This window comes from Actinosynnema sp. NPDC037264 (assembly GCF_055603705.1).
On the sequence record NZ_JBVJVK010000026.1, the window covers coordinates 48,919 to 106,589 of the forward strand.

44 protein-coding genes (1 of these 44 running past the window's edge) are annotated in these 57,671 nt (G+C 73.1%); 24 read left to right on the forward strand and 20 right to left on the reverse strand.

The genetic code is table 11. The annotated features are described in order from the left end of the window. Nucleotides 1-99: 99 nt before the first annotated feature. The 9 genes from ACZ7GX_RS25715 to ACZ7GX_RS25755 all read right to left on the reverse strand — a co-directional run bounded on the left by ACZ7GX_RS25715 (nt 100) and on the right by ACZ7GX_RS25755 (nt 8,828). A complete protein-coding gene (locus ACZ7GX_RS25715; RefSeq protein ID WP_498780193.1) occupies nt 100-1,167 on the reverse strand; it encodes an alpha/beta hydrolase in 1,068 nt (355 codons plus the stop codon). Then, on the reverse strand, nt 1,164-2,285 hold the full coding sequence (locus ACZ7GX_RS25720; protein ID WP_498780195.1) for a serine hydrolase domain-containing protein: 1,122 nt from the start codon (nt 2,283-2,285) through the stop codon (nt 1,164-1,166). The genes ACZ7GX_RS25715 and ACZ7GX_RS25720 overlap by 4 nt, the downstream gene beginning before the upstream one ends. Then, nucleotides 2,282-3,178 carry a WXG100 family type VII secretion target gene (locus ACZ7GX_RS25725; protein WP_498780197.1) on the reverse strand — a complete coding sequence of 299 codons (897 nt, stop codon included), beginning with the start codon at nt 3,176-3,178 and terminating at the stop codon, nt 2,282-2,284. The genes ACZ7GX_RS25720 and ACZ7GX_RS25725 overlap by 4 nt, the downstream gene beginning before the upstream one ends. Continuing rightward, entirely contained in the window at nt 3,175-3,498 is a 324-nt protein-coding gene (locus ACZ7GX_RS25730) for a WXG100 family type VII secretion target (RefSeq protein WP_498780199.1), read from the reverse strand. The genes ACZ7GX_RS25725 and ACZ7GX_RS25730 overlap by 4 nt, the downstream gene beginning before the upstream one ends. Further along, complete coding sequence (locus ACZ7GX_RS25735; RefSeq protein ID WP_498780200.1) at nt 3,495-3,842, reverse strand: YbaB/EbfC family nucleoid-associated protein; 348 nt, start codon at nt 3,840-3,842, stop codon at nt 3,495-3,497. The genes ACZ7GX_RS25730 and ACZ7GX_RS25735 overlap by 4 nt, the downstream gene beginning before the upstream one ends. Nucleotides 3,843-3,892: 50 nt before the next feature. Next, the gene (locus ACZ7GX_RS25740) at nt 3,893-4,690 is read right to left on the reverse strand and encodes an ESX secretion-associated protein EspG (RefSeq protein WP_498780201.1); all 798 of its coding nucleotides are present in this window, start codon (nt 4,688-4,690) and stop codon (nt 3,893-3,895) included. Next, nucleotides 4,687-5,034: a hypothetical protein gene (locus ACZ7GX_RS25745; RefSeq protein ID WP_498780203.1), complete on the reverse strand. Its 348-nt coding sequence runs from the start codon at nt 5,032-5,034 to the stop codon at nt 4,687-4,689. Before ACZ7GX_RS25745 ends, ACZ7GX_RS25740 begins: the two co-directional genes overlap by 4 nt. Further along, complete coding sequence (locus tag ACZ7GX_RS25750; protein ID WP_498780204.1) at nt 5,031-6,413, reverse strand: hypothetical protein; 1,383 nt, start codon at nt 6,411-6,413, stop codon at nt 5,031-5,033. Before ACZ7GX_RS25750 ends, ACZ7GX_RS25745 begins: the two co-directional genes overlap by 4 nt. A 132-nt stretch (nt 6,414-6,545) precedes the next feature. After that, nucleotides 6,546-8,828, reverse strand: coding sequence for a helix-turn-helix domain-containing protein (locus ACZ7GX_RS25755; protein ID WP_498780206.1), 2,283 nt, complete (start codon nt 8,826-8,828; stop codon nt 6,546-6,548). A 276-nt stretch (nt 8,829-9,104) separates the two neighbouring features. Here ACZ7GX_RS25755 and ACZ7GX_RS25760 point away from each other — a divergent pair, with 276 nt between their 5' ends. Continuing rightward, nucleotides 9,105-9,479 (forward strand): DUF4345 domain-containing protein, encoded by a 375-nt coding sequence (locus tag ACZ7GX_RS25760; RefSeq protein WP_498780208.1) that lies wholly within the window; start codon nt 9,105-9,107, stop codon nt 9,477-9,479. Here ACZ7GX_RS25760 and ACZ7GX_RS25765 read toward each other — a convergent pair. Both ACZ7GX_RS25765 and ACZ7GX_RS25770 read right to left on the reverse strand, forming a co-directional pair. After that, entirely contained in the window at nt 9,430-9,903 is a 474-nt protein-coding gene (locus ACZ7GX_RS25765; protein ID WP_498780209.1) for a winged helix-turn-helix transcriptional regulator, read from the reverse strand. The genes ACZ7GX_RS25760 and ACZ7GX_RS25765 overlap by 50 nt on opposite strands. Nucleotides 9,904-10,072: 169 nt before the next feature. Beyond that, complete coding sequence (locus tag ACZ7GX_RS25770; RefSeq protein WP_498780211.1) at nt 10,073-11,239, reverse strand: AI-2E family transporter; 1,167 nt, start codon at nt 11,237-11,239, stop codon at nt 10,073-10,075. A 209-nt stretch (nt 11,240-11,448) separates the two neighbouring features. Between ACZ7GX_RS25770 and ACZ7GX_RS25775 the strand changes: the two genes are divergently transcribed. Beyond that, nucleotides 11,449-14,079, forward strand: coding sequence for an NPCBM/NEW2 domain-containing protein (locus tag ACZ7GX_RS25775; protein ID WP_498780213.1), 2,631 nt, complete (start codon nt 11,449-11,451; stop codon nt 14,077-14,079). A 14-nt stretch (nt 14,080-14,093) separates the two neighbouring features. Next, nucleotides 14,094-17,171: a discoidin domain-containing protein gene (locus ACZ7GX_RS25780; protein WP_498780214.1), complete on the forward strand. Its 3,078-nt coding sequence runs from the start codon at nt 14,094-14,096 to the stop codon at nt 17,169-17,171. 6 nt (nt 17,172-17,177) lie between these two features. Here ACZ7GX_RS25780 and ACZ7GX_RS25785 read toward each other — a convergent pair whose 3' ends face one another. Beyond that, nucleotides 17,178-18,209 carry a hypothetical protein gene (locus ACZ7GX_RS25785; RefSeq protein ID WP_498780215.1) on the reverse strand — a complete coding sequence of 344 codons (1,032 nt, stop codon included), beginning with the start codon at nt 18,207-18,209 and terminating at the stop codon, nt 17,178-17,180. Between the two features lie 130 nt (nt 18,210-18,339). On the opposite strand from ACZ7GX_RS25785, the gene ACZ7GX_RS25790 reads away from it, so the two are divergent. The 3 genes from ACZ7GX_RS25790 (at nt 18,340) to ACZ7GX_RS25800 (ending at nt 21,954) form a co-directional block, all read left to right on the forward strand. Then, nucleotides 18,340-20,487, forward strand: a complete 2,148-nt coding sequence (locus ACZ7GX_RS25790) for an ATP-binding protein (RefSeq protein ID WP_498780216.1) — start codon at nt 18,340-18,342, stop codon at nt 20,485-20,487. A gap of 163 nt (nt 20,488-20,650) precedes the next feature. After that, nucleotides 20,651-21,610 carry a glutathione S-transferase family protein gene (locus ACZ7GX_RS25795; RefSeq protein WP_498780269.1) on the forward strand — a complete coding sequence of 320 codons (960 nt, stop codon included), beginning with the start codon at nt 20,651-20,653 and terminating at the stop codon, nt 21,608-21,610. 47 nt (nt 21,611-21,657) lie between these two features. Next, nucleotides 21,658-21,954 carry a hypothetical protein gene (locus ACZ7GX_RS25800; RefSeq protein ID WP_498780217.1) on the forward strand — a complete coding sequence of 99 codons (297 nt, stop codon included), beginning with the start codon at nt 21,658-21,660 and terminating at the stop codon, nt 21,952-21,954. Nucleotides 21,955-22,017: 63 nt separating this feature from the next. Here ACZ7GX_RS25800 and ACZ7GX_RS25805 read toward each other — a convergent pair whose 3' ends face one another. After that, a complete protein-coding gene (locus tag ACZ7GX_RS25805; RefSeq protein ID WP_498780219.1) occupies nt 22,018-23,079 on the reverse strand; it encodes a LacI family DNA-binding transcriptional regulator in 1,062 nt (353 codons plus the stop codon). 310 nt (nt 23,080-23,389) lie between these two features. On the opposite strand from ACZ7GX_RS25805, the gene ACZ7GX_RS25810 reads away from it, so the two are divergent. From ACZ7GX_RS25810 to ACZ7GX_RS25840, 7 genes are all read left to right on the forward strand, one after another. Continuing rightward, nucleotides 23,390-25,783 (forward strand): beta-xylosidase/alpha-l-arabinosidase, encoded by a 2,394-nt coding sequence (locus ACZ7GX_RS25810; RefSeq protein ID WP_498780220.1) that lies wholly within the window; start codon nt 23,390-23,392, stop codon nt 25,781-25,783. Then, nucleotides 25,780-26,769 carry an ABC transporter permease gene (locus tag ACZ7GX_RS25815; protein WP_498780222.1) on the forward strand — a complete coding sequence of 330 codons (990 nt, stop codon included), beginning with the start codon at nt 25,780-25,782 and terminating at the stop codon, nt 26,767-26,769. Before ACZ7GX_RS25810 ends, ACZ7GX_RS25815 begins: the two co-directional genes overlap by 4 nt. After that, nucleotides 26,766-27,701 carry a carbohydrate ABC transporter permease gene (locus ACZ7GX_RS25820; RefSeq protein ID WP_498780224.1) on the forward strand — a complete coding sequence of 312 codons (936 nt, stop codon included), beginning with the start codon at nt 26,766-26,768 and terminating at the stop codon, nt 27,699-27,701. Before ACZ7GX_RS25815 ends, ACZ7GX_RS25820 begins: the two co-directional genes overlap by 4 nt. A 50-nt stretch (nt 27,702-27,751) precedes the next feature. Continuing rightward, entirely contained in the window at nt 27,752-29,383 is a 1,632-nt protein-coding gene (locus ACZ7GX_RS25825; RefSeq protein ID WP_498780225.1) for an ABC transporter substrate-binding protein, read from the forward strand. A 102-nt stretch (nt 29,384-29,485) separates the two neighbouring features. Next, entirely contained in the window at nt 29,486-31,018 is a 1,533-nt protein-coding gene (locus tag ACZ7GX_RS25830) for a GH39 family glycosyl hydrolase (RefSeq protein WP_498780227.1), read from the forward strand. Nucleotides 31,019-31,020: 2 nt separating this feature from the next. Then, on the forward strand, nt 31,021-31,713 hold the full coding sequence (locus tag ACZ7GX_RS25835) for a DUF624 domain-containing protein (RefSeq protein ID WP_498780228.1): 693 nt from the start codon (nt 31,021-31,023) through the stop codon (nt 31,711-31,713). Next, nucleotides 31,710-33,740 carry a beta-galactosidase gene (locus ACZ7GX_RS25840; RefSeq protein ID WP_498780230.1) on the forward strand — a complete coding sequence of 677 codons (2,031 nt, stop codon included), beginning with the start codon at nt 31,710-31,712 and terminating at the stop codon, nt 33,738-33,740. Before ACZ7GX_RS25835 ends, ACZ7GX_RS25840 begins: the two co-directional genes overlap by 4 nt. 49 nt (nt 33,741-33,789) lie before the next feature. Here the strand turns inward: ACZ7GX_RS25840 and ACZ7GX_RS25845 are convergent, their stop codons facing one another. Together ACZ7GX_RS25845 and ACZ7GX_RS25850 are read right to left on the reverse strand one after the other, a co-directional pair. Further along, nucleotides 33,790-35,766: an alpha-glucuronidase gene (locus tag ACZ7GX_RS25845; RefSeq protein ID WP_498780232.1), complete on the reverse strand. Its 1,977-nt coding sequence runs from the start codon at nt 35,764-35,766 to the stop codon at nt 33,790-33,792. Between the two features lie 151 nt (nt 35,767-35,917). Then, nucleotides 35,918-37,162 carry an SGNH/GDSL hydrolase family protein gene (locus ACZ7GX_RS25850; RefSeq protein WP_498780233.1) on the reverse strand — a complete coding sequence of 415 codons (1,245 nt, stop codon included), beginning with the start codon at nt 37,160-37,162 and terminating at the stop codon, nt 35,918-35,920. A 161-nt stretch (nt 37,163-37,323) separates the two neighbouring features. Between ACZ7GX_RS25850 and ACZ7GX_RS25855 the strand changes: the two genes are divergently transcribed. The 4 genes from ACZ7GX_RS25855 (at nt 37,324) to ACZ7GX_RS25870 (ending at nt 41,310) form a co-directional block, all read left to right on the forward strand. Continuing rightward, complete coding sequence (locus ACZ7GX_RS25855) at nt 37,324-38,190, forward strand: DUF4082 domain-containing protein (protein WP_498780235.1); 867 nt, start codon at nt 37,324-37,326, stop codon at nt 38,188-38,190. Nucleotides 38,191-38,274: 84 nt separating this feature from the next. Next, the gene (locus tag ACZ7GX_RS25860; RefSeq protein WP_498780237.1) at nt 38,275-39,591 is read left to right on the forward strand and encodes an extracellular solute-binding protein; all 1,317 of its coding nucleotides are present in this window, start codon (nt 38,275-38,277) and stop codon (nt 39,589-39,591) included. Between the two features lie 4 nt (nt 39,592-39,595). Then, a complete protein-coding gene (locus tag ACZ7GX_RS25865; RefSeq protein WP_498780239.1) occupies nt 39,596-40,498 on the forward strand; it encodes a carbohydrate ABC transporter permease in 903 nt (300 codons plus the stop codon). Then, a complete protein-coding gene (locus ACZ7GX_RS25870; protein ID WP_498780241.1) occupies nt 40,495-41,310 on the forward strand; it encodes a carbohydrate ABC transporter permease in 816 nt (271 codons plus the stop codon). Before ACZ7GX_RS25865 ends, ACZ7GX_RS25870 begins: the two co-directional genes overlap by 4 nt. On the opposite strand, the gene ACZ7GX_RS25875 is transcribed toward ACZ7GX_RS25870, so the two are convergent. Together ACZ7GX_RS25875 and ACZ7GX_RS25880 are read right to left on the reverse strand one after the other, a co-directional pair. Beyond that, a complete protein-coding gene (locus tag ACZ7GX_RS25875; RefSeq protein ID WP_498780243.1) occupies nt 41,291-45,700 on the reverse strand; it encodes a cation-translocating P-type ATPase in 4,410 nt (1,469 codons plus the stop codon). The two genes, ACZ7GX_RS25870 and ACZ7GX_RS25875, sit on opposite strands and share 20 nt — an antisense overlap. A gap of 29 nt (nt 45,701-45,729) precedes the next feature. Continuing rightward, a complete protein-coding gene (locus tag ACZ7GX_RS25880; RefSeq protein ID WP_498780244.1) occupies nt 45,730-46,140 on the reverse strand; it encodes an ATP-binding protein in 411 nt (136 codons plus the stop codon). 111 nt (nt 46,141-46,251) lie between these two features. On the opposite strand from ACZ7GX_RS25880, the gene ACZ7GX_RS25885 reads away from it, so the two are divergent. The 6 genes from ACZ7GX_RS25885 to ACZ7GX_RS25910 all read left to right on the forward strand — a co-directional run bounded on the left by ACZ7GX_RS25885 (nt 46,252) and on the right by ACZ7GX_RS25910 (nt 52,236). Next, complete coding sequence (locus tag ACZ7GX_RS25885) at nt 46,252-47,535, forward strand: erythromycin esterase family protein (RefSeq protein ID WP_498780245.1); 1,284 nt, start codon at nt 46,252-46,254, stop codon at nt 47,533-47,535. 97 nt (nt 47,536-47,632) lie between these two features. Continuing rightward, nucleotides 47,633-48,049 (forward strand): hypothetical protein, encoded by a 417-nt coding sequence (locus ACZ7GX_RS25890; RefSeq protein WP_498780247.1) that lies wholly within the window; start codon nt 47,633-47,635, stop codon nt 48,047-48,049. 260 nt (nt 48,050-48,309) lie between these two features. Next, nucleotides 48,310-48,876, forward strand: a complete 567-nt coding sequence (locus ACZ7GX_RS25895) for a QsdR family transcriptional regulator (RefSeq protein ID WP_498780249.1) — start codon at nt 48,310-48,312, stop codon at nt 48,874-48,876. A 119-nt stretch (nt 48,877-48,995) separates the two neighbouring features. Further along, a complete protein-coding gene (locus tag ACZ7GX_RS25900; protein ID WP_498780251.1) occupies nt 48,996-50,345 on the forward strand; it encodes an alpha/beta hydrolase domain-containing protein in 1,350 nt (449 codons plus the stop codon). Continuing rightward, nucleotides 50,342-51,658 carry a hypothetical protein gene (locus ACZ7GX_RS25905; RefSeq protein ID WP_498780253.1) on the forward strand — a complete coding sequence of 439 codons (1,317 nt, stop codon included), beginning with the start codon at nt 50,342-50,344 and terminating at the stop codon, nt 51,656-51,658. Before ACZ7GX_RS25900 ends, ACZ7GX_RS25905 begins: the two co-directional genes overlap by 4 nt. Nucleotides 51,659-51,675: 17 nt before the next feature. After that, nucleotides 51,676-52,236: a hypothetical protein gene (locus ACZ7GX_RS25910; protein WP_498780255.1), complete on the forward strand. Its 561-nt coding sequence runs from the start codon at nt 51,676-51,678 to the stop codon at nt 52,234-52,236. 17 nt (nt 52,237-52,253) lie between these two features. Here ACZ7GX_RS25910 and ACZ7GX_RS25915 read toward each other — a convergent pair whose 3' ends face one another. From ACZ7GX_RS25915 to ACZ7GX_RS25925, 3 genes are all read right to left on the reverse strand, one after another. After that, nucleotides 52,254-53,609, reverse strand: a complete 1,356-nt coding sequence (locus tag ACZ7GX_RS25915) for a hypothetical protein (protein ID WP_498780257.1) — start codon at nt 53,607-53,609, stop codon at nt 52,254-52,256. A 132-nt stretch (nt 53,610-53,741) separates the two neighbouring features. After that, nucleotides 53,742-55,010 carry an amidohydrolase gene (locus ACZ7GX_RS25920; RefSeq protein ID WP_498780259.1) on the reverse strand — a complete coding sequence of 423 codons (1,269 nt, stop codon included), beginning with the start codon at nt 55,008-55,010 and terminating at the stop codon, nt 53,742-53,744. A 405-nt stretch (nt 55,011-55,415) separates the two neighbouring features. Then, nucleotides 55,416-56,486, reverse strand: a complete 1,071-nt coding sequence (locus tag ACZ7GX_RS25925) for a LacI family DNA-binding transcriptional regulator (protein ID WP_498780260.1) — start codon at nt 56,484-56,486, stop codon at nt 55,416-55,418. Between the two features lie 189 nt (nt 56,487-56,675). Between ACZ7GX_RS25925 and ACZ7GX_RS25930 the strand changes: the two genes are divergently transcribed. Beyond that, nucleotides 56,676-57,671, forward strand: the 5' portion of a protein-coding gene (locus ACZ7GX_RS25930; RefSeq protein WP_498780262.1) for an ABC transporter substrate-binding protein. The gene runs 303 nt beyond the window's last position; 996 of the gene's 1,299 nt are visible here — the first part of the coding sequence; it begins with the start codon at nt 56,676-56,678; its stop codon lies beyond the right edge, outside the window.

Below are 57,671 nucleotides of genomic sequence, written 5' to 3' on the forward strand. Positions count from 1 at the left end.
GGGCGGCGACCCGAGGGTAGGCGGACGCTCCCTCCCCCCCCCCTCCCCCCCCCCCCCCCCCCCCCCCCCCCCCCCCCCCCCCCCCCCGCGGTGGTTCGGCTACGGGTGGGTGAGGCTGCCCATCAGCAGGTCCACGAAGTGGTCCATGTCGGCCAGCAGGCACGGCAGTTGGGCGTGCTTGCCCGTGCAGCCCTCCGCCCACCCGCTGCCGGCGCCGTAGTCGACGAACGTGTGCGGGATGCCGGCCGCGACGAGATGATCCCGGGTCACGATGTTGGTCGCCCAAGCCCGGTTCTCGATCACGGCTTGCACCGGGTTCACGGTGAGGTCCCCGCCGTTGCCCGTGTACATCGCGACGCCCATCCCCCGCAGCGAACCCACGTGCTGCGCCGGGCTCTCCCGGTTCCACCCGCCGTCCAGCGGCCAGATCGGCGGACCGAAGATGGACTCCACCGGAACGGTCGGTGTGCCGCTGCCCGGCAGTTGGGTGGACGCCAGGACGGCCGCGCGCTGCTCCTGGCTCAACAGGTCGAGCCCGCCGGAGAAGGAGCCGACGTAGCCGAACAGGTCCGGCCGGTGCTCGGCGTAGTGGAACGCGCCGAACCCGCCCATCGAGTGACCCGAGATCGCCCGCCCGTCACGACGCGCGATGGTCCGCAGGTTGGCGTCCACGAACGGGATCACCTGGTCGAGGTGGAAGGTTTCCCAGTTCTGCGGGCCGAGCGCGGCGGGCGGGTAGAGCCAGTTCGTGTACCAACCCCGCCCGGAACCGTTGGGCGCCACCGTGATCAGCGGGACGCCGACCGTGGTCTCCTCGAACATCCGCTGGTTCGCCACGGTGTTCGGGCGGTCCGGGTGGCCGTGCAGGTGGTACTGCACGGGGTAGCGGGTGGCGGCGGCCTGGTCGTAGCCCTCCGGCAGCGTCACCATGATCGCGTGCTCGCCGGAGACCTGCCCCTCCATCACCGAGTACGCCGGCACCTGGGCGGTGCGCACGGTGAACACGAACGTCCGCTCGTTGCCGTCCACCCACGCCGGCTGGCTCACCACGGTCAGCCCGTGCCCGTCGACGAACACCGGAGGCCCGCCCGCCGCCGACGCGGCGGCACTCGCGCCGGACAGGCCGAGCGCACCGGCCGCGGCGAGCGCGGTCAGTCGCCGGATCACGCCGCCCCCTCGCACAACGCCGAGTCCAGCACCTCGACCGAGACCGGCCGGGAGCTGACCACGTTCCCGTTGGTGACCAGCGACGCGAACCGGCCGTCGTCGGTGGTCAGGGTGATCGAGTAGTGGCCGTTGGACAGCGCGCCGTTGTGGCCCCACGCCTCGCCGCCGCACGTGAGGTCCACCTTGAGCAGCGCGAGCCCGTACGAGTGGTCGGGCGCGATGGTCCGGCGCATCTCGGCGAGCGATGCCGCCGAGACGACCTTCCCGTCGAGGAGCGCGCCGTAGAACTCGGCCAGGTCGTCCAACGTGGACGCCATCGCGCCGGCGGTGCTCCAGAGGGTCAGCTCGGTGTTCGTGGTGCCCTCGGCCCAGAAGAAGAACGGGCCGACCCGGCCGCCGACGTAGCCGGGCAGGTACGGGTCGGCCAGCGCCCGCGTCCCCGGCGCGGGGAACGACGTGCTCGTCAGCCCGAGCGGCGTGATGACCCGTTCGGTGATCGCGTCGCGGGCCGACCGGCCGGTGACGCGTTCGATCAGCAGGCCGAGCACGAGGAAGCCGACGTTGGAGTACCCGAAGCCGGCGCCGGGCGCGAACTGGGCGGGTTCGTCCATGGCGGACCGGACCAGTTCGGCCAGCGTGTAGCCGCCGTCCGGGTTGGCGGCGGCGTCGCGGACGTCCCGGACCATGCCGCTGGTGTGCTGCAGGAGCTGGCGGACCGTGATGACGTCGCCGTCGTAGTTCCCGGTGACCACGCCGGGCAGGTAGCGCCCGATCGGCGCGTCCAGCGCGACGCGGCCCTCCTCCACCAGCTGCAGCACCACCGCCGCCGTGAACGTCTTGGTCTGGCTGCCGATCCGGAAGTGCTCGGTGGACGTGATCGGGCGGTTCTGGCCGATCTTGGCGGTGCCGCTGCTCAACGTCCACGCCTGCGTGTCGTCACCGGCGTGAACGGCCACGCCGGGTCCGGCCTGCGCCTGGTAGCGGTCGAGCACGGCCTGGGTCGCGGCGTGGTCGTCCTGCGCGGCGACGGCGGTCGCGGGCGTGGTGATCGCGGCCGTGACGGCGAGGACGACACCGCCGGCGACGCCGGTGAGCAGGCGACGGGGCTTGCCGGTCATGCGAGCTCCTCCGTGGTCGACGTGGCCGACGTGGTCAGGGCGGGTTCCTCGTCGTCGGGCACGGCGGTCTTGTCCGACCCGCCGCTCGGCTTCGCGCCGGGAGACGCGCCCGCCTGGCTCTGCTCGCCGATGAACGACACGACCTCCTTCACGACCTTGAGCACCCCGAGCGCGCCCTCGACCAGCTTGATCAGGTTCTCGCCGCTGGCCAGCAGCTCGGCCAGCTTGCCCGCGATCTTCCCGCCGTACTCGACGGCGATCTGCACGCACTGCGGGATCGCCGCCGCGAGGCTGCCCCCGAACGTGGCCGGCGCCGCGGCGAGCGCCTGGGTGATGATCGGCGTGATCTTGGCGATCGCCTCGGTGATCAGCTGGGTCACGGCCGCGACGACCTTGGCCACCACCTCGCCGGCCGCGATCATCGCCTTGCCCGAGGTCAGCGCGGTCTCCCCGATCGAGAGGATGCCGTCGGCCAGCTCCGTGCCCGCCTTCAGGTAATCCGTCCCGGCCTGGCCGGACCACTCGCTGGTCTCCTGTCGCGCGGACGAGCGGTACTCCTCGGCCACGGACGTCGCGTCCTGGCCGGCCGAGCCGAACTCCCCCGCCCCGGCGGAGACGGCGTCCGGGTCGCCGCGCAGCTGGTCGAGCGGCTCCTCCAGGAACGAGATCATCGGGGTGAGGAACCCGACGCCCGCGCCGTCCAGGGCGGACAGCGGACGTTCGGTGGAGTTCATCGTGCCGATCGGCGCGTCCGGGTCGCCGGCGAGCCCGCCCGACACCCACTCCTTGCTGTCGACGGCGGCGCTGACGGACCGGAGCTCGGCCAGCAGCGCGGCGATCCGGCCGGTGTCCGGCGACGGCGCCTCGGCCTCGGTGCGGGGCAGTGCGGTCACCACTGGCCGACCTCCGTCCCGATGCCGGTCAGCACGGCGGAGCTGTCGTCGTCGGTGCGCTGGTAGCCGTCGGCCACCTGCCGCAGGCCGCCGCTGACCTGGTCCACGGCGGACGCGACGTGGCCGAACGCGTCCAGCGTGGTGGCCATCGCGCCGCCGAGCCCGGCGGTGAGGAACCCGGCGAACGAGCCGAGCGACTGCTCCCCCAGCGCGTCGGGCAACCGGGTGCCCGACGCGGCGAGCCGGTCGGCGTAGCCCGCGAGCCTGCCCGCGTGCCCGCGCAGCTGCTCGGGGTCGACGGTGAAGTCGCCCTGGCTCATCGCACGACCTCCGCGGGCAGGTGCTCGGTGATCCGCTCCAGCGCCTCGCCCTCGCCGAGGTAGCCGGACATCACCTCCGCCATCCGCGCGCCGGCCAGCCGCTGCGCCTCGCGCGCGGTGGCGACGATGAGCACGGACAGGGCGTCCGCCTCCAGCCTGCGTGCCGCGGGCGTCACCGTGACGTCGTCGAGCACCCCTCCGGCGTTCACGGTCACGCTGACCTCGCCCCGCGGCGAGGTCGCGGTCGCGCCCACCTCGCGCAGGCTCGCGCTCGCCGCGCGGGCGCCGTGCGCCGCGCGTTCGAGGCGCTCGCGGTAGTCCGCCAGCCACTGCGTCGGATCCATGGTCCTCCCCTTCCCTCGGTTACTGGTGGTCCTGCTGGTCGGCCCGGCCACTAGGCGCGGGCGACCGACGCGGTCTCGCCGAGCAGGCGGACGAGTTCGCCGTGCCGCAGCGGGTTGACGCTCACCCAGCCGGCGTCGCCGCGATCGACCCGCAGCCGACCGCGCACGCCGTCCAGCCACGACACCTCGTGCGGCCGGGTGACGGCGTCGCCGGTCCGGCGGACGACGCCGAGCTGTCCCCGGCCCGCCACCGCCGGGAACAGGGCGACCAGCCGGTCGACCACGGCCTCGTCGCCGCCGCGGGCGCGGACCAGCTCGCGCACGTGCCTCCGGGCGACCGGGTCGCCCTCGGGGTCGCCGAACATCCGCAACGCGTCCTCGACGACGCCCGGCGGCAACGTGATCGGCATGGTCGAGGCCGCCCGCACCTCGGGGATCAGCCCGGCGAGCTCGTCGGCCAGCCCGGTGGCGGGCACCGCCGTCACCCGGACCGCGCTCCCCCGCTCGTCGAGGGGCGTCTGGCGGCACACCACCGCCCGGTCCCGGTAGACCATGGCCACCGCGCCGGTGACCTCGTCCGTGCCGACGACCACCAGGTCGACCGCGCCCCGGTACTCCCGCAGCGCGGTGACCAGCTCCTCGGCGACGCCGACCGGTCCGGTCGCGGTGGCGAGGCCGCGGTCGCACAACGCGCGCCCGGCGGCGGCCAGCAGCTCGTCGCGCTCGTGGGCGAACCGGCCGACCGACGGCACCCGCAGCGGGAACGGGAAGGCGACGCCGGCGTGGGTGGCGAGGAGGTCCAGTTCGACGGGCTCGAAGACGGCGTCGTGCTCGATCGCGGCGGTCACCTCGCGGCCCCGTCCGACCGCTCGCCCGCCGCGCGCACGGCCGACCCGGCGTCGTCGTCCACCTCGGTGTAGGCGGCCTTCGCGTCGGCCAGCAGCTGCCGGAACGCCACCACCTCGCGCTGCGCCGCGCTCACCTCGCCGGCCAGCCCGGACTCCCCCGCCGCCGCGCGCAGCCGTGACGCCAGCTCCACCGCCGGCGGCGCGGTGCCGAGCATCGGCTGGCGTTCGGCGAGCCGGCTCACGGCCGTCACCAGGTCGCCGGTCAGGTCGCCCAACCTGGTCAGCGTGGCGATCCGGTCCTCGATGAGGTCGAGCTCGACGTGGTACCCCTGGCCCGCGTTCACGGCTGTGCTCCCGTCGTCTGGCCGATGACCGCCGGGCTCACCGGCGTGTCCACGGTGAACAGCCCGTGGTCGATGGTCGGCATCCGGTTCTCGTGCGGCTCGTCGTCGCCGCCGTTCGGGCGGCCACCGACCGGCGGCGCCATGGCGGCCTGCGTCGTGTTGCGGGCGGCGGTGTCGCCGGCGAGCGGTCCGACCGGCACGCCGAGCGCACCGGCCGCGCCGGGCAGCACACCGACCCGCGCACCGGGACCGAGCGGCACGCCGTGACCGGCGGACGGCGCGGAACCGAGGGCCGAACCCGTGCCCGCCCCGATCGCCACCCCCGAGCCGCCGCCTCCGAGGAGACGGGTCCACGGCACACCCGCGCCACGCGCGCCTGTCGTCGGGCCGGGCGGCACCCCACCGGCCGCCGGTCCGCTCGCGCTGGTCAGCTGGGAGGCGGGCGGGATCGCGCCCCGTGCCCCGTCGATCAGCTTGCTGCCGCCGACCAGGCTCGACTCGTAGGCCTGCATGGCGCGCACCGCGTCGGCCTTCTGCTGGTCCAGGGTGGACGCGCCGAAGTAGAAGCTGAACCCGGCCCCGCCCACCGCGCCGAACGCGGTGCCCGTGCTGGAGGCTGTGGTGGTCCCGGTCGGGGCGAACATCGTGGCGAAGTTCGGCACCGACGAGGTGAAGGTCGGTATCGACGAGGTGAAGGTCGGTATCGACGAGGTGAAGGTCGGTATCGACGAGGTGAAGGTCGGTATCGACGAGGTGAAGGTCGGTACGGGTGGCGGCGGCGGGAACGACATGGTCGGGAACGTCGACCCGGCGGGCCCGGTCGGGAACGTCAACGCGGCCGGCGCCGTCGGGAAGGCCGGCGGCGCCGATGCGGGCGGCAGCGGCGGCACGGCGGGCAGCGGCGGTGCGGTCGGCATCGTCGGCGGCGCGAAGCCCGGGAACGCCGTGGCGAACGCGGACCGCGTGGTGGTCCCCTGATCGGAGGCCGGCTGGTCACCGGCCGACGGGTCGGCGGGCGCGGCCGGTGGTGGCGGCATCATGGCCCTCGCCCTGGCCAGCGCGTCGGCGGCCTCCTGCGCCGCGCGCTGCCCCGCGTGCGCCAGCTCGCTGATCTTCTCCACCCGGGCGGCCAGCGCGGCCAGCCGGTCGGCCGCTTCCTCCGCCGCCGGGCCGTGCCAGCCGTCGAGCAGCGCGACCCGCTGCTCCCGCAACACCTGGGCGTGCGTGTCCAACGCGACGCGGTGCTGCGCCCACTCGGTGGCGACCACGCTGACGTCCCCGACGTCCGCGTCCTGCCACAGCATCCGGTACAGCTCCTCGTGGCTGTACGCCTCCCAGTTCACCGCGCCCGTCGTCGACGTCGGTTCCTCTTCGGACATCCGCTCGTCCCCCTCCCACAGTCGGTCCCGCCGACGACGCCCATGCTGGCGACACGGGGGCGGCCATCGACAGGCCGTGGAGCGGCCATCTATGGCCGGTACCTGTGAGCTGGGAAAACAGACCGTTCAAGGTCAAGAACGGTCGCTGTAGGCCTCGGCCAGGTGATCTTGGAGACGGGCGTGGCGGAACTGGTAGACCGCGCCCGCACGGCGCAGCACGCCCCGCCGATAGGCGTCGTCGAGGAACGCGCGCACGGCCCAGGGCACTCGACCGGTCAGCGGCAGCCAGATGCGGGCGAACACGACCCACTGGCCCCACGCCGTCATGCTGATCAAGTAGCCGAGCCCGCCACCGAACCCGCCGACGAGACCGAACAGGAGACCCGCCAAGCCGGGCCAGCTGATCACGATCCCGAACGGCCCGCCGCCCGGCAGCGACATCAACGCCGTCGCGATGAGCCAGCTCGTGGCCGAGAAGAACACCGCGAACAGGGGCCCGAACAGCGCGAGCTGCAGCAGCACGGTCCTGCGGTTGGCGTCGAGCAGGCCGGCCGGGCTCGCCGCGGCACGGATGTCCTGCGGCGACTCGCCCGCGGCGATCAGCCCGAAGGCGAGCGCCGCGCCGGACCCGAAGACCACGGTGAACACGCCGGCGTCGACGAGGACCATCGCCGGTGTCACCGGGTAGCCCCTGACCAGCCACTTCACCAGGATCATCACCGTGCCGTAGGAGCAGCCGACCAGCGCGCCGAACAGCAGGCCCATCCGGGCCCGGAGCCGCACCCGCGGCCACTTCACCCCCGCACCCGCCCGCAGCCGCAGTCGGAACCGGACCGGTTCGAGCGGCTGGACGCGCGCCAGGTGCCCGTGCACCAGCCCGAACGGCACACCGGCGAGCAGCGCGACCACCACGCCCAGGCCCAGCAGCTCGGCGGACACCGACCCGATCACCGCGCCTTCGACCACCACGTCGCCCAGCCAGACACCGGCGAACACGACGAGCGCGACCACCAGCGCCCTGGCGCGCCGGCTCATCGAGGTGCCGAGCTGCCACCAGGCCAGGTCGTGCGTGCCGAGCCGGGTCAGGTGGTCGGCGAGGTGGCCGAGCCAGTGCCGGACGTGCTCGACGTCGTAGGCCCGGACGCCGCGCCGTTCCTGGTACACGGCCGGCACGAAGCCGCCGAGCAGGTGCCGTTCGATCGCGTCACGGCCGCCGAACCGGTCCGCGTCGACCAGCTCCGCCGGGTCGTGGCCGGGTGTGTCGCTGTAGATCCGGCGGGCCAGCGCCACCATCAGCGGTGTGGTCAGCACGGCCGCGAGGGCTCCGTCGGGCTGGTCCCGCACGTGGTCCAGCACCGGCTGCCAGACGTTGCCGGCGTCACCGGCCTGCCCGGTGGTGCGCGGCAGGTAGTCGGCGACGTCGGCCAGGGCGAGGTCGACCAGCTCCACCGCGCCCGCCGCCCGGAGCACGCCGGTGGCCCGCACCGCCGCCCGGTACTCGTCGACCCGGCTGGTCAGCAGCAGCGGCAGGGTGGTGGCGTTCAACGCGGCCAGCGCCGCCCGGTGCAGGCCGCCCGCCACCTCGTCGAACCCGTCCAGCACGGGCAGCACGCGGTGGGCGTCGACCAGCGCGGCGGCCAGCGTGGACCCGCCCGGCCCCGGCGCGGCCAGGCCGGGGTGGTCGCGCACCAGCTGCTCGGCGAGCCAGTCCCGCAGCTCGGTGCGGACCGGGTTCCACGAGCCGAGGCCGAAGATCACCGGCACCGGGTCGGCCGGCGCGCGGACGGCCAGCAGGTCGAGCACGAACCGCGTGGTGAGGATCGTCTTGCCCGCGCCCGCCCGGCCGAGCACGATCAGCCGGGACGACGGTATCCGCCGGTAGACCTCCACCACCTGGTCGATCCGCCCGGAGAGGTCCAGGGGGCGCGCGGTCTGGCCCGGCTGCGCCAGCCGGATGTTCGCCCAGCTGTCCCGCAACGCGTCGGGCGCCGGTCGCCAGCGGACGGGCAGCGGCACGGGGTCGTGCACCTGCTGCTGCTCCTCTTCCCGTCGCCACCGGGCGTGCACGGCGTACGCGAGCGCGTCCGTCGCCTCGACCAGCGGATCGGCGCCGAGGGTCGGCGCGGGCGACCGGCGCGTGCCGCCGCCGTGCCCGACCCGCCCGGGCACGTCCTCGTCCGGGTCGGCGGGCTCGGCGTGGCCGGCGGCGGTGAACAGCTCGGCGCGCTCGGCGCCGTCCAGGCTCAACGCGTCGGCCAGCAACCGCACCGTGCGCACCTGGGGGTTGCCGCGCTGTCCGGTCTCCAGGCCGCGGACGGTGCGGACACCGAGCCCGGCGCGCTCGGCCAGGTCGTCCTGGCTCAACCCGGCCCGCTGCCGCCAGCGCCGCAGCAGAGCGCCGAACCGGCTCGTCACACCCAACCCCCACCGTCACGCACGCCGAACGCACGCCCGTCATCAACCGGACACCGTCGGTCCACGCCTCGGCGGACCGAATCCTAGACGCGGCCGCGTGCCGGGCGGGCACCGGATCGTCACTCCGCGCCACCTGATCGACACGACCGGCCCTTTAAGTTACCCGGTGGTACCGTCGCGCCGGGGGCTTGATCGTCCAAGCGCGGATCCGCTGTCGCCGCACGGTGTCCTGAGGTCCGGCAGAGGGTTCACGCGCCAGGTGCGACGGGGGTCGGGATGAAGGCGTTCCAAGCGGTGCTGGTGGTGCTCGGGCTGTTCGTCGCGGGCACCGGGTTGCTGGAGGTCGTGCTGGGTCCGACCGTGCTGCTGCCGGGCGGCCCGCGGCCGGAGCCGACGCTGGACAGCAACTACCGGTTCTTCGCCGCGATGTGGCTGGCGATCGGGGTGGCGCTGCTGTCCGTCGTGCCGCGCGTCCGGGAGGCCACGACGGTGCTGCGCTTCGTCAGCGCGGCCGTGTTCGTCGGCGGTCTGGCGCGGATCGCGTCGTGGCTGGCGGTCGGTCAGCCGCACGCGATGATGCTGGTCCTGCTGGCGATCGAGCTCATCGTGCCGCCGGTCCTGGTGCTGTGGCAGCGCCGTCTGACCGCTTGACCACCACGCCGGGTGCGACCTCCTGCTCGCAGCGGTCGCAGACCATCCGCGTGTGGACGACGCCGCCGCAGCCCGCGTGCTCGGTCACGGCGGGCGGTCCGTCCGCCTCGGGCATGTAGCGGTCGCCCCACTCCATGAGCGACAGGAGCACCGGCGTCAGCTCGCGTCCCTTGGCCGTGAGCCGGTACTCGTGGCGTGGCGGCCGGTCCTGGTAGAGCACGCGTTCCAGCACACCGTGCTCGACCAGGCCGGTGAGGCGGTCGCTGAGCACGTTGCGCGCGATCGGCATGCGCTGGAGGAACCCGTCGAAGCGGGTGACACCGGCCACCGCGTCCCGCACGATCAACAGCGTCCAGCGCTCGCCGACGACCTCGAGGGCGCGCGCGATGGAGCAGACCTGGTCGTCGTATGTGCGTCGGAGCATCCGCGCATGATAGCGACGGTGTTCGCCGCGGATACCGCTCGTCGGGGGGCCGACCGCGAGATCGCGAACGGCGACGCGTCCGACCCGGACCTCACCGCGGCGGAACACCACCCACTCGGCCGACGGAGGGAGGCTGGCCCGCTGCGGCGTGCCGCAGCGGGCCGTGCGTTCAGGATCGTGGCGGCTCCGCGTCCGGCACGCGGTCCTGTTCGCGGTCCTGTTCGTCCGGTCGGTCCGGGACGGCGGGCGGCGGCGCGGAACCCCGGTCGATGACCTCGCCCAGGTAGCGCAGCACGACCGCCACGGCTGCCACGACCGGCACAGCGAGGAACGCGCCCGCGATGCCGTAGAGGGTGCTGCCCGCCGTGACGGCCAGCAGCACGACGGCCGCGTGCAGCCGCAGGCTCCGCGACTGGAGCACCGGCTGGAGCACGTTGCCCTCCACCTGCTGCACCACCACCACGATGACCAGCATGATCAGCGCGGTCGTCGGGCCGTTGCTGACCAACGCGACCAGGACGGCCAGGGCGCCCGCGATGAACGCGCCGACGATCGGCACGAACCCGCCGAGGAACGTCAACGCCGCCAGCGGCACGGCCAGCGGCACGCCGAGCACCACGAGGCCGAGGCCGATCAGCACCGCGTCCACCAGGCTCACCACCGCCTGGGTGCGGATGAAGTCGCCCAACGTCGTCCAGACCCGCTCCAGCACGACGGTCACGTGCCCGCCGGCGCGCTCGCCGATCACGCCGCGCAGCCACGGCGTGAACCGCGGCCCGTCCTTGACGAACAGGAACGCCAGCAGCAGCGCGACGATGCCGGTGACCAGGCCGGAGGTCACCGTGCCGACCCCGGTGAGCAGGCTGTTCGCGATCGACCCGACGCTGGACCGCAACTGGTCGATGCCCTGTTGCAGCAACTGGTCGAGCTGGCCCTCGCCGATGTTGAGCGGCGGGCCGGCCGCCCAGTCGAGGGCCTGTTGCAGGGCGCGGGTCGCGCTGTCGGCGATCTCGGGCACGCCGGACGCGATCGACGTCGTGATCAGGGCCACCACGCCGCCGAGCACGATCAGCCCGGCGAGCAGCACGATCGTGGCGGCCAGCGCGGCGGGCACACCGCGCGAGCGCAGCCAGCGGGCGGGCGGCCACAGCACGGTGGTGATCAGCAGGCCGAGCAGGACCGGCATCACCACGACCCACAGCCTGCCGATCAGCGTCCACAGCAGCCAGAAGCCGATCGCGACCAGCGCCAGGCGGGCGCTCCACCGCGCCAGCCAGGTCACCCCGTGCCCGACGGCCTGACCGCGATCGGTCCAGCGGCGGTCTTCAGCGCTCACGTCTCCCCATCCCTCCACCGCGTCGCGCCCTGCGGCGCCTGTGCGGCAGCCTGCCAGAGCCGGCCGCCCGCAGCGTGCCGCCCCACCCCGTGTCAAGGCCCGCACCAGGACAAAACCTGTCCGGTCGATGACCTTGACCGCTCTCTCGTCGGGCACTGACGATGGCGGTCCCAGTCATCCGGCGCGACCAGCATTGGGAGTTGACAACGATGTCATCGCTTCGCCGCGTCATCACGGTGCGGCTCTTGGCCCTCTTCGCCGTCCTCGGTTCGGTCCTCGTGCCCGTCGCGCCCGCGTCGGCGGCGCCCGGCGAGTGGGTGATCACCGCGCCCGGCTCCGCCGCCGTGGCCGCGCACGTGACCCTCGACCCCGGCACCGGTGGGCTGGCGTTCGCCGTCTCCCGGCAGGGCCGCACGGTGCTGGCACCGTCACCGATCGGGCTGCGCACCAGCGAGGCCGACCTGACCAGGGACCTGCGGGCGGTCGGCCGCGCGGACCGGCTCGTGACCGAGCGGTACGCGATGACCACCGGCAAGCGGCTGCAGCGGCAGACCCGGATGACCGAGACCGTGCTGACTTTCGCGGGCGCCGGCGGGGCGCGGCTGGACCTGGTGGTGCGGGTCGCGGCGGACGGCGTGGCCTACCGGTACGTCGTGCCGGACACCGTCACGGTGACCGGCGAGGCGTCGTCGTTCCGGCTGCCGGCGGACGCCCCGGCCTGGCTGCTGCCCTACAACGCCTGGTACGAGGCCAACCGCGTGCGCACGACGGCCGCCGGCGCGGCGGAGGGCGAGTACGGCTACCCCTCGCTGTTCCGGGTGGGCGACGACTACGCGCTGCTCACCGAGTCCGATGTGGACGGCCGGTACCCGGGCAGCCGGTTGCGGCACGCCGCCGGGTCGCCCGACTACCGGGTCGTGCTCGCGGACGAGCAGGTCGCGGACGTCTCGCGCACGCCTTGGCGCACCGCGATCGTGGGCTCCCTCGCGACCGTCGGCGAGTCGACCCTGGTGGACGACCTCGCCTCGCCCGCCAGGTTCACCGACACGTCGTGGGTGCGGCCGGGCAAGGTCGCGTGGTCGTGGCTGAGCGAGCACGGAAGCCCCGGCGACTTCGAGCGGCAGAAGCGGTACGTGGACTTCGCCGCCCGCCACGGCTGGGAGTACGTGCTGGTGGACGAGGGGTGGCGCGACGCGTGGGTGCCGGAGCTGGTCCGGTACGCCCGCGCCAAGGGCGTCGAGGTGCTGCTGTGGTTCCACTGGACCGCGCTGGACACGGAGGCCGAGCGCGACACCGTGCTGCCCAGGGTGCGCCAGTGGGGTGTGCGCGGCGTGAAGCTCGACTTCATGGAGTCCGACTCCCGGGCCCGCTACCAGTGGTACGACGCGGTGCTGGCGAAGACCGCCGAGCTGCGCCTGATGGTGAACTTCCACGGCTCGACCATCCCGCACGGCCTGGCCCGGACGTGGCCGCACGTGATGACGATGGAGGCCGTGCGCGGCGCGGAGAACTTCCCGCCGGCGGCGAACAACCCGGTGCAGTTCTTCACCCGGAACGCGGTCGGGTCGATGGACTACACGCCGGTGTCGCTGGAGGTCGGCACGAAGGAGGCGTCGGTCGCCCACGAGGTCGCGCTGCCGGTGCTGTACGAGTCGGGGTGGACGCACTTCGCCGACAAGCCGGAGGCCTACGAGCGGTTCCCGGAGGCGTTGCGGTACCTGAGCCAGGTGCCGACGGTGTGGGACGAGACCCGCGTGCTGGGCGGCGACCCGTCCGATCACGCGGTGGTGGCGCGGCGGTCCGGCGACCGCTGGTTCGTCGGCGCGGTGGCGGCCGGTGACCCGCGCACGCTGCGGGCGTCACTGGGGTTCCTGGGCGGCGGGCAGTGGCTGGTCGAGGTGGTGCGGGACGGCGAGGGCCGCGGTGACGTGCGGCGGGACGCCCGGATCGCGCGGTCGTCCGCGGCGCTGGAGGTCGCGGTGCCGCGCAACGGCGGGTTCGCGGCGGTGATCTGCCCGTACCTGCCGGGGATGCTGACGTGCGACCGGCCGGTCGTGCCGGTGCCCGCCACCACGCTCGCGGTCACTCCTTCCGAGGTCGTGGACGCGGTGAAGGGGTCGACGTTCGAGGTCACGGGCACCTTCACGGCCGAGGCCGCGATCGAGGACGTCGTGCTGACGGCGGCGGCGCCCGAGGGTTGGACCGTGACCGGCGCGCCGGTCGAGCGACGCGCCCTGCGGCCGGGCGAGGCGCTGACCGGTCGGTGGACGGTGCGGGTGGGTGACGACAGCCCGGTGGGCGCGGTGGACGTGCCGGTGTTCGCGGAGTTCCGCGCGCCGGGGCACGCCCGGGTGCACGTGGAGCGGGCGGTGCGCGCGTTCGTGCCGCCGCCCGTGCCGACCGGCGAGCCGTACGTGAGCGACCTGCCGTTCATGAGCGAGGGCAACGGCTGGGGCCCGGTCGAGCGGGACCGGTCCAACGGCGAGAACGCCGGTGGTGACGGCAACCCGTTGACCATCGGCGGCGTCGTGTACGGCAAGGGCGTCGGCGTGCACGCGCCGTCCGCGCTGTCGGTCTACCTGGGCGGCGGGTGCCGGACGCTGACCGCCGTGATCGGCCTGGACGACGAGACCACGTCGCCGGGCTCGGTGGTGTTCCAGGTCTTCGGCGACGACCGGCTGCTGCACGACAGCGGCGTGCTGCGCGGCGGGGACCCGGGCCGGCCGATCACGGTGGACACCGCCGGTGTCCGGATGCTCGAACTCCGCGTGACCGACGGCGGCGACGGCCGCAACTTCGACCACGCCGACTGGGCCGACGCCCGGTTGGCCTGCGCGTGAGAGGGATTGCGGGCATGAGGATCAACCGTCGCCAGTTGCTGCGGGCGGTGGGTGTCGGCGGCGCGTTGACGCTGGCGCCCCGGCTCGCGTTCGCCGAGTCCCCGGTCGAGGTCGATTCGGTGGCGCGGGTGTACTACGAGGTGTTGTCGCGCCACACGAGGTGGGCCGAGCAGCAGTACGACCCGGTGGCGGGCCGGTACCGGCGGACGGACTTCGGGTTCGCCGTCGTGCTGGGCAACGCGGTCCTGCTGACCAGGGGCGACTACGACGCCGAGCTCACCGGCGTGGCGAAGTCGGTGCTGCACGCGCACACCGTGGACACGATCCGGCACTTCGCTGCGAGCAACGTGCTGGCGGGCGGCGCGGAGTGGGGCAAGACGTTGTTCTGGGACACCACGTTCCAGTCCTACTTCGTGCTCGCCGCACGCCTGCTGTGGGCCGACCTCGACCCGGCGACGCGTGCCGCCGTCGACGTGATCGCGCGTGGTCAGGCGGCGTACACGGCCGCGCTCGGCACGGGGAACGACCCGCGTTCGGGCGGGTGGACGCCCAACGGGCTCACCGGCGGGTACCGGGGTGACACGAAGCTCGAGGAGATGGGCGTCTACACGCAGGCCCTCGCACCGGGGCTCGCGTGGGCGGCCGACGACCCGGGCGCCGGCGCGTGGCGTGAGGCGTTCGGCCGGTGGAGCCGCAACGAGGCCGGGTTGCCGGCCGCCGACCTGGCCAACCCGTCGGTGGTGGACGGCGTGCCGGTCTCGGCGAACACCGCCGCGAACGCGCACGACACGTTCATCGTGGAGAACCACGGCTCGTACGGGCCGCACTACCAGGAAGAGCTGTGGCGCACGGCCGGCCGCAACGCGGTGCACTTCCTGCTGGCCGGCACGCCGCTGCCGGAGGTGCTGACCGCGCAGCCCAACGGCGAGCGGCTGTGGCGCACGATCCTGGCCACGATGAGCGACGCGGGCGAGCCGCTGATGCCGATGGTCGACGACCGGGAACACCTCTACGGCCGTGACGTGATCCCACTGGCGTTCCGCTCGCAGGTGCTGGGCGACCGGCTGGCGGCCCGCGCGGAGGCGGCGCTGGCGTCACGGCTGGTCGCGTACCAGGCCTACCCGCCGGTGCACCGGCTGGCGAAGTTCTCCGGTGAGGCGAAGTACGAGCCGGAGGCGCGGGCGGAGCTGGCGATCAGCTACCTGCTGCACGAGTGGCGCGGTCGCACCGGGCCGGTGGTGGAGCCGGTGTCGGAGGAGGAGTTCTTCGCCGCGGCGGCCGGCGTCGCGGACTACGGCGTCGGGCCCGGTCTGGTGGCGCACCAGGCGGCCCGCGCGTGGACTGGGACGGTCACCAAGGCCGGGTACGTCAAGGTCGCCTGGCAGCCGGGGCACGACGACTGGCTGTTCGTGGTCAGCGGCGACACGCCCATGCTCGTGCCGTCGACGTCGTCGGCCGTCCGCGGGCGTTCGGTCGTGGTGTACCAACGGGTTCGCGACGGGTTCGACGGCACGGCGAGCCTGCTGGCGTTCGCCGGTGGTCACGTCGGCGCCGCGACCCTGCCCACCGGCACGGTCGTCTACGCGACGTCGGGCCTGGCGGCCGGCGAGGGTCGGGTGGACGTGCACAACCTGACCATGCCGGGCGTGCCGGGGCTCGACGGTTCGCGCACGTACCGGGCGGCCGAGGGTGTCGTCACCGTGGCGTCCGCGGACTCCCGCGTCGCCGGTGTCGCGCGGGTGGACGACCTGGTGTTCGGCCCGGTGACCGCGCGGCACGTGCGCGTGGTCGGCGTCTCGCCCCATCCGACCTACGGGTACTCGCTGTTCACGCTGGAGGTGCGGGCCGGGGAGGGGCCGGACCTGGCGCGCGGCCGGGCCACGACGGCATCGTCCTGGGACACCGGCCGTGAGCCCGGGTCGGCCACGGACGGCAGCCACACCACGCGGTGGGCGGTGTCGCGGGCGGAGCGGGGTCGGGCCGACAGCCGGCTCGCGGTGGACCTCGGCGGCCAGGTGGCGGTGGACCGGGTGCGGCTGTACTGGGAGGCGGCGGCCGGGCGGGCGTACCGGGTGGAGGCGTCAGCGGACGGCGTGACGTGGTCGACGGTGGCGGAGTACCCGAGGCCGGACCTGCGCAGCACGGGCGGCTGGCTGGACGTGGACGGGCGCGCGGGTTTCGTCGTGCACGGGTCGCCGAACCCGATCACGGTCACCGGTGACACCGTGGTGCTGTCCGACGGGCCGGCCGCCGGCATGGTGGTCGAGGGCTACGTCCGACCGCCCGACCTGCCCGCGGCGGCCGCGGCGGGTGCACCGGTCTGCTCCCCCGCCACCGTCCGCGCCAGTGCGGCCGACGGCTACCTGAGCCTGTTCAACCTCTCCGACGCGCCGGCCGCCGGCAAGGTGTCCCTCCGCCAAGACCTCGGCGCGCTGCGCCTCTACGTCGGCCACCAGGTCGTGACCGCGACGGGCACCGACTACGACCTGCACCTGGCCCCCGCGACCGCCCGCGTCGAACCGCCCCGGTTCACCCTGGAAGGCGACGTGCCGATCGGCGTGACTGCGGTCGTGCACAACGGCGCCCAGCTCACCCTGACCGGCTCCGGCCGGGTCGCCCGGCTGACCCTGGTGTCCGCCGAGGGCCACCGCGTCCCGATCACCCTGCCCCCACGCGTGCGGCGTGACGTGACCATCCCGCACGCCCGCCCTTACCCCCTCACCGACCTCGCGCTGGGCCGGACCACCTACCCCACCTCTCCCCTGCCACCGGGCATGTCGGACCCGTCCGCCGCCGTGGACGACGACCCGGACACGGCCTGGACACCGGGACCGGCGGGCCGGATGGTGGTCGACCTCGGAGCGCTCCACCCGATCACCGGCGTCGACCTGACCTGGACCGCCGGCCAAGTCCCCGCCTGCACCATCTCCACGAGCACCGACGGCCGTACGTACGGCGAACCGACCCCGATCCCCCGCCACCACCGCGCCCACCTGACGTTCGACACCACGGCCAGGTACGTCGCCGTGGCGACCGCCGACCGGCATCCGGGCCAAGCCGCCCTGACCAGCCTCACGGTCCACCCCGCGTGAGAGCGCCTAGCTCAGGTCGTCGTTCCAGATCGGCCGCATGTGCGCCCGGCGGGCGGCGGGCGCCTCCAGGCGCTCGAACGTAACGGGATCACGGCGGTATACGCAGTCGATGCCCACGCTGTGCAGGAACGCGATGTCGTCGGAGGCAGGTCGGACCGGGAACAGCGCGGTGAGGCGGGTCACCGGAGGGTCTGGGCACCTCTGCGCGTAGTGGAGGAGCTGCGCGACGGCTTGGCGCACCCGTTCGCGGCTCGCCCCGCCCTTGGCCTCGATCACCTCCGCTCCGTCCGGACCCAGCACGTACAGGTCCGACAGGCCCGCGGCCGACCTGATCCGGCGGAAGCTCACGTCCACACCGGCCGCCGTGAACTCCTGCACCAGCTTCGACTCGCCCCGGTGGACCGTGATCGACTTCGTCGGGCGTTCGTAGGTCGCGCTGGTCGTGTGGAACCTCTCCAGCTCCACCGCCACGCCCCGCTCCAGCTTGGACCGGATGTACTCCTCCCGCGCGTGCTCGACCGCCGCGGCGCTGGAGGTCTCGACCCCGAGGCCGGTGAGCACCTTGTCGACCAGTGCGGGGTCGTCGACGACGCGCCCCGGCCTGAACGGCCCGACGAGAGCCTTCTCGGACACGTCGGCCAGGACCTCGTACGGGATCTCCAGCCCGTCGACGAGGCCGCGCAGGCTGTAGACGTTGACGAAGCTGTCCTCGGACACCGACTCCTTCCACAGCTCGTCGGCGAACGCCTTGTTCCGAAAGCTCGCGCCGACCTCACCGATCGCGCGGATGTGCTTGCCCCACACGAACAACGCCACGTCGCCGACCGCGACGTCGTCCATCTTCTGGTTGAGGAATGCTCGTGTTCCCCAGAACCGGGCCGATCCCGTCGGGTGGAGCCGGAGCAGCAGGTCGCGCTCCCCGGGGGTCAACTGCCGCCAGTACTTGGCCTCGCGGAAAGGGACCTCGCTGTGCAGCGTCTTCTCGCGGTTGCGCCTGGCCTCGTTGTTGGCGGCGGGCTGGATCAGCAAGCGGGTCACATCGGCCCTTCCACGGTCGGCCCCGGACGCGCCGGAAGTCCTCGGTGCCCGGCCGGGACCACCGGTCCCGATCCGGCTAACCTCGTGATCACAACACACCACGATCACCCACCGCAGCGAGGGATGGCGGATGCGTTCGCGTGACTCGTCGCCCAGGAACACCGGTGCCACGACCAACGAGGTCGGCGGCGCCGTGCTCGGCACGGCCGTGCAGGCGAACACCATCCTGGGCGGTGTCCACCTGCACGCCGTCGAGGCGCACGAGCACGTCGTCCCCCGGCAACTGCCCGCGCCACCGCGCTCCTTCACCGGCCGCGAAGCCGAGTTGGCGGCTCTCGACGCGGCGGTGGCGGCGGAATCGAGGACGGTGGCCATCTCCGCGATCGGCGGCATGGGAGGGATCGGCAAGACCTCACTGGCGCTGCACTGGTCGCACGACCACCGCGAGCTCTTCCCCGACGGTCAGCTGTACGTCAACCTCAAGGGCTTCGACCCCGCGGCACGGGTGCTGCCGCCCGCCGTCGCCATCCGCGGGTTCCTGGACGCGCTCGGCGTCGAGCCTTCGGCCATCCCCGTCGACCTGGACGCCCAGACCGCCCTCTACCGCTCGCTGCTCGCCGACCGGAGGATGCTGGTGGTGCTGGACAACGCACGCGACGTGGAGCAGGTGCTGCCGCTCCTGCCCGGCGGCGGAGCCTGCTCGGTGATCGTGACGAGCAGGCGGAGGCTGACCGGGCTGGCGACCGCTCACGGCGCCCGCCTGCTCGCGTTGGACGTCCTCGACACCGACGCCGCCGTGCAGTTGCTCGTCGACTACGTCGGTCACGACCGCGTCGCGGCGGAACCGGCAGCCGTCCGGCGCCTGGTGGAGTGGAGCGGACGCCTGCCCCTCGCGCTCAGCATCGTGGCCGCGCGGGCGGCGCTGTACTCGGACTTCCCGCTGGAGGAGTTCGAGGCCGAGTTGCGCGACGCCCGGCAACGGCTGAACGCGCTGGGCAGCGACGACCCGCAGACCGATCTGCGCGCCGTCTTCGACTGGTCGTACCAGGCCCTCACCGAACCCCAGGCCAGGCTGTTCCGCCTGCTCGGCACCATCAACTCGCCGGACACCACCACTTACGCCGTCGCGAGCCTCATCCGGGCTTCCGAGGTCGAGGCCAGGCGACTGCTGCGCAACCTGGTCGACGTGCACCTGGTCGAGAACCACCGGCCGGGTCGGTTCCGCATGCACGACCTGGTCCGATTATTCGCGGCCGAGCAGGCCCAGTCGGTGGACGGCGAAGTCGACCGCGCCGAGGCCGGGCAGCGGTGGGTGGACTACCACGTGCACAGCGCGGTCGCCGCGTCCAAGCTGGTGGACGGGCGCCGCACCCAGGCCGAGGTCGCCGTCCCGGCCGCCGGCACCCGCCCGTTGGACTTCACCGACCGGGCCGACGCCATGAAGTGGCTGGACGGCGAGCACGCCTGCCTGTTGGCCGCCGGGAAGCTGGCGGTCGCCAACGGCTGGCACACCAGGGTCTGGCAGCTGGCCCACGCCCTGGACACCTTCCACTGGCGGCGCGGCCACATCCAGGACCACTTCGCCCTGTGGCAGGACGCCCTCGACGCGGCCCGGCAGTTGGGCGACGAGATCCTCGAAGCGCGGGCGTGCCGCTACCTCGGCTTCGCCGCTTCCCGGGCCGACCGCCACGACGAAGCCGTCGCCCACCTGCACCGGGCCCTCGCCCTCAACGAAACCACGGCCGACCTGCGTGAGCAGGCACGCGCGCATCAAGACCTCGCGCACGCGTGGGAGCGCCAAGGCGACGACCGGCAGGCCCTCCACCACGCACTGGTGGCATCCCCCCTGTTCAGGGCCGCCGACGAGCCGGTGTGGGAAGCCAGGGCGTTGAACCTCGCGGGCCGCTACCTCGTCCGGCTCGGCGAGCCGGACGACGCCCTGGAGAACTGCGAGCGGTCCCTCGAGCTGTCGAGGCGGTTCGGCGACCACGACGGCGAAGCCGCATCGCTGGACTGCCTGGCCTACGTGCACTTCCGCAGCGACCGGCACCACGAGGCGGTCACGCTGTACGAACAGGCGTTGCGGCTCCGGCAGGGCCTCGGGAACACCTACGGCGAGGCGGAGAGCATCGACGGCCTCGGTCGGGCGCTGGCCGCGCTCGGCAGGCGCGGTGAAGCGCTCGACGCGTTGAAGCGGGCGAGAGACCTGTACCGCTCCCAGAACCGCCTGTCCGAGGCTGCCTCGGTCGACGAGCTCATCGTCACCTTGTCACCGTGACCCCGCAAGTCCCCGTCCGGTAGCGCGTGACAAGACGGGGGCGCGGTGGGGACGTAGGCTCGGGAAGGTGAGCGATACTTCGACGACCGGCGGGAATCCCGAGCACCGGCGAGGTGGGACGTACTCCGTCAAGGGAAAGGAGTACACCCGCGACACGCGGTACATCACGACCCGGATCACGGCGGACGGGCGGGACGGGTTTCCGGTCGCCGGTGGGCGCTACCGGTTGGTGGCGGCTCGGGCTTGTCCCTGGGCGAACCGGTCGATCATCGTGCGGCGGTTGTTGGGGTTGGAGGACGCGCTCTCACTGGGGACGCCCGGGCCCACGCACGACGAGCGGTCGTGGACGTTCGACCTCGATCCCGGTGGGCGGGATCCCGTGCTGGGGATCGAGCGGTTGCAGGAGGCGTACTTCAAGCGGGACCCCGAATACCCGCGCGGGATCACGGTGCCGGCCATCGTCGACACGACGACCGGCGCGGTGGTGACCAACGACTTCCCGCAGATCACGCTCGACCTGTCCACCGAGTGGCGCGAGCACCACCGCGCCGGCGCGCCGGACCTGCTGCCCCAGCGCCACCGCGACGAGATCGAAGCGGTCAACGAGCGCGTCTTCACCGAGGTCAACAACGGCGTCTACCGGTGCGGGTTCGCGGGCACGCAGGAGGCCTACGACGAGGCCTACACCCGCCTGTGGAACGCCCTGGACTGGCTGGAGGACCGGCTGCGCGACCGGCGCTACCTCGTCGGCGACACGATCACCGAGGCCGACGTCCGCCTGTTCACCACGCTGGCGCGCTTCGACCCCGTCTACCACGGCCACTTCAAGTGCAACCGGAACAAGCTGGCCGAGATGCCGGTGCTGTGGGCCTACGCCCGCGACCTGTTCCAGACGCCCGGCTTCGGCGACACGATCGACTTCGCCCAGATCAAGCAGCACTACTACGTCGTGCACAAGGACGTCAACCCGAGCGGGATCGTGCCCGCCGGGCCGGACCTGTCCGGCTGGGTCACGCCGCACGGCCGCGAAGCGCTCGGCGGGCGGCCCTTCGGCGACGGCACGCCGCCGGGACCCGTCCGCGACGGCGAACGGGTCGACCCGGCGCACACGCCACTGCGCTGACCGCTCCGAGCACGGATGTCGCCTCGATCCGGGATAACGTCCGTGCGGTGACGGAGGACGAGTTCACGATCAGGCTGAGCCGTGACGAGGCGCTGGTCTTGTCGGACTGGCTGGACACGATGATGGGCACGGCGGCGTTCGACGGGTTGGTGAACCAGGACCGCGCGGTCTGGTCGCCGCTGCACCGGATCGCCGGGACGTTGGAGACCTCGCTGGTCGAGGTCTTCGCACCGGACTACGCCGCCCGGCTGGAGGCGGCCCGGGCGCGGCTGCTGGAGACCCTCGGCCAAGCGGACGGGCAGGCCGAGGCGCCGGACGGCGCGGGCCGGTCCGGCACCGGGTGACGGCGGACGCGGTCCACGCGCCTTCACGGCCGGCCGCGAACCTCGGCCGGCCGACGTCGGTGGTCAGCGGGCCCGCGGCGGGCAGGTGCTCTCCCGCACCACGAGTTCCGTGGCGAGGTCTATGCGCTCGTTCGGCGGGCGCTCGCCGCGCGCCAGGCTGAACACCATGTGCGCGGCCGTGGTCGCCATCTCGCGCAACGGCTGCCGCACGGTGGTCAGCGGAGGCCCTATCCACTCGGTCACCGAGAGGTCGTCGTAGCCGACGATCGACAGGTCGTCCGGCACCGACAGCCCGAGCTCCCGCGCCGCCCGCATCACGCCCAGCGCCTGGAAGTCGGAGCCCGCGAAGATCGCGGTCGGCGGGTCGGGCCTGCTCAGCAGCTCCATGCCGTGCCCGTACCCGCCCTGGACGTAGAAGTCGCCGTACCGCACGAAATCCGGGTCCACGACGACGTCCGCGTCCTCCAGCGCGCTGCGGTACCCGTCGACCCGGGCCCGGCTGCACAGCATGGTCGTCGGCCCCGAGATGACCGCGATCCGGCGGTGGCCGAGCCCGAGCAGGTGCCGGGTCGCGGCCAGGCCGCCCGCCCAGTTCGCCGAACCCACCGTCGGCACACCGGGCGGCGGCTCGCCCGCGGTGTCCACGAACACGAACGGGATGTTGCGCGTGGCGAGCTGGCGGCGCTGCTCGTCATCCAGCCCCGCCAGCACCAGGATCACGCCGAGCGGACGGCGGGCCAGCAGGTCGTCGAACCACTCGCGGCGCGGCCGGTGCTCGCCGCCGAGCTCGGACAGCACCACGGCGGCGCGCTCGTTCGCCGCGGCCAGCTCCACGCCGCGGATGATCTCGGTCGACCACGCCGAGTGCATCTCGTGGAACACCAGGTCGATGAGCGCGGGCCGGGACGACTGGCGCGCTCGTCGTCGTCGGTACCGGTGCTGTTCGATGATGCTCTCCACGCGGGCACGCGTGTCCGGCGCGACGTCGGGCCGTCCGTTGAGGACCTTCGAGACGGTCGGGATGGACACCCCCGCCTCGGCCGCGATGGACGAGATCGACGCCGCGCCCTTCACCGTCTTCTCCGGCACGGCGCCGGCGGCCTCCCGCTCGGTCGACGAACTCATGCTGCCCCCTGTCCGCGTCGCGGTCCGCGCACCGCACCGGATCTAAAGTTTCGACGGCCGAGCGTAAAGGTTCGACCTTCCGATCACCAGCATGACAGCTATCGGCGTACATCTTTGACGTGATCGGTCCAGTAAACCGGCGGATTTTCGCCCCTGTTCATACCTGTGAACTGCGAAGACACAGGAAGGACACGGACTGTTGACGTCTTGAGTAGATCCTCCTACGGTCTCCCCACCAGATCGGCGTGTCGGAAAGTACATCGATAGTTTCGGTCTTCACGAAGACGTGAGCGGGGGTACCTGGTCGATGATGAACAGGACGACGGAAGTCGCGACGACGCCGGCAGGCGACGTCGTCCCGACTGCCGCCGACCGGCCGAGCGCGACGTGGCGGGACACCTCCCGGCCGGTCGCCGAACGGGTGGACGCGCTGGTCGACGCGATGACGCTCGACGAGAAGCTGGCCCAGCTCGTCGGCGTCTGGGTCGGCGCGGACCCCTCCGGCGCCGGCGTCGCACCGCACCAGCACGACATGACCAGCGAGCCGGTGGTCTGGGCGGACGTCATCGCGCACGGCCTCGGCCAGCTCACCCGCCCGTTCGGCACCCGGCCGGTCGACCCGGTGGCGGGCGCCCGCTCGCTCGCCGCGTCGCAGCGGCAGGTGGCCGAGGCCAACCGGTTCGGCATCCCGGCGCTGGTGCACGAGGAGTGCCTCACCGGCTTCGCCGCCTGGCAGGCGACCGCCTACCCCGCGCCGCCGGCCTGGGGCGCGTCGTTCGACCCCGACCTGGTGGCCGAAATGTCCGGCCTGATCGGCGCCTCGATGCGCGCGGCGGGCGTGCACCAGGGGTTGGCGCCGGTCCTGGACGTCACCCGCGACTACCGCTGGGGCCGCACCGAAGAGACCATCGGCGAGGACCCGTACCTCGTGGGCACGGTCGCCACGGCGTACGTGCGCGGCCTGGAACAGTCGGGGATCGTGGCCACGCTCAAGCACTTCGCCGGCTACTCCGCCTCCCGCGCCGGGCGCAACCTCGCGCCCGTGGCCATCGGCCCGCGCGAGTTCGCCGACGTGATCCTGCCGCCGTTCGAGATGGCCGTGCGCGACGGCGGCGTGCGGTCGGTCATGCAGTCCTACACCGAGATCGACGGCCTGCCGTCCGCGGCCGACGCCGGACTGCTCACCACGCTGCTGCGCGACACCTGGGGCTTCGACGGCACGGTGGTCGCCGACTACTTCGCGATCAAGTTCCTGCAGACCCTGCACGGCGTGGCCGAGGACGAGGCGCACGCCGCCGCGCTGGCCCTCGCCGCCGGGGTGGACGTCGAGCTGCCGACCGTGCGCTGCTACGGCACGCCGCTGCGCGAGGCGGTCGAGCGCGGCGACGTGGACGAGGCCCTGGTGGACCGGGCGTTGCGCCGGGTGCTGCGCCAGAAGGTCGAGCTCGGCCTGCTCGACCCGGACTGGTCGCCGCTGCCGGAGCACGTCGACGACCTGCGGCTCGACTCCCCCGAGGCGCAGGACGTCGCGCTCCGCCTGGCCCGCGAGTCCGTGGTGCTGCTGGCCAACGACGGCGTCCTGCCGCTGCGGCCGGACGTCCGGCTCGCGGTGGTCGGCCCGCTGGCCGACGACCCGATGGCGATGCTCGGCTGCTACTCGTTCCCCGCGCACATCGGCGTGCACCACCCGGACGCAGGGCTCGGCCTGGAGATCCCGACCGTGTTCTCCTCGCTGCGCGACGCGCTGGGCGGCGAGATCGCCCACGCGAAGGGCTGCGAGGTCTCCGCCGAGCCCGACGCCGACGACATCGCGGCCGCGGTGGCCGCGGCGCGGGACGCGGACGTGTGCGTCGTCGCCGTCGGCGACCGGGCGGGCCTGTTCGGGCGCGGCACGTCGGGCGAGGGGTGCGACGCGACCGACCTGAGGCTGCCCGGCGCGCAGACGGACCTGGTCCGCGCCGTCCTCGCCACCGGCACGCCGGTCGTGCTGCTGCTGATCACCGGACGGCCGTACGCGATCGGCGACCTGGCCGAGGGCGCGGCGGCGGTCGTGCAGGCCTTCTTCCCCGGGCAGCTCGGCGGGCGGGCGCTCGCGGACGTGCTGACCGGCGTGGTCGCGCCGTCCGGCCGGCTGCCCGTCGGCATCCCGAACGACCCGTCCGGCCAGCCCGGCACCTACCTGTCGGCGCCGCTCGGCCGGCGCACCGAGGTGTCCAACGTCGACCCGACGCACGCCTTCCCGTTCGGCCACGGCCTCGGCTACGACGCGTTCACCTGGTCGCCCGTGCGCCTGGTGCCCGGCGACGGGCCGTGGACCACCGACGGCGAGGTCGAGGTCGAGCTGGACGTGCGCAACCCCGGCACGCGTTCCGGCGCGGACGTGGTGCAGCTGTACCTGCACGACCCCGTCGCGCAGGTGACCCGCCCGGTCGTGCGGCTCATCGGCTACGCGCGGGTGGAGCTGGACGGTGGCGCGTCGGCACGCGTCACGTTCCGCGTGCCGGCCGACGTCACGTCGTTCACCGGCCGGGACGGCAGGCGCGTGGTGGAACCGGGCGCGGTGCAGCTGCGCGTGTCCCGGTCGAGCGCGGACGTGCACGAAGCGGTGGACCTCAGGCTCGTCGGCCCGCTGCGCGAAGTCGACCACACCCGGTGTTGGCTCACCGCCGTGTCGGTCACCCACGAGGAGGTGGAACGAGCTTGACCACCCAGATCAGCGAACCGGCGGCCGAGGCGACGCCGAAGAAGCCCCCCAAACCGCCCAGGACACCCAGGACGTCCCGGTACAAGACCACGTGGCGCAAGGCCTGGAAGCGGGACTGGCAGCTCTACACGCTCGTCATCGTCCCGCTGCTGTTCTTCCTGGTCTTCCGCTACGCGCCGATGCTCGGCAACGTGATCGCGTTCCGCAAGTTCGTGCCGGGCGGCAGCATCTACGGCGAGACGTGGGTCGGCCTGCGCTACGTCAAGATGTTCATCAACGACCCGAACTTCTGGGAGGTCTTCGGCAACACGATGGTGCTCGGCGCGCTGTCGCTGCTGTTCGCGTTCCCGCTGCCGATCGTGCTGGCGCTGCTGCTCAACGAGGTCCGCTCGCGGTACTTCAAGCGGTTCGTGCAGACGGTGTCCTACCTGCCGCACTTCCTGTCGATCGTGATCGTGGCCGGCATGGTCATGCAGCTGGTGTCCTTGGAGGGCACGGTCAACCAGATCGTCCGCGCGTTCGGCGGCGACGCGGTCTCCTTCATCCAGGACCCGAGCTGGTTCCGCACGATCTACGTCTCCTCGGAGGTCTGGCAGACCGTCGGCTGGGGCACGATCCTCTACCTGGCCGCGCTGACCACGATCGACTCGCAGCTCTACGAGGCGGCCCGGATCGACGGCGCCAACCGCTGGCAGCAGACCTGGCACGTGACGCTGCCCGGCATCCGGCCCACGATGATCACGCTGCTGATCCTCAACATCGGCACGTTCATGGCGGTCGGGTTCGAGAAGGTCCTGCTGCTGTACAACCCGCTGACCTATCCCACCGCGGACGTCGTGTCGACCTACCTCTACCGGGTCGGCCTGGTGTCCAACAACTTCAGCTACGCCGCCGCGATCGGCCTGTTCGAGTCGATCATCGGCCTGACGCTGATCCTGTCCGCCAACGCGATCTCGCGCCGAGCAGTGGGGACGAGCCTGTGGTGACCACCGACCCGACGCGCCTGGCCGACCGGCTGGACAAGCCCTCCGGGCCCCGCCGCACCTCGCTGGACGACTCGCCCGGCTACCGGGTCTTCCGCGTCGTCAACGTCGTGCTGCTGCTCGGCGTGGTCGCGGTGACGCTGTACCCGTTCGTCAACATCGTGGCGCAGTCGTTCAGCAGCGAGGTCTACATCCGCACCGGCCAGGTCAACCTGGTGCCGCGCGGTTTCAACCTCGACACCTACAAGCTCGTCGCGTCCGACCCGGCTTTCTGGAACAGCTACCTCAACACCGTCGTCTACACCGTGACGGCCACCGCGATCTCGATCGTGCTCACCACGATCTACGCCTACGTGCTGTCGAAGCACCGGCTCAAGGGCCGTGGCCTGCTGGTCGGCATCGCGGTGTTCACGATGTTCTTCAACGGCGGCCTGATCCCGAACTACGTGCTGGTCAACGGGCTCGGGATGACCAACACGATCTGGGCGATCGTGCTGCCCAACGCGATCAGCGTGTTCAACCTGCTGGTGATGAAGGCGTTCTTCGAGAGCCTGCCGACGGAACTGGAGGAGGCCGCCGCGATCGACGGCCTGAACACCTACGGCATCCTGCTGCGGATCGTGCTGCCGCTGTCGAAGGCCGTGCTCGCCACGATGATCCTCTTCTACGCGGTGGCGAACTGGAACTCGTGGTTCCAGGCCTTCCTCTACCTCGACCGCTCGGAGCTGTTCCCGGTCACGGTGTACCTGCGGAACATGATCGCCGGCGCCACCTCGGCGACGTCGGTCGGCGCGGTCGAGACCAACGCGGTGGCCATCTCCGCGAACATCAAGGCCGTGACGATGGTGCTGACCGTGCTGCCCATCGTCGCCGTTTACCCCTTCATCCAGCGCTATTTCGTGTCGGGCGTGATGCTCGGCGCGGTCAAGCAGTAGCGCATCCGCTCCAGTTGACGACGGCGTCAACCACCTGAGGAGACAGCACGATGCGAACCAAATGGAAGCGAACGCTTCTGACTGCCGTCGCCGGCAGCCTCGTGATCAGCATGGCCGCGTGCAGCGAGGAGGGCGGGGACGCGGGCGGTGGCGTCAACCTCGACGGCAAGAAGACCGCGTCAATGGCCGACTACAAGGCAGGCGCGCAGTTCAAGGCCACCGAGCCGGTCGACGTGAGCCTGCTCTACCTCGACCAGTCGCACTACCCGATCAAGGACGACTGGCTGCTGTGGAAGGAGATCACCCAGCGGACCAACGTCACGATCAAGCCGACGGTCGTGCCCTACAGCGACTACGACCAGAAGCGCGGTCTGCTGATCAGCTCGGGTGACGCCCCGACGATCATCTCCAAGACCTACCCGGGTCAGGAGGAGCAGTTCGTCTCCTCCGGCGCGATCCTCCCGGTGAGCGACTACATCGACCTGATGCCGCACTTCAAGGACAAGGTCGAGAGGTGGAAGCTCCAGCCTGAGCTGAACACGCTGCGCCAGGAGGACGGCAAGTTCTACCTGCTGCCCGGCATGCACGAGAAGGTGTGGCAGGACTACACGCTGGCGTTCCGCACCGACGAGCTCAAGCGGCTGAACCTGCAGGCGCCGAAGGACTGGGACGAGGTCTACACCGTCCTCAAGGCGATCAAGGCCGCGAACCCGGACAGCTACCCGCTGTCGGACCGCTTCGAGGCCAAGTCGATCCTCAACTACGCCGGCCAGACCTTCGGCACGCAGGCCGGTTGGGGCTACGTCAAGAACACGATCTGGAACGAGTCCGCGCAGAAGTACGAGCTGACCGGCGCGACCCCGGAGTACAAGCAGCTGATCGAGTTCTTCCACGAGCTCGTCGCCGAAGGTCTGATGGACCCGGAGAGCTTCACGCAGAAGGACGACGCGGCGATCCAGAAGTTCGCCAGCGGCAAGTCGTTCGCGATCAGCAGCAACGCGCAGAACATCATCAACGACTACCGGCCGAACGTCTCCAAGATCCCCGGCGCGACCGTGGCGAAGATCCCGCTGCCCGCCGGGCCCAAGGGCAACGTCATCCGCGGCACGCGCCTGGAGAACGGCCTGATGGTGTCGGCGAAGGCGGTCGAGAGCGACAAGTTCGTGGCGACGATGCAGTTCATCGACTGGCTCTGGTACTCCGACGAGGCGCTGGAGTTCACCAAGTGGGGCGTGAACGGCACGACCTACGACAAGGACGCCTCCGGCAAGCGGACGCTCAAGCCCGAGGTGGCGTTCGGCGGCATGAACGTCGGCGCGCCGAAGAACCTCCAGCGCGACTTCGGCTTCCAGGGCGGTGTCTTCTACTACGGCGGCTCCACCGAGCTGCTGCAGTCGATGTTCACCGAGGAGGAGGTCGCCTTCCAGAAGACGATGGCCGACAAGAAGGTCGAGGCGCTGCCGCCGCCCGCGCCGCTGAACGAGGACGAGCGCGAGCGCGCCGCACTGCTGGAGAGCCCGCTCAAGGACTTCGTCACGCAGTCGACGCTGCAGTTCATCCTCGGCCAGCGCGACCTCTCCACGTGGGACGCCTACGTCAAGGAGTTGGAGGCCAAGGGCTCGAACGACCTCGTCGAGCTGGTCAACGGCGCGCACAAGCGCTACAAGGAAAAGAACGGGTGATCGCCCGCGGGGCCGGTCACGGCACGACGCCGTGACCGGCCCCCGTCCGTGTTCGACTGCCGCCGCACCACGGGCGGCAGGCCGTTCGGCCCTGGAGGGGTTGTGAACCGCGTTACCGTCCCCGGCGAGCCGATCGGCCGCCTGTCCGAGTCGTGGCGCCACTGCGTCGGCACCGGCCGGCTCAACCTCGCGCTGCGCGCCGACTACCAGGAGTCCCTGGCCCGGGTGCAGCGCGACATCGGTTTCCGCTACATCCGCGGCCACGGGCTGCTGTCCGACGACATGGGCGTGCACCGCCGGTCCGGCGACGGGGTGACCCGGTACTCGTTCACCTACGTCGACCAGGTCTTCGACCGGTTCCTGGAGCTGGGCATCCGGCCGTTCGTCGAACTGGGGTTCATGCCGACCGCGCTCGCCTCGGGCGAGGACACGGTGTTCTGGTGGAAGGGCAACATCACCCCGCCGAACGACTGGGACGAGTGGGCCGCGCTGGTCCGCGCCGTCGTCCGCCACCTGATCGACCGCTACGGCCTGGCCGAGGTGCGCACCTGGCCGATCGAGGTGTGGAACGAGCCGAACCTGGTCAACTTCTGGAAGGACGCCGACCAGGCCGCGTACTTCCGCCTCTACGAGCTCACCGCCCGGACCGTCAAGGACGTCGACGCCGGGCTCCAGGTGGGCGGCCCGGCGATCTCGCCCGGCTCGGACGAGTGGTGGGAGCCGTTCGCCGAGTTCGTCACCCGCCGCGACGTGCCGATCGACTTCGTCAGCAGGCACGCCTACACCTCCGGCCCGGCGCAGCACGTGCCCTTCGGCACCTACCAGACGCTGACCTCCCCGGAACTGCTGCTGGACCAGTTCGACGCGCCGCGCAAGCACCTGGCGGGCACCGCGCTGGCCGGGCTGCCGGTGCACATCACCGAGTTCAACAGCTCCTACCGGCCGGACAACCCGATCCACGACACGGCCTACCACGCCGCTTACCTGGCCCCGGTGCTCGCCGGCGGCACGGACCTGGTGGACTCCTACTCCTACTGGACGTTCTGCGACGTCTTCGAGGAGGAGAACGTGCCGACCTCGTTGTTCCACGGCGGTTTCGGTTTGCTCACGCACCGGCAGGTGCCGAAGCCGACCTACCACCTCTACACGTTCATGGCCCGGATGGGCTCACACGTGCTGGCGCGCGGCGCGGACCACCTGGTGTGCGCGACCGACGACGGCCGGGTCACCGTGCTGGCCTGGCAACCGGTCGGCGGCACCGACGGTCCGGACGCGCCCGCGCGGCACGAGGTGCGGCTGTCGGTCCCGATGACGGGTCCGCGCGCGTTCGTCCGCCGGGAACGGGTCAACGAGCACGACGGCAACGCGTTCGGCGCGTGGCGCGAGCTGGGACGTCCGCGCTCACCCGACCTCCGCACGCTCGACGTGCTGCGCGACTGCGCGCGGCCCGCCCTGGAGCACCGGTCGGCCGCGGTCGTGGACGGGCGGGTCGAGCTCGACCTGGCGCTGGCCCGGCACGAGGTCACGTTCGTCGAGCTCACGCCCGTGCGCGCCGAGGAGCACGAAGGGCTGGACGACCGGCGGCTGCTCGGCGCCTCCGACAACCGGCTCGTGGCGCCGCACGAGGGGCCGTGACCGTGGCGGCCGAACGACGGGGTGATCCCGCCGCCGAGATCGGTGCGGGCATCCTGTCGCGCATCGCGTCCGTCGTGTACTGGTTCGTCGTCATCGAGGCCATGCTGGTGCTGACGACGGCGCCCGGTTTCCTCGCGCTGCTGTTCCTGGACCGCAGCGCGGGGAACGCGCCCCTGATCGGGCTGTGCTTCGCGCCCGTGGGCCCGGCGCTGTCGGCCGCCGTCTACGCCTGGCGGGTGTTCCTCGCCGACCGCGACCTCTCCCCCGCCCGGCACTTCCGCCGCGGCTACCGGCTCAACTGGCTCGACGTGCTGCGCTGGTGGCTGCCCGCGCTGGCGGTGCTCACCGTGATCGGCTTCAGCCTGGCGAACCTGGAGCTCGCCGGCGTGCCGCCCGGGTACGGCCTGGTGCTGATCGTGGTCGCGGTGGCGGTGCTGGTCTGGTCGTCCCAGGCGCTGGTGCTGTCGTCCACGCTGTCGCTGCGCACCCGTGACACCGCGCGGCTGGCGTCCTACTACCTGGCCGCACGGCCGGCGAGCGCGCTCGGCGCGTTGTCTCTGCTCGTCGCGGCCGGTGGGCTCGTCGTGCTCACCTCCGACTGGGTGCTCGCGCTGCTCGCGTCCCCGTTCACCCTGCTCCTGCTGCGCAACGCCGAACCGGTGCTGCGCGACGCCACCGAAAGGTTCACCGCGTGACCCCGCAGATCGTGCCCCGGAGGATCGGTTACGGCGGCGACTACAACCCCGAGCAGTGGCCCCGTGAGGTCTGGGACGACGACTACGCCGCGTTCAAGCTCGCCGGCATCAACACCGTCACCGTGGGCGTGTTCGCGTGGGCCCACCTCGAGCCCACCGAGTTCGGCTACGACTTCTCGACGTTGGACGCGATCGTGGAGCGCGCGACCGCCGAGGGCATGCGGATCGTGCTGGCCACCCCCAGCGGCGCGATGCCGCCGTGGCTGGCGCGGAAGTACCCGGACGCGTGCCGGGTCGACTTCGAGGGGCGGCAGCACGTGTACGGGCAGCGGCACAACGCCTGCCCGTCGTCCTCCGACTTCCGCCGCGCGGCCGTGGCGCTGGCCAAGCGCCTGGCCAAGCGGTACGGGGACAACCCGGCGGTCGTGGCCTGGCACGTCGGCAACGAGTACGGCGGTGCGTGCTGGTGCGGCAACTGCGGCGATGCGTTCCGCCGGTGGCTGCGCCGGCGCTACGGCAGCCTCGACCGGCTCAACGCCGCGTGGAACACCGCGTTCTGGTCGCACACGTTCACCAAGTGGGCGCAGATCGAGCCGCCGAACGCGCTGTCGGAGCACTGGCGGGGGCCCGACCACACCGCGTTCCAGGGCATCACGCTCGACTACAAGCGGTTCATGTCCGACGCGCTGCTGGACGGGTTCCTGGCGGAGAAGGCCGCGATCCGCAAGTACTCGCCGGACACGCCCGTGACGACGAACATGATGGGCCTGTACCAGCCGATCGACTACCACCGGTGGGCGCCGCACCTGGACTTCGCGTCGTGGGACAACTACCCGCCGGAGGACCGGTCGCCCGCCCGCACGGCCGCGCGGATGGCGTTGGCGCACCGGTTGATGCGCGGGCTGCGCGACGGCGACCCGTTCTGGGTCATGGAGCAGACCCCGTCGGTGACCGCCTCGCGGGACGTGAACCCGGTCAAGCGCCCCGGCGTGCTGCGGCTGTGGTCGTGGCAGTCGGTCGCCAACGGCGCGGACGCGGTGCTGTACTTCCAGCTGCGGCAGTCGCGGGGCGCGTGCGAGAAGTACCACGGCGCGGTGCTCGACCACGCGGGCCGCACGGACACGCGGGTGTTCCGCGAGGTCTCCGAACTGGGCGACGAGTTCGCCCGCGTCGGTGACGCGCTGCTGGGCGGCCGCACGCCGGCGCGCGCCGCGCTGCTCGTCGACTGGGACAGCTGGTGGGCGGTCGAGATGTCCGACGGCCCCAACCGCAACGTGCGCTACCTGGACGTGCTGACCGCCTACCACCGGGCGTTGTGGCAGGCGAACGTCCCGCTCGACGTGGTGCCGGTGACGGCCGACCTCTCCGGTTACGACGTGGTCGTCGCGCCGTTGCTGCACATGGTGAAGGGCGATCTCGCGGAGCGGGTGGCGGAGCTGGTCGAGCGCGGCGGCACGTTCGTGACGACGGCGCTGTCGGGTCGGGTGGACGAGGACGACAACGCGTTCCTGACCGACGTGCCGGGGCCGTTCGCGTCGCTGCTCGGGTTGCGGGTCGAGGAGACCGACGCCCAGCAGCCCGACGTGGTGAACCCGGTGACGCTGTTCGGCGCCGAGTACGAGGCCCGGCACGTGTTCGAGGTGGTCGTGCCGGACGACGCGGAGGTGCTCGGCGCCTACGGGGCGGACTTCTACGCGGGCACGCCCGCCGTGACCCGCGCGGCACGGGGGCGCGGCCACGCCTGGTACGTGGCGACGTTGCTGGACGACGCCGGTGTGGCCGCCGTCGTGCGCACGGCGTTGGCCGAGCACGGGTTGATCGGGCCGCTCGGCGACGTGCCGGACGTCGAGGTCACCGAGCGCGTCGTGCCGGACGGCACGCGGTACCTGTTCGTGCTGAACCACGGCGCGGCCCGGACCGTGCCCGCGCCGGTGGCCGGCACGGACCTGTTGAGCGGGCGTGAGCTGCGGGTCGGGGACGAGCTGGAACTCGCGCCGACCGCGGTCCTGGTGCTCCGCTGCGCGTAGCGGGCCGACGACGGCCGTCGGGTCCGCGGACCCGGCGGCCGCTCCGCGTTCAGTGGATCGTGCGGCCGTGCGCGTCCGGCACGCCCGACTTGCGCCAGAAGTAGGTGTTCACCTGGTCGCGCCACTCCTTCGCGCACCGCAGCTGCTCCGCTAGCAGCGCGGTGACGCGGCCGAAGACGTCGTCGGGGACGCGTCCCTCCAGCGAGGCCCACGTCGCGGCCATCCGCCGCACTTCCTCGTGACCGGCGAAGTGCGTGTCGTAGATGTGCTGGATCACGGTCGCGCCCGAGTGCAGGACGTGGTCGTAGGGCACGTGGTGGAAGAACAGCAGCAGCTCGTCCGGGCAGGTCGCGACCGACTCGTACCGGTGGCGCCACGGCGGCGGGAACTGGCCGGCGAAGCCCGTGCCCGTGGCGCACGTGCGGTCCACGCCGACGCCGTCCCGGTCGGCGAAGTGGTAGGTGCCCCAGGAGGAGTACTCGTAGCCGTCCACGCTGGGCCCGTAGTGCAGGCCGGGCTGCACCATGAAGCCGACGCCCAACGGCGCCGTGTACCGCTCGTAGGTCAGCCACGAGCCGTCCATCACCTCGTGCAACGCCTCCCGCACGGTCGGGTCGCCGGGGAAGGTGAGGCCGATCCACTCGTCCAGCACCGCCTCCGGCGCGAGCCGCTCGTCCCACGCGAGCCGGCCGAAGCCGAACAGGTTGGCCTGCGCCAACGGGTGGCCGGTCCAGAACGGGTCCTCGCCGACGTTCGACACCGCGACCACGCCACCGGCCGGCGCGGCGGCGCGGCCCGCGGCGACGTCCGCGACCGTCGGCTCGCCCTCGCCCCACGGCCCGAAGCCCAGCATCTCGCGCCACTGCGGCACGAGGTGGCAGACGTGCTTCTGGTGCCCGGTGTACTCCTGGGTCACCTGGAACTCGACCGCGAGCCGGGTGCGCGGCATGGCCGCGATCACCGGCGACAGCGGTTCGCGCACCTGGAAGTCCATCGGACCGGCCTTCACCTGCACCACGACGTTCTCGTCGAACGCGCCGTCCAGCGGGGCGAAGTTGTCGTAGGCGGCCCGGGCGCGGTCGGTCGTCCGGTCGCGCCAGTCCTGGCGGTGGTCGTAGACGAACGCGCGCCAGAACACCGTGCCGCCGAACGGCGCGAGGGCGCGGGCCAGCGCGTTCGCGCCGTCGGCGTGGTCGCGGCCGTAGGCGAACGGGCCGGGCTGGCCCTCGGAGTCGGCCTTGACCACGTACCCGCCGAAGTCGGGGATCGCCGCGTACACCTCGGTGGTCGTGCGGGCCCACCAGTCGCGCACGGCCGGGTCGAGCGGGTCGGCGGTCGGCAGGCCGCCGAGGGTGATCGGCGCGGCGAAGCTCACCGACAGGTGCACCTTGATCCCGTGCGGGCGGAACACGTCCGCCAGCCGCACCACGTCCGGCAGCAGGTCGGTGAGCAGGCGGGCCTCGGTGCGGCCCACGTTGACGTTGTTGAGGCCGACCCGGTTGACGCCGATCGAGCCGAGCAGCCGGGCGTAGGCGCGGACCCGCGAGAGGTCGGCGCGGATCGCGCCGTCGGCGTAGAAGATCGAGCCGCCCGAGTACCCGCGCTCGACCTGGCCCATCACCGGGTGCACGGCGACGTTGTCCCAGTGGTCGAGCATGCGGATCGGCTGGCGCGGCGCGTGCCGCCCCGGCCGCGCCTCGCCCGTGAACGCCGCCTCGCCCTGCCGCACCACGTGGTGCAAGCCGTAGAGCAGGCCGACGCCGTCGATCGCGCGGACCACCGTGGTCGTGCCGGCGCGGCCCACCACGAACGCCTCGGGATCGGTCTCGCCGTCATCCGGCTCGCACACCAGCTCCAGGTCCGCCGGACCGTCGTCGACCAGCGCGCCGCCGTGCCCGGCCGCCGCCGCCTCGACCTCGGCGCGGACCGTGGCGACGACCGGGCCGTCCCCGACGACGCGGACCCGCCGTGAGCCGATCGACCGGAACGCGGAGGCCGGTAGCCACGCGGGGTGCACGCCGATCATGTGGGGAGTCCTCCAGGTCCGGGACGGGCGACAACGCCAAACTATGTCGCCTTCGATTCCCGGGCAAGGAAAACCGGCCGTCCACTGTCGACTTTCACGTGGGTGAACCGCTGCGAAACATTTGCGCGGCAACGGTTCCCGCTCCGCCGTCTCAACCGGACACTGCGTCCTGTCCGCGCGACTCGAACAGCTCCAGCTGCACGGCGTCCGCGAGCGCCCGGTAGCCGGCCGGCGCCAGGTGCAGGTGGTCGCCCTCGTCGTAGGCCGCGAGGAGGCGTCGGTGGTCGTGCGGGTCGCGCGCCGCCGCGTCGAAGTCGAGCACCGCGTCGAACGCGCCCCTGGTGCGGATCCACTCGTTGACCGCCTGACGTGCCGCCTCGCGGTGGCCGTCCGGGTCGTCGTACGCCTCGTTGCCGCCCAGCGGGGCAAGCGTCGCCCCGTACACCGCGATGCCGTGCGCGTGGGCGCGGGCCACGATCTGCTCGTAGGCCGCGCAGAGGTCGTCCGCGACCTGCTTCTGCGCGACGGCGGTGGCGTCGGCCGTGCAGATGTCGTTGACGCCCTCGAACACCACCAGCCACGCCACACCGGTCTGCGCCAGCACGTCGAGGTCCAGGCGGGCCAGCCCGCTCGGGCCGATCCCCTCGCTGAGCACCCGGTTCCCGCCGATGCCCTGGTTGAGCACGGCGACGTCCGCGGTCGCGGGCCGTGACCGGAGCCGGGCCGACAGGCGGTCGGGCCAGCGGTCGTTGCCGTTGGTGGTGGAGCCGCGGCCGTCGGTGAGGGAGTCGCCCAGCGTGACCACGGCCGAGGCGGCGCGCTCGGACCAGACCTCGATGCCGCTGAGGAAGTACCAGTGGTCCGTGGTCGTCGCGCCCGGCAGGTCGTCGGCCCCGACGTGGTCGCCCGACAGGAGGTGGGAGGTCGTGCGGGAGCCGGGGTGCGAGGTGATGGCCTCGGACGCCTGCCCGTCGGCCAGGTACACCGTCACGGTCAGGTTCGCCTCGTGCTCGACCGGGAAGTCCAGCGGGTCCGACACGACCTGCGCGCCGACCGGCACGACCACCCCCGACCGCCCGTGGAACGTGACCGGGCGGACCGAGCCCGGCTCGACCGCGCCGACGCCCGCCCGGCCGTCGACGGGCCGAGCCACGGTCACCGCGGTGATCGGCAGCACCGCGCCGCCGAAGGCGTTCGAGAACCGCAGCCGCAGCCGGTCGCCGCCGACCGTGACGCGCGCGGTCTGCCGCAGCGTGGCGTCGGCCAGCACCAGACCCGACCGGGTGAACGGCGCGGGCGGCATGTTGTCGGGCGCGGTCGGCTGGGGTGCGGACACCCACGTGTGGACCCAACGACCGGCCGGGCGGGGGTCCTCGGGTGACGCGGTGCGACTCATGCGCCCGATTCTGGTGCAGCGGGCGGGCTCCGGTCAGCCGAGGGTCTCAACTGGAACCCGCGCGGACGTGCCGAAGGCAACCGGCGCGCGGGCGTAGCGAAACCCACGGTCGCCGACGATCTCCCGGGAGGTAGCTCCGCACGATGCCCGAAGGAGGGCGCATGCCCCGCTTATCCCGGTTGTGGGTGGCGATCGCCGCCGCGACCCTGGTCCTGTCCGGCACGGCTCACGCCCAGGACGACCGCAGGGTGGTCATCGGCACCCCGACCACCCGCTCCGCCGCCGAGGTCGGTGTCCCGATCCTGGTCACCGGCCTCTCGATCGCCCCGACGACGGTCGCGATCACCGCCACCGAACTGACGTTCGACGGCGGGGCCACCTGGGTGACCGCCGAGGTCCTGCGCGATCACGACCCCTCCCGGGTCGACTGGCGGTACGTCCACACGCCCGACCAGGTCGGTGACGTCGAGGTCGCCGGTCGGGTCGTCACCGCCGCCGGCGCCGGCCCGATCGGCGCGCCCGTCGTCATCCACGTGGGCGGCGTGGCCGTCACCCAGCCGGTGAACTGCGAGACCCGGTGCGAGCTCGGCACCTACTACAAGGACGCGGTCGACGACCCCGACCGCGAGCCGGTCGAGGTGGGCATGCGGTTCCGGGTCGACCGACCGGGGCAGCTGCTGGGCGCGTCCCTCGGTCGCGGCGCGTACCGCGGGCCGATCGCCCTGCGGCTGTGGTCGGACGCCGGCGTGCTGCTCGCCGAGCAGCCCTGGGACCACCCCGGGCTGATGGCCCAGATCGACTTCCCGACGCCGGTCCCGGTCGAGCCGGGGCGGGACTACGTGATCTCGTACTACACGCCGGAAGGCGGCTACGCGACCTCGGAGGACTTCTTCATCGGCACGCTGGTGCGGGCGCCGTTCATCGCGCCGCCGGGCGCGGGCGTCTACCACTACGGCGTGGGCGGCGGGTTCCCGACCGACACCTGGCACGACAGCACCTACTGGGTGCTGCCGGAGTTCCGCGGCTGACCGGTTGCGCCGACCAGGCGACCCGCGTGTGGACGGGGCGCCGGGCGGGAACCGTCCCGGTGACGTCCGGTCCAGGGAGGCGACATGCGCGGGTTCCCGCTCACCGCGGTGCTGGTCGTGCCCGTGCTCGTCGCCGCCGGGTGCGGCGGTCTGGGTTCCGACCGCTCCGACGCGCTGGTCACCATGGGGTTCGGCCTCCCGGACGAGCACGCGACCGCGCGCGTGGCGGTGTTCCGGGAGGCCAACCCCGGCGTCGACCTGCGGATCAGCGAGGGCGCGTTCGACGAGCAGCAGTTCCTGTCCGCCGTCGCCGCGGGCGACCCGCCCGACCTGGTCTACGCCGAGCGGCGCAAGCTCGGCGGCTACGCGGCGCGCGGCGCGGTGCAGAGCCTGGACGCGTGCGTGCGGGAGCACGGCGTCGACCTGGGCGTGTTCCGGGAGGCGGCCCTGCGCCAGGTCACCTACGAGGGTGAGGTGTACGGGCTGCCGGAGTTCTCCAGCGTCCGGCTGATGATCGTGAACAACCCGGTGGTGCGGGCCGCCGGCCTGGACCCGGCGGCGTTGTCCACGTCCGACTGGGCCGGGATGGGCGAGGTGGCCGACCGGCTGGCGCGGGTCGGCGACGGGCGGGTGGAGCGCATCGGCTTCGACCCGAAGGTGCCCGAGTTCCTGCCGCTGTGGGCCAAGGCGAACGGGGCCGAGCTGATCGGGCCCGACGCCCGGCTGGACGACCCGCGCGTGGTCGAGGCGGTCCGCCACACCACCGACCTGGTGGCCAGGCAGGGCGGCTGGGCGTCGTTCAAGGCGTTCCGCGACACGTTCGACCAGTTCGGCGCGGACAACCAGTACGTGACCGGCCGGCTCGCCGCGATGCCGATGGACTCCTGGTACATCAACACGCTCGCGACCAACTCCCCCGACGCCGACGTGACGATCACGCCGTTCACGGATCGCGACGGGCAGGTGCTCACCGAGTCCGGCGGGCAGGCGTGGGCCATCCCGAAGGGCGCGAGACACCCCGAGCTGGCGTGCCGGTTCCTGGTCACGATGACCGACGCGCGGACCTGGGTCACCGCCGCGATCGCGCGCCGGGACGCGCTGGCCGGGGCCGGGCGGCCCTACGGCGGCACGTTCACCGGCAACCGGGTCGCCGACGAGCGGATCTTCCGCGAGGTGTTCGCCCCGTCGGGCAACCCGATCCTGGAGCAGGGCGTGCCGGTGGTGCTGTCGTTGCAGGACAAGGCGTTCGCGCTGCCGCCGAGCCCGGCCGCGAGCGAGCTCGTGCGCGCCTGGGAGGGCGCGGTGAACCGGGTGCTGGTCGGGCAGCAGGAGCCCGAGGAGGCGATGGCCCAGGCGCAGCGCGAAGCGGAACGGGCGCTCAAGCGGGTGGGCGGGAGGTAGGGCCGTGACGGTGAGCGGACGGGAGTCGCGGGCGGGGTTGCTGTTCCTGCTGCCGTGGGTGATCGGGTTCCTGGCGTTCACCGCCGGGCCCATGCTGTTCAGCCTCTGGCTGTCGCTGACGCACTACGACATGCTCAAGCCGCCCGCGTTCGTGGGCCTGGAGAACTACCGCGAGGCGTTGGCCGACGAACGCGTCGGCACGGCGTTGTGGAACACGGTGTTCTTCACCGCCCTGCACGTGCCGTCGCAGATCGTGCTGGCGCTGGGCCTGGCGAGCCTGCTGCGCCGGGCCGGGCGCGGTAGCGGCTTCTTCCGCACGGTGCTGTACCTGCCGGTGATGACACCGCCGGTGGCGTTGGCGGCGATGTTCCTGTTGCTGCTCAACGGGCAGCACGGCGCGGTGAACCGGTTCCTGGGCTGGTTCGGGTTCCAGGGCCCGAACTGGACCACCGACCCGGTCTGGATCAAGCCCGGGCTGGTGGTGATGGGCCTCTGGACGGTCGGCAGCACGGCGGTGCTGTACCTCGCGGCGCTGACCCGCGTGCCGGTGGAGCGGTACGAGGCGGCTCGACTGGACGGCGCGAGCCCGTGGCGGCAGTTCTGGCACGTGACGCTGCCGGGCATCAGCGGGACGGTGTACTTCACCGTGGTGGTCAACACGATCGCGTCGTTGCAGGTGTTCACCGAGGCGTACGCGATGTTCTTCGGCGCGCGGGCCAAGCAGTCCGCCGAGGGCGACGCGGCGCTGTTCTACGTGATCCACCTGTTCCAGGAGGCGTTCGGGTCGCTGCGGATGGGGTACGCGTCGGCGTTGGCGTGGGGCCTGTTCGCGGTGATCGCCGTCATCACGGCCGTGCAGGTGCGGTTGTCGCGCCGGTACGTGCACTACGAGGGTGAGCGGTCGTGAAGCGCGTCGGGGTGTGGGCGGCGCTGCTCGTCATCGCGGTGGCGTTCGGCTACCCGTTCTGGTGGCTCGTCAGCGCCTCGTTGAAGGACCGGGCGCACGTGTTCGACAACGCGCTGCTGCCCCGGCCGTTCTCGCCGGGCAACTACGTCGAGGTGTGGCAGGCCGTGCCGCTGCTGACGTGGATCGGCAACAGCGTCGCGGTGGGGCTGGCGGCAGCGGCGGCGGCCACCGCGACGAGCGCGCTGGTGGCGTTCGGGTTCGCGATGTTCCGCTTCCCCGGCCGTGACCTGCTCTTCGGCGTGGTGCTCGCGACCATGATGCTGCCCGCCGCGGTGACCATGGTGCCGGTGTACCTGGAGTGGCACGCGCTGGGCCTGGCCACCACGCAGATCCCGCTGTGGGCGCAGAACCTGTTCGGCTCGGCGTTCTACATCTTCCTGCTCCGCCAGTTCTTCCTCGGCTTGCCGCGCGAGGTGTTCGACGCGGCGAAGGTCGACGGCGCGAGCGCGTGGCGGCTGTTCACCTCGATGGCGCTGCCGCTGGCGAGGCCCGGGCTGGTCGTGGTGTTCGTGTTCGAGCTGAAGGCGGCGTGGACCGACCTGGTCAAGCCGTTGATCTACCTGCGCGAACCGCAGCTCTACACGTTGCCGCGCGGGTTGAAGGCGGTGCTCGACCGGTTCGGCGAGGGCGGCGAGGAGCAGTGGGAGCTGGTGCTGGCCGCCAGCGTCGTCGCGACCGTGCCGATGGTCCTGCTGTTCCTGGTGGCGCAGCGGCACTTCGTGCGCGGCACCGTCACTCAGCACGTCGAGTGACGAGCGGGTTCAGCGCCAGGCCGAGCACGTTCGCCGCGGTGGCGCTGGACAGGGCGATGCCCCAGCCGACCGGGCCGAGCGGCGTGCAGCCGAAGAACTGGCTGACCCCGGGTGTCTGGATCACCGCGCCGAGCGCGGCGGCCGAGCCGAGGCTCGCGGCCAGCACCGACCGGTCCAGCCCGCCGGTCACCAGGGTCTGGCCGAGCTGGGTGCCGACCAGGGCCGCCAGCGCCACCGTGCTCGCCCGGCGGGAGCGGCCGGTGAGGCGCGCGGCCGTCCACGCCGCCGTGGCGCCGAGCGTGGTGGTGATCGCGCGGGCGGTGATGTCCCGGTTCAACGCGTGGCCCAGCGAGGACGTCGGTCCCTCGCGCAGCAGGTCGGGCACGGACTCGCGGGCGGGCCTGCTCAACGCGATGGCCAGCGCGGGCGCGAGGTCGGTCAGCAGGTTCACCAGCAGCAGCTGCCGCGCCGTCAACGGCGACCGGCCCGTCAGCGCCGAGCCCAGCACGCTGAACGCGATCTCGCCGAGGTTGCCGCCGAGCAGGATCGCCAGCGCCTCGCGCACCGAGGCCCACATCGCGCGGCCCTCCACCAGGGCGGCGATGATCGTCTCCAGCCGGTCGTCGGTGACCACCAGGTCGGCGGCGGCACGGGCGGCCGGCGTGCCGCGCCTGCCCAACGCGATGCCGACGTCGGCGAGCCGGATCGCGGGCGCGTCGTTCGCGCCGTCGCCGGTCATCGCGACCACCCGGCCGAGCCGCTGGTAGGCCTCGATGATCCGCACCTTCTGCGCCGGCGTGCAGCGGGCGATCACGTCGACGGTCGGCAGCAGGGCGTCCAGCTCGTCGTCGGCCAGCTCGTCGAGCCGCGCTCCGGTCACCACGCTCATGTCGTCGTCGCCACTGACCTCGCTGGCGATCGCCTCGCCGGTGGCCGGGTGGTCGCCGGTGATCATCACGATCCGCACGCCGGCCTCGCGCAGCTTCGCGGCGGCCGGCGGCGCGCCGTGGCGCACCGGGTCGGACAGCGCGACGAACCCCAGCAGGGTCAGGCCCTGGACGTCGTCGTCGGTCACCGTGTCGTGGTCGACGCCGGTGCGCTCGGCGACCGCCAGCACGCGGTGGCCGCGACCGGCGAGCCGTTCCACCCGCTCACCCAGGCGGCGCAGCTCGCCCGGGTCGGCGTCGCAGCGCGGCAGCACCGTTTCCGGCGCGCCCTTCACGCTCAGCACCAGCCGTTTCCCGACCTGGCCCACGGTCGCGTGGTAGCCGCGGGACGGCTCGAACGGCAGCGCCTCGACCAGCTTCCAGCCGCGGGCGCCGGTCGTGGGGCCGACGCGGGCCTGCCGCGCGCCGGTCAGCACCGCCCGGTCGGTCTGGTGCGCGAGGTCGTCCGGGTCGTCGGCCTCCGGCGTGGCGCGGACCGCGGCCGCCATGATCCGGCGCAGCTCGTCGTTCAGCTGGTCGAGGTCGGCGCCGCGGCGGCCGTTGTCCACGCGGCTGACGGTCAGCTTGCCCTCGGTCAGCGTGCCGGTCTTGTCGAAGCACAGCACGTCGACCCGGCCCAGCGCCTCGATGGTGCGCGGGTTGCGCACGAGCGCGCCGTGCTCGGCCAGCCGCCGGGCCGCGGCCAGTTGGGCGGCGTTGACCAGGAACGGCAGGCCCTCGGGCACCGAGGCGACGGCGAGGTTCACCGCCGCGCCCATGCTCTGCCGCAGCGGCACGCCCCTTAGCAGGCCCGCGCCGGTCACGGCCGCCGCCGAGCCGAGCGCGACGGGCAGCGTCTTGCGGGTCAGCTCGGCCAACCGCGCCTCCACGCCCGTGGTCGGCGCGTTGCGGCGGGCCGCCGCCATGCTGCGGCCGACCTCCGTGGCGTCACCGGTCGCGACGACCACGCCCAGCGCCTCACCGGCGGCGATCGTGGTGCCCTCGTAGAGCATGGACGACCGGTCGGCCAGGTCCGCGGCCACCACCGGGGCCGGGTCCTTGGTGACGGGCAGGGACTCGCCGGTGACGGAGGACTCGTCGACCTCCAGCCCGTCGCCGTCGAGCAGGCGGCAGTCGGCGGGCACCACGTCGCCGGCGGCCACCCGGACCACGTCGCCGGGCACCAGCTCGTCCGCCGTCACCACCCGGTCCTGGCCGTCGCGGACCACGGTGGCGCGCACCGCCGACCGGCCGAGCAGGGTCGCCAGCGCCCGGTCCGTGACGACCTGCTGCACGCTGCCGATCAGCGCCGACACGCCGACGACACCGGCCACCAGCGCGGCGTCGACCGGCGAGCCCACCGCCGCCGAGACCGCCGCGCCACCCGCGAGCACCGGTGTCAGGGGGTTGGCCAGCTCGGTGAGGAACGCGCTGCCCAGGCTCGTGCCCACCGCCTGCCGCCCGGCGGACGTGCGCTGCCTGCCCTGCGCCACGCGTTCGGACAGCCCGTCACGGCCCGAGCCGAGCCGGTCCAGCACGGTCGCCACCGGCATCAGGTGCCACGGCTGCGAGGTGGCCGGTGCGACCGCCTCACGGCTGCCGGGCAGCCGCTTCGCCCGCCACACGCCGTCCACGAACGCGAGCGCGGACGCGCCGTCCACCGCCCGTGCCGCGTTGCGGGCGGGCGCGGGCCCACGCGTGCTCAACGCGCTGACCGCGCCGATGCCGCTCGCCGCCTGGGCCAGCATGATCGCGTCCCGGGTGACCCGGCGCGCGGCCGGCACCGCCTCCACCAGCAGCACGGCCGCGTCCAGGTCACGGGCGACGACGTGCGCGCCCCACGGTGGCGGGCCGCCGTCCCGCAGTACGCCGACGCCGCAGTCCGCCGAGCCGAGCGCGCGGCGGTTGTCGGACACGAGCAGCACCACGTGCCCGTCGCCCTGGAGTTCGCGCACCGCGCCGACCAGGCCTTTCCCGGACGGGACGACGCTGTCGGCGAACCGGACCGGCGGGTGGTCGCGGTCGGTGGCCACGACCACCCGCAACCCGGCCTCCCGTGCGGCCGACGCGATCGCGTCCACCGCCGGCGGGGTCTCGACGTCGACCGCCAGCACGGCTCGCAACTGGCGGCCCTCGGTCAGGCCGAGCACCGCCGCGTGACCGGCCAGCCTGCGTTGTTCGCGCACGCCCTTGCGCCCCTGCGGTTCGAGGCGGTCGATCGGCCCGATGGCCCAGTCGCCCTCCCGGCGCACGGCGGTCGGGTCCTCGGGGTCGAACAGGGCGAACGCGCGCTCGACCGCCTCGGCCGCGTGAGCCGGGCCGGAGTTCCCTGGGCCAGAGTTCGCCGGGCCGGGGTTCGCAGGTCCCGTGTCCGGCAGCGGCACGAGGTCGCTGAGCACCGATCGGCCCGAGCCGAGCGCGGTCTCGTCGAGCACCAGCACGTCCACCGCGTCCAGGCGGCGCAGCACCGAGCGGTCCATCACCAGCGCGTTCCGGGTGGCCAGCACGCGGCCGAGTTGCGCGGCGAACGCGGCTTGGCCCACCGACGGCGCCTTGGGCAGGCTCGCGACGCCCAGCGCGGCGGCCCGGCGCAACCCGGTGAACGGGATCGCGCCCGCGGTCGCCGCCGCACCCGCCGCCAACGCCCGCCGCGCGTAGCGGTCGGCCGGCCCTTCGGGGAACGGGCGCGGCCGTTCGACCACGATCGGCTCGGCCTCGGCGGCGTCCGGGCCGTCGATCAGGTCGGCCTCGGCGGCGCACCACGCCTTCTCGTGCGCGTTGACCTCACGCCACTGCTGCACGCGTTGGGCGATGTCGAGCAACGTGCCTTCGCTGCGCGAGGCCAGGCCGTGCACGAGGGCGGCGACCACCGACGTGGCGGTGTCCGCGCGTTCCCGGCCCTGCAACCGCCCGGCGGCCAGCTCGCGCAGCCTGGGGTGCAGGTCGACGGCGGCGATCAGCGCGCCGAGCTCGCCGGGGACGGGTGCCCACGGCGCGATCTTCGTGATGGCGGCCAACGCCAGGCCCACGGCGTCCGCGGCGAGCGTGGGCAGCAGCCGGGTGCCCTTGAGCCCGTCCGCCGGGTGGTGCAGCTCGTCCTCGACCAGGCGCTCGTCCTCGGTGGCCGGCTCGGCCTCGGCCCGCCGCACGAGCGCGATCAGGTCGTCCGTCGGCGGCGCGGGGTCCTCGACGGCGATGATCACCCGGGCGGACGGCGCGTTGACCCTGGCCCAGCGCACGCCGGGGTGGCCCTCCAGGGCGCGCTCGACCCGACCGGCCACCTGCTTGCCGCGCGGCCCGTGCACGCCGTGCGCCTCGATGTGCAGGCGTCCCGGGCACGACCAGACCTTGCGCCGGTCACGACGCAGCACGGCGGTCTGCTCCAACGGGGCCAGGGCGAGTCCGACCAGGCCCTTGGCGAGGCCGCCGGCGACGCGCACGGGATCGATGCCGAGGAGTTCCACCGTGCCTGTTTTCCCGATCGAGTGGCTACCTAAGCGTCACGATCGGGCGGTAGGCCGGTGCCGTCGTCCCCCTCGAAGACCAGTTCGACCCACACCGTGGTGAACGGGGCGTGGGTCAGCACGCCCCAGCGCGTGGACAGCCCGTCCACCAGGAGCAACCCCGCCCCGGCCGGCCACGGCGCGGCCCGGCCGACGGCGCGGTCGCGCACGCTGACCACCAGCGCCTCGCGCCACCGGTCCAGCACGAGTTCGAGCACGAAGGGCGGCGAACCGTGCCGCCGGGCGTTGTCGTAGAGCTCGCCGACCACGAGGCCGATCAGCAGCACGTCGAACGCCGACCAGCCCGCCAGGTGCTCGCGCAGCCACCGGGCGACCTCCTCGGGCGAGGTCGCGTCCTCGTCCTGGACGACCAGGACAACCGTGTCGTGGCCGGCCGTCACGCCGACGAGCGTCCCACTCCCGCCGCCGGACCGCACCTGACGACTGCCTTGCGATCGCCGAGCGGTTTGCCCCGGCGGACGTCGGGTAGGCCGACGGGTGCGGAGGGAGCCATGAACCGTTACGGGGACGAGGTCGCGGCGATGGCCGCGCCGTTGCGCGACGCGGGCGACTTCGACGTGCTGCTGGACCGCGTCGGCGACGCGCGGGTGGTGATGCTGGGCGAGGCCAGCCACGGCACGCACGAGTTCTACCGCTGGCGTGCGGCGCTGACCAGCCGGTTGATCACCGAGAAGGGCTTCTCGTTCGTGGCCGTGGAGGGCGACTGGCCCGCGTGCGACCGGGTCGACCGGTCCGTGCGCGGCCTGCCCGGCGCGCCGGAGGACCCGCGGGCCGCGCTGGCCGCGTTCGACCGGTGGCCGACGTGGATGTGGGCGAACGAGGAGGTCGTGGACTTCTGCCGGTGGCTGCGCACCCACAACGCGGTGTCGGCCGAAGAGGAGCGGGTCGCGTTCCACGGCCTCGACGTCTACTCGCTCTGGGAGTCGCTGCGCGAGATCCTGACCCACCTGCGCGAGCACGACCCGGAGGAGGTGCCGACGGCGCTGGCCGCCTACCGGTGCTTCGAACCGCACGGCGAGGACCCGCAGGAGTACGCGATCTCGACCCGGTTCGTGCCCGCGGGCTGCGAGGACGAGGTGGTCGACCTGCTGGTGCGGCTGCGCGGGCAGGCGGCGGGCGACGGCGCGGGACGGTTCGCCGCCTGGCAGAACGCCGAGGTCGTCGCCGGTGCCGAGCGCTACTACCGGGCGATGGTCGGCGGGCAGTCGTCCTGGAACGTCCGCGACCGGCACATGGACGAGACCCTCGACCGGCTGCTCGACCACCACGGGCCCGGGTCGAAGGCGGTCGTGTGGGCCCACAACACCCACGTCGGCGACGCCCGCGCCACCGGGATGGCCGACTCCGGGCTGGTCAACATCGGCCAACTGGCCCGCGAGCGCTACGGCCACGAGCAGGTGGTGCTGGTCGGCTTCGGCTCCCACCGCGGCACCGTCATCGCGGGTGAGGCGTGGGGCGCGAGCACGCGGGAGGTGCCGGTGCCCCCGGCCCGGCCCGGTTCGCTGGAAGACGTGCTGCACCGGACCGCACCCGGCGAGGCCCTGTTCGTCTTCCCGCAGGAAGATCAGCCGGACCTGCTCACCGCGACGCTCCCCCACCGCGCCATCGGCGTCGTCTACCACCCGGAGCGCGAACGGTGGGGCAACTACGCGTCGACGGTCGTCGGCAGGCGGTACGACGCGTTCCTCTGGTTCGACGAGACCAGGGCGCTGCGACCGCTGCACACGCCCCGCATCGACGTGTTCGAACCCGAGACGTATCCGAGCGGTGTCTGAACGTCACCAAGTGCCCTAGGTCTGACCTCGAAAAACGAGAGGTTGATAACATCGTGTCACGGCCACCGTGAGCCGTCCGCTCGACAAGGATGGCACCGTGACCAAGGCACAGAGAATCGCAGCGGCGTGGGCGAACCTGCCCGCGCCCGAGTTGACCGACCAGGTCCGCCTCCTGGTCAAGGCCCGTGACGCCGGCGCCCGCGCCGTCTGGTCGGCCGTGCGCGAGGACAACGTGATCGCCGCCCGCGTGCGCGGCGCGTTGGCGGGTCTGAAGGCCGAGTACCGCGGTCACCGCGACGAGGCCATGTGGCTGATGTGGATCGGCCAGGTCCAGCAGCAGCTCGCCGTGCAGGCCGCCGCTCCGGTCGCGGAGACCGCGGTCGAGGAGGTCACGCCCGAGCTGGAGCCGGTCGTCATCGAGGAGTGGGCGCACCGGCCCGAGCCGACCGCGCCCCGCCCGGCCAACGACGCGCCGCCCGTGCTGTTCCAGGAGCCGGCCTCGTCCTCGAAGTAGGCCTCAGCCCCAAGCACGCCGAGACCGCCGCCGCCCGCCATCGGGGCCAGGGCCGTGCCGATCAGGGCGAGGCCGACTCCGGCGCGCCCGACGGCAATGCGGCCACCACCGACCCGAACGCCGCGTGGGACGTCCACCACGACCGGTGGCGGAAGTGACGTGGCGCACACACCGGTACGGGTCTCGCGGACGGCCCGTCCGGGCGCGATGATGCGGATGGGGCCGGACGGGCGAGCCGGCGGAAGCGAGGGCGGGCGGTGGTGGCGACCGGCTCCCGGCGGGTGGTGAGCCAGGACCAGGTGCTGCGCGGCGCCTGCCGGTTCTTCCGGCGGCACGGCCGGGTCGACATGGAGGCGTTGGCGACGAGCCTCGCCATCAGCCGCGCCACGCTCTACCGGGTCGTGCGCAGTCGCGACGGGCTGCTGGCCGACGTGCTGTGGGTGCTGGCCGACCGGCTGCTGGCCCGTGCCCGGCAGGAGCGCACGAACGGCGGCGTCGAGGGCGTCCTGGAGGTCACGCGGCGGTTCGTCGCCGAACTGCGCGCGGACGAGCCGTTCCGGGCGTTCCTGCGCGGTGAGCCGGAGACGGCGGCGCGGGTGCTGTTCAACGCTTCCGGCGGCGTGCACCGGCGGGCGGTGTCGGCGCAGAAGGAGATCCTGCTCGAGGTCGACGACGGCCCGTGGTCGACGGCCGCCCTGGACCAGGTGGCGTTCCTCTACGTGCGCATCGTGGAGTCCACGCTCTACGCCGAACTGCTGACGGGCGCGCCGCTGGACCCCGACCTGGCCGAGACGGCGGCCCGCACGATCCTGCTGCGACACCGCTGATCCGCCGATTTCCCCCTGCTGCGACAGCGGTCTCACGATGGCCGCGCGTCCTGGTGCGCGCCGTGCGCGGCCGGCTACGGTCGGCGATGATCCCATCCCCCATCGCTGTGGGAGCCGGTATGTCACCTTCCCCCTGGCGCCGCCTCGGCCTGGCCGCCGCCGCGCTCGGTCTGCTCCTCCCGATGTCCGTCCCCGCCTCCGCCGCGCCCGGTCCCCTGCCGCGCGTCGTCGGCCCGCTGCCCGGGACCGTGCCGGGTGACCGGCTGGCCGAGCGGATCGAGGACACCTACCCGTTCTTCGCCACGCCCGACGACCTCGCCGCCGCCGGTTACGTCGAAGAGGAGTTCCACCTCTCCGGCACCGCCGACGGCTGGGCGGTCGACGGCACGAAGGTCGCCACCGGCGTGCCGTACACGACCCGGGTCGTCGTGCGGCGGCCCGCGCACGCGTGGAAGTTCACCGGCACGACGCTGGTCGAGTGGCAGAACGTCACCGCCGGGTACGACCTGGACGCCTTGTGGAACGCCGAGTCCGTCGTCCGCGCGGGTCACGCGTGGGTCGGCGTGTCCGCCCAGCGCGTGGGCGTGGACCAGCTCAAGACCTGGAGCCCGGCCCGGTACGGCACGCTGGACGTGACCGGCGGCGGCCGGTTCACCGCCGACGAGCTGTCCTACGACGTGTTCACCCAGGCCGGCCGCGCGATCGACTCCGGCGCGGTCATGGGCGGCCTGCGCACGAAGTCGCTGCTGGCCATCGGCGCCTCGCAGTCCGCCGGCCGGATGACCGTGCTGTACGACCGGGTCCTGCCGCAGCAGCAGCCGGTGTTCGACGGCTACGGCTTCATCGTCGGCCCGGCCCCGACCAGGGTCGGCGCGGAACCCGTGTTCCAGGTGCTGTCGGAGACCGACGTGCGGACCGCGCAACGCCCGGCCGACACCGACCGCTTCCGCCGCTGGGAGGTCGCCGGCGCCGCGCACTCGGGCTACGAAGGCCAGGCCTACCGCGCGCCGATCTCCGAGCGCGACCTCGGCGGCGCGCCGCAGTACGACTGCGACCGGCCGCCGTTCAGCCGGATCCCGATGCACCACGTCACGGCCGCCTCCTACGACCACCTGCGCCGCTGGGTCGAACGCGGCACGCCGCCGCCGACCGCCCGGCCGCTGGAGTTCGAACCGGACGGCGTCACCAAGAAGCGCGACGCGCTCGGCCTCGCCCTCGGCGGCATCCGGTTGTCGCAGCTGGCCGCGCCCAGGGCGTTGAACACCGGCGACAACTCCGGTGAGACGTTCTGCCGCCTGTTCGGCACGCACGTGCCCTTCGACGCGGCGACGCTGGCCCGGCTCTACCCCGAACGCGCCGACTACGTGCGGCAGGTGGTGACGGCGGACGCCGCGAACGTGCGCGCCGGCTTCCTCCAGCCCGCCGACGCGCGGCAGAACCTGGCCGACGCTGTGGGAGGCACGCGATGAGGATTTCGCTGGTGGCGCTGATCGTCGCACTGGTGTCGACCGTCGCGGCGGCGCCCGCCCGGGCCGACGCGCTCACCCCGATCGTGTTCGTCCACGGGCAGCAGGGCTCGGCGCAGCAGTGGCAGTCCAACGCCAAGCGGTTCTCCGGCAACGGCTACCCCGACGCGCTGCTGCACGCCTACGAGTACGACACGAGCATCCCGACCAACGACCACGCCATCGCCGGCCTGGAAGCCTTCATCGCGGGCGTCCGGGCCCGGACCGGCGCGGCCCAGGTGGACGTGATCGCGCACTCGCGCGGCACGACGGTCATGCACGCCTACCTGTCCGTGCCCGAACGGGCCGCGGCGGTGCGCAAGTACGTCAACGTGGACGGGCGGTCCAGCGCCGCGCCACCCGGCGGCGTGCCGACGTTGGCGCTGTGGGGCAGCCTGCAGCCCAACGGCTCCATCGGCGGCGCGACGAACGTCCACCTGACCACCCTGGGCCACACCGAGACCACCACGTCGGCCGACGGTTTCGCCCACATGCACCGGTTCCTGCGCGGCAGGCCCGCGTTCACCACGCGCGTGGTGCCCGAGCTGCCGTCGCTGGTCCGGATCGCGGGCCGGGCGACGTACTACCCGCAGAACGAGGGCGTCGAGGGCGTGGTGCAGGTCTGGGAACTCGACGGCCGCACCGGCGCGCGGGTCGGCGGGCCCCGGTACAGCGTGCGGACCGGCGCGGACGGCGCGTTCGGCCCGCTGCCCGTCAACGGCCGCAAGCACTACGAGCTGGTGGTCCTGCGCGAGGGCCAACTGCCCTACCACAACTACTTCGAGCCGTTCGAGCGCAGCGACCGGTTCCTGCGGTTGCAGGTGTCACGCCCCGGCGGCATCACCGACAACATCGACCGGTGCCCGACGCACAGCGCCCTCACCGTCATCCGCAACCGCGAGTGGTGGTCGGACCAGCCCGACAGCGACCGGCTCGAGCTCGACGGCGTCAACGTCCTCGAACCGGCCGTCTCGCCCCGGCTGCGGCAGGTCCTCGCCGCGTTCGCGTTCGACGACAACTGCGACCAGGTGTCCACGCCGGGCGTCGCGCTGCCGCCGTTCGCCACGCTGCCGTTCCTGACGGGTGTCGACGCCTACCTGCCCGCGCGGGCCGACGGCAGCGGCACGATCCGCGTCACCCAGACCGCGCGCGGCAGCGGCGGCGCGACGCGGACGATCGCGGTGCCGGACTGGTCGTCGGACACGCACGCGGTCACCGTGCAGTTCAAGGATTACCTCGACAGCGGAACCGGGGGCGTCCACCGAACGTCCCCCTGATCGGCGAAGGGGGTTCGATGGTCGGACGCAGGTCGTGGTGGTGGTCGCCGTGGTGGACCGCGGTCGCGTCCCCGGTGCCGGTGGCGCTGGTGTTCTGGGCGACCATCCCACCCGGCGGCTCCCTCTCGACGTTGCTGTTGGCGTACCTGGCCGTGTTCGCGGTGGGCACGGCGTGGCTGACGATGGCCGGTGTCGCGGTGATCATGCTGCCCCGGCCACGACTGCGGCACGCCGTGCGGTTGTGGCCGTTCCTGCTGGCGCCGGCCGTGCTGGTCGCGGGCCACGCGGTGGCCGGCACCGGCGTGGTGCCGCGCGCCGTGTTCGACGCGCACCGGTCGGGCCTCGAAGCCGTGGTCGCCGAGGCGACACCGGGCAGGCGGATCGAGGACCGCGAAGTCGGGTTGTTCACCGTGACCGTCAGCGGGGACCGGCCGGACGGGTGCACGTTGATCACCGTGGAGGGCGAGATCTCGGGATGGGCCCACTGCCCGGACCGCGTGCCGGTCAGCGCCAAGGGGGACGGGTACAAGTTCGAGCCGTTCGACGATCCCTGGTACCGGTTCAGGTTCGAGTTCTGACCGCCGGGAGGCGGCGGTCAGGCGGCGTCCGGGCCGGCGTGGCGGAGTTGCCTGGCGGGCAGGTGGTGGCTCGCCGCGCCGAGGGTGCGCGCGTACTCACCCAGCAGGCCCGGCACGGTGTAGCGGTCGCCTGACAGCCGCACCGCCAGGTGCGCGTCGGTCAGCCGGCGCAACGACGCTCGCGCCGCCCCGACCGCCAGCTCCGCCGTCACGGCCACCACCGACGCGGGCAGGCCGGCCACCGTCGCGCCGGCCAGCAGGCGGAACAGCCGCTGCTCGACTTCGCCGAGCGCGTCGTAGGAGTACCCGAACGAGACGTCCAGCCGGGCCCGCGGATCGTCGTGCACGCCCAGCGCGGTCAACCCGCCGTCGGTCCGCATCTCGGCGACCAGGTCCGCGATGGGCGTCCGGGCGTGCCGGTCGAGGGCGCCGGCCGCTATCCGCAACGCCAGCGGCAGGTCGTCGCACAGGTCGGCCAACGCCCGGGCGGCCGTCAGCTCCTCCGCCACCAGCCGCTCCCCCGCCGACTGGGCGAGCACCCGCACCGCGTCCCCGCGGTCGAGGGAGCCGACGTCGACCACCTGCGCGCCGTCGTGCACGGTCAACCCGACCAGTCGGTCGCGGCTCGTCACCACCGTGCACGAGGCCCGCCCGCCGGGTCTCAGCAGGCGCACCTGGTCGGCCGAAGCGGCGTCGTCGAGCACCAGCACGATCCGCCGGTCCGCCACCACCGAGCGGAACAGCGCGGCGGCCTGCTCGTCACCCGTCGGCACGGCGCCCGCCGGCACGCCGAGCCCCACCAGCAGGTGCGCCAGCGCCGCGCCCGCGCTCACCGGCCCACCCGGGCCGTGACCGCGCAGGTCGACGTACAGCTGGCCGTCCGGGAACCGGCTCGTGGACCGGTGGCCCCAGTGCACCGCCAAGGCGGTCTTCCCCGCACCGGGCCCACCGGTGACCACGACCAGCCCGCGCTCCGGGCCGCTGGTCGCCGCGTCCAGCTCGACCGACTCCCGGCACCGGCCGACCAGCCCCGCGACACCCGGCGGCAGCTGGCGCGGCGGCACCGGCAGGCGCGGCCCGGTCGCCGCGACGCCGCCCGCGTCCGGGTCGGGCACCGTGATGCGGGCCCGCGCCGCCAGCCACGCGGCCACCTCCGCGTCGTCACCACCGCACGCCCGGACGTAGGTCGTGACCAGCTCGACGCCCGGCAGGGTGGCCCGCCGCAGCATGGTGGCCACCGTGCTCGGCGGCAACGCCTCACCGTCCCGGCGCGCCCGCCGGTCCAGCTGCCGGTAGGACAGCCCGGCGACCTCCCTGCGGCGTCTGAGCAGCAGCACGTAATCGGTGCTGCTCCGGGCACTGACCGGATCCACTGCCATCACGATCGCTTCCCCCCGTTCGCGCCGCCCCGCCGGGGCCTGACCGGACCCCGACCGACGCGACACAGGAGAAGTCCACGTCCAGACAAGACGCTGAACGCCCGCTGAACGCGGCGGGCCAGGACCTCAGACCGGCCACGACAGGGCGGCGAGCGCGGTGTGGACCATGGTCCGCACGCCGACCGGCAGGGCGCGTTCGTCCGGGTGGAAGCTCGGCTGGTGCAGGTCGCCCTGCGGGCCCTCGCCCGGCCACGTGCCAAGCCGCGCGTACGAGCCGGGCACGTGCTCCAGGTACCAGCCGAAGTCCTCGCCGCCGGTGGACTGGCCGGTCGAGGCGACGGCCTGCGGCCCGAGCGCGCTGGTGATCGCGTGCTGCACCATCGCGGTGCTCTCCGGGTCGTTGTCGACCACCGGCACGGCCCGGACGTGGTCGAGCGCGAACCGCACACCCGTCGGCTTCAGCAACGCGCCGACGATCTCCTGCACCAACGCGGGCAACCGGTCGTTGACCGCCGGGTCACCGGTGCGCAGCGTGCCGCGCAGCACGCCTTCGCGCGGCGTGCCGTCGGGCGTTTCCGGCGCGTCCATGAGGCCCCACGCCAGCACCGTCCCGGACCGGGGGTCCACGCGACGCGCCAGCATCGCGGGCAGCCCGGTCGCCACCACGCCGAGCGCGTGCACGACGTCGCAGTCCAGCTCGTTGCGCCTGCCCGGCCCGCACGCGCCCACCCGCAGTTCGAGCATGTCGCACGCGGACGTGACCGGTCCGACCCTGATGCCGACCCGGCCGACCGGCACCTTCGGGTCGCAGTGCAGGCCGAAGATCCGCTCGACGCCCTCGACCCCGCCCGCCGCGATCACGTCGTGCGCACCGCCCGGCTCCTCCTCCGCCGGCTGGAACAGCAGCCGCACCCGGCCCGGCAACTCCGGCGCGGACGCCAGCGCCGCCGCCGCGCCGAGCAGGATCGCGGTGTGCACGTCGTGGCCGCACGCGTGCGAGACGCCCGGCACGCCCGACGCCCACGACGCGCCGGTGGTCTCCGGCACGGCCAGCGCGTCGATGTCGGCGCGCAGGGCGACGCACCGCGGCCCGCTGCCGACCTCGCAGATCACGCCGGTCCCGACCGGCAGCACCCGCGGTCGCAGGCCGAGCGAGCGCAGGACGTCCGCGATCGTCGCCGTGGTGCGGAACTCCTTGCGCATCAGCTCGGGGTTCGCGTGCAGGGTGCGCCGCCACGACACCACCAGCTCGAGGTTCGCGTCGAGCCACTCGTCCAACCACCGCGGGCCGCGCCCGGCGCCGGGGTCGGCCACCGCCGCCCGGTCCCCGGCCGTCGGGCCGAACGGGACGACGTCGGCCGACGTCGGAAGCGGGGTGCTCGCAACAGAAGTCATGGTGGCTCGCCGTTCGTGCCAGGGCGTCAGGCCGCCTCGGGTGCGACACGTCGCTCGTGTCGGGCCACATCCTCGCCCACTCCGCGTGCAAGATCCACTGCACGGAGTCGCAATCGCCCGTTCGGATGGGCCCGCCGGTCGAACGCCCGCGCGGTTCGGAGGTCGGACACGCCGCCCGACGCAACCATTGACGAGGGGGTGACCTGTTATCGCTAACACCCCGCCGACTACGAGCGGTGAGTCGGAACGCCGCGTCAGGACGATCGGGGGTTGAGTCGAGCGACCAGCGGCTGTTAGCGTTAACAGACGAGACCTGCGTCACCCCGCACGACGGCACACCGTGCGGACGTCCCAAGGAGCGGCGACGATGCCCACTCGCTTGCGCAGACGACCGCGCCCGTGGCGCTAGACCTGCTCGACCCTGGTCGAGCCCGGCCGGACCGACACGGCGGTGGACTCGCGGAGCACCAGCCGGCACGGGCTGACGTGCCTGCCGGGCGCGGGTTCGCCGTTGATGGCCGCGAGCAGGAGGTCCGCCGCCGTCCGCCCGAGCCCTTCCAGTTCCATGTCGATGCTGGTCAACGGCGGCTGGCAGGCCAGGGCCATGACGTCCCAGTTGTCGAAGCCGACGAGGGCGACGTCGTCGGGCACCCGCCGACCGGCCGCGCGCAGGGCGTCGGCCACGCCGCGGGCGATCTGGTCGCTGCCGCAGAACACCGCGTCGAACTCCTCGGCCGCGCCGAGCAGGATGCCGGTCGCCTGCCTGCCCCACGCCTCGCTCCACTCGCCGAACAGCGGCGCGCCGACCAGGTCCAGCCCGGCCGCGGCCAGCCGCTGGACCGCCGCCGACGCCCGGACGGCCGCCGAGTGGTGGTGCTCGGGCCCGGTGACGTGGGCGATCCGCCGCCGCCCCAGGGCCAGCAGGTGGTCGACGGCCTTGCGCGCGCCGCCCGCCTCGTCCGGCACCACCGAGCAGTCCCGCGGGTCGGTGGAGCTGATGAACGCGTAGACCACCGGAACGGGCAGGTCCACGCCGATGGGCGCGCGGGCCTGCGTGCGGCGGCCGGTGACGATGATGCCGTCGACCCGGCGGCTGAGCAGCGTGCGCAGGTAGTACTGCTCGCGGATCGGGTCGTCGCGCGCGTCGCACAGGAACACCGACATGCGGCCCGCGCCGAGCGAGTCCTCCGCTCCGGTCATCAACGGGATGCTGAACCGGCCGATGGTGTCGGTGGTGATCATGCCGACGGTGTAGGTGCGCCCGGAGTTGAGCGTGAGCGCGGCCGTGTTCGGCTGGAAGCCCAGCTCGTCGGCGGCGGACCGGACCCGCCGCCGGGTCTCCTCGCGCAGCGACCCGCGACCGTTGAGCGCCTTGGAGGCGGTGCCGACCGAGACGCCCGCCAACCGCGCCACGTCGCTGATCGTGGCCGGGCGACCCAGCGACCCGGCGTTTTCCTTCGTTTTCCTCGGCGGCATGGGCGAAGGTTACCCCGTGCTGCCCGCACTGCTGAGTCAACCAACGAATTAGCACGTCACAGGCCCGAAACCCGCTCTTGACACGGGTCGACGCCGTCCCTACGTTCTCAAGGCAACCGGTTTCCTAATTTTCCTTACCGCGTCGTCCTGCCCGAGCCGGGCGCGTGGTCGCACGAGGAGACGAGCCAGATGCGTTCACCCACACCGCCCCGCGCACGCCGGAGGCTCGCCACCGCCGCGGCGGCGCTGCTGCTCCTCACCGCGTGCCAGAGCGGCCCGCCCGCCGCGTCGGCGGGCGACACCACCGCCGTGGACGACGGCACCACGGTCACCATGTGGACGAGGTCGCCGACGGCGACGTTCAGCCAGACCCTGGTCGACGCCTACAACGCGAGCCACCGGAACAAGGTCGAGCTGACAGTCTTCCCGGCCGACTCCTACCAGCAGAAGGTCGGCACCGCCGCGGGCGCGAAGCAGCTGCCCGACATCCTCGCCGCCGACGTGGTCTACGCGCCGAACTACGCCGCCAAGGGCGTGTACCTCGACCTCACGGCCCGGGTGGACACGCTGTCGTTCAAGGGCAAGCTCGCGCCCGCCCACATGGAGGCCGCGACGCACCAGGGCAAGGTCTACGGCGTGCCGCACGACATCGACCTGTCCGCGGTGTTCTACAACAAGGTCCTGTTCAGCCGCGCCGGCCTCGACCCGGAGAACCCGCCGACCACGTTGGACGGCCTCTACGAGGCCGCGAAGAAGGTCGACGCGCTCGGCGACGTGGACGGCTACTTCTTCGGCGGCGCGTGCCCCGGCTGCATGCTGTTCACCACGTGGCCGATGATCTGGGCCGCCGGCGAGACCGTCCTCGACGAGCAGGGCACCGCCGCGACGCTCGACCACGGCGTCGCCGCCGACGTCTACGGCACGATGCGCCGGATGTACGCCGAGGGGATCGTGCCCGCCTCGGCGAAGAACGAGTCCGGTCCCACGTGGACGCAGCTGTTCGCCGACGGCAAGATCGGCATCCAGCCGATGGGCGCGACCGCGTTGCAGGGCATGGAGGAAGGGCCCGACCTGCAGATCGGCATCGCGCCGATCCCCGGGCCGAAGGGCGGGCGGTCGTCGTTCGTCGGCGGTGACGTGCTGGGGATCAGCGCCAACTCCACCAAGGCCGCGGCGGCGTGGGAC

Excerpts from the sequence above, each read along its gene's own strand:
- ACZ7GX_RS25720 (WP_498780195.1), bottom strand. The coding sequence starts at position 2,285 with ATGACCGGCAAGCCCCGTCGCCTGCTCACCGGCGTCGCCGGCGGTGTC.
- ACZ7GX_RS25730 (WP_498780199.1), bottom strand. The coding sequence starts at position 3,498 with ATGAGCCAGGGCGACTTCACCGTCGACCCCGAGCAGCTGCGCGGGCAC.
- ACZ7GX_RS25735 (WP_498780200.1), bottom strand. The coding sequence starts at position 3,842 with ATGGATCCGACGCAGTGGCTGGCGGACTACCGCGAGCGCCTCGAACGC.
- ACZ7GX_RS25750 (WP_498780204.1), bottom strand. The coding sequence starts at position 6,413 with ATGTCCGAAGAGGAACCGACGTCGACGACGGGCGCGGTGAACTGGGAG.
- ACZ7GX_RS25760 (WP_498780208.1), top strand. The coding sequence starts at position 9,105 with ATGAAGGCGTTCCAAGCGGTGCTGGTGGTGCTCGGGCTGTTCGTCGCG.
- ACZ7GX_RS25765 (WP_498780209.1), bottom strand. The coding sequence starts at position 9,903 with ATGCTCCGACGCACATACGACGACCAGGTCTGCTCCATCGCGCGCGCC.
- ACZ7GX_RS25775 (WP_498780213.1), top strand. The coding sequence starts at position 11,449 with ATGTCATCGCTTCGCCGCGTCATCACGGTGCGGCTCTTGGCCCTCTTC.
- ACZ7GX_RS25780 (WP_498780214.1), top strand. The coding sequence starts at position 14,094 with ATGAGGATCAACCGTCGCCAGTTGCTGCGGGCGGTGGGTGTCGGCGGC.
- ACZ7GX_RS25790 (WP_498780216.1), top strand. The coding sequence starts at position 18,340 with ATGCGTTCGCGTGACTCGTCGCCCAGGAACACCGGTGCCACGACCAAC.
- ACZ7GX_RS25805 (WP_498780219.1), bottom strand. The coding sequence starts at position 23,079 with ATGAGTTCGTCGACCGAGCGGGAGGCCGCCGGCGCCGTGCCGGAGAAG.
- ACZ7GX_RS25810 (WP_498780220.1), top strand. The coding sequence starts at position 23,390 with ATGAACAGGACGACGGAAGTCGCGACGACGCCGGCAGGCGACGTCGTC.
- ACZ7GX_RS25825 (WP_498780225.1), top strand. The coding sequence starts at position 27,752 with ATGCGAACCAAATGGAAGCGAACGCTTCTGACTGCCGTCGCCGGCAGC.
- ACZ7GX_RS25845 (WP_498780232.1), bottom strand. The coding sequence starts at position 35,766 with ATGATCGGCGTGCACCCCGCGTGGCTACCGGCCTCCGCGTTCCGGTCG.
- ACZ7GX_RS25850 (WP_498780233.1), bottom strand. The coding sequence starts at position 37,162 with ATGAGTCGCACCGCGTCACCCGAGGACCCCCGCCCGGCCGGTCGTTGG.
- ACZ7GX_RS25855 (WP_498780235.1), top strand. The coding sequence starts at position 37,324 with ATGCCCCGCTTATCCCGGTTGTGGGTGGCGATCGCCGCCGCGACCCTG.
- ACZ7GX_RS25860 (WP_498780237.1), top strand. The coding sequence starts at position 38,275 with ATGCGCGGGTTCCCGCTCACCGCGGTGCTGGTCGTGCCCGTGCTCGTC.
- ACZ7GX_RS25885 (WP_498780245.1), top strand. The coding sequence starts at position 46,252 with ATGAACCGTTACGGGGACGAGGTCGCGGCGATGGCCGCGCCGTTGCGC.
- ACZ7GX_RS25900 (WP_498780251.1), top strand. The coding sequence starts at position 48,996 with ATGTCACCTTCCCCCTGGCGCCGCCTCGGCCTGGCCGCCGCCGCGCTC.
- ACZ7GX_RS25905 (WP_498780253.1), top strand. The coding sequence starts at position 50,342 with ATGAGGATTTCGCTGGTGGCGCTGATCGTCGCACTGGTGTCGACCGTC.
- ACZ7GX_RS25910 (WP_498780255.1), top strand. The coding sequence starts at position 51,676 with ATGGTCGGACGCAGGTCGTGGTGGTGGTCGCCGTGGTGGACCGCGGTC.
- ACZ7GX_RS25920 (WP_498780259.1), bottom strand. The coding sequence starts at position 55,010 with ATGACTTCTGTTGCGAGCACCCCGCTTCCGACGTCGGCCGACGTCGTC.
- ACZ7GX_RS25925 (WP_498780260.1), bottom strand. The coding sequence starts at position 56,486 with ATGCCGCCGAGGAAAACGAAGGAAAACGCCGGGTCGCTGGGTCGCCCG.